This window comes from Streptomyces sp. ATCC 21386, from assembly GCF_018728545.1.
In the GTDB taxonomy this organism is placed as follows: Bacteria; Actinomycetota; Actinomycetes; order Streptomycetales; family Streptomycetaceae; genus Streptomyces.
In genome coordinates, this window is record NZ_JAAVVL010000001.1 from 3,421,296 (window position 1) to 3,478,966 (window position 57,671).

47 protein-coding genes and 2 pseudogenes (2 of these 49 cut by a window edge) are annotated in these 57,671 nt (G+C 71.9%); 34 read left to right on the plus strand and 15 right to left on the minus strand.

What is annotated here, in order from left to right; genetic code table 11:
* Nucleotides 1-471 carry the end of a glycosyltransferase family 4 protein gene (locus GWK25_RS14940; RefSeq protein ID WP_215450717.1) on the plus strand. It extends 666 nt beyond the left edge of the window, so only the last 471 of its 1,137 coding nucleotides appear in the window; the start codon falls outside the window, past its left edge; the stop codon is at nt 469-471.
* Nucleotides 472-494: 23 nt separating this feature from the next.
* Here the strand turns inward: GWK25_RS14940 and GWK25_RS14945 are convergent, their stop codons facing one another.
* The 3 genes from GWK25_RS14945 to GWK25_RS14955 form a co-directional block, all read right to left on the minus strand.
* On the minus strand, nt 495-2,144 hold the full coding sequence (locus GWK25_RS14945) for a PucR family transcriptional regulator (protein WP_215450718.1): 1,650 nt from the start codon (nt 2,142-2,144) through the stop codon (nt 495-497).
* A gap of 21 nt (nt 2,145-2,165) precedes the next feature.
* Entirely contained in the window at nt 2,166-3,548 is a 1,383-nt protein-coding gene (locus GWK25_RS14950) for an FAD-binding oxidoreductase (protein WP_215450719.1), read from the minus strand.
* Nucleotides 3,549-3,814: 266 nt separating this feature from the next.
* Nucleotides 3,815-5,617: a glycoside hydrolase family 15 protein gene (locus GWK25_RS14955; RefSeq protein ID WP_215457383.1), complete on the minus strand. Its 1,803-nt coding sequence runs from the start codon at nt 5,615-5,617 to the stop codon at nt 3,815-3,817.
* A 576-nt stretch (nt 5,618-6,193) separates the two neighbouring features.
* Between GWK25_RS14955 and GWK25_RS14960 the strand changes: the two genes are divergently transcribed.
* The 12 genes from GWK25_RS14960 to GWK25_RS15015 all read left to right on the plus strand — a co-directional run bounded on the left by GWK25_RS14960 (nt 6,194) and on the right by GWK25_RS15015 (nt 20,025).
* A complete protein-coding gene (locus GWK25_RS14960) occupies nt 6,194-7,852 on the plus strand; it encodes a CTP synthase (protein ID WP_215457384.1) in 1,659 nt (552 codons plus the stop codon).
* A 96-nt stretch (nt 7,853-7,948) separates the two neighbouring features.
* Nucleotides 7,949-8,575 (plus strand): NUDIX hydrolase, encoded by a 627-nt coding sequence (locus GWK25_RS14965; RefSeq protein WP_215450720.1) that lies wholly within the window; start codon nt 7,949-7,951, stop codon nt 8,573-8,575.
* Nucleotides 8,576-8,837: 262 nt separating this feature from the next.
* Complete coding sequence (locus tag GWK25_RS14970) at nt 8,838-10,937, plus strand: tetratricopeptide repeat protein (RefSeq protein ID WP_215450721.1); 2,100 nt, start codon at nt 8,838-8,840, stop codon at nt 10,935-10,937.
* A 166-nt stretch (nt 10,938-11,103) separates the two neighbouring features.
* Nucleotides 11,104-12,228, plus strand: a complete 1,125-nt coding sequence (gene ald / locus GWK25_RS14975; protein WP_215450722.1) for an alanine dehydrogenase — start codon at nt 11,104-11,106, stop codon at nt 12,226-12,228.
* Between the two features lie 402 nt (nt 12,229-12,630).
* Nucleotides 12,631-13,758 (plus strand): ParA family protein, encoded by a 1,128-nt coding sequence (locus GWK25_RS14980; RefSeq protein ID WP_215450723.1) that lies wholly within the window; start codon nt 12,631-12,633, stop codon nt 13,756-13,758.
* Entirely contained in the window at nt 13,743-14,315 is a 573-nt protein-coding gene (locus GWK25_RS14985) for a hypothetical protein (RefSeq protein WP_215450724.1), read from the plus strand. The genes GWK25_RS14980 and GWK25_RS14985 overlap by 16 nt, the downstream gene beginning before the upstream one ends.
* 18 nt (nt 14,316-14,333) lie before the next feature.
* Nucleotides 14,334-15,500 (plus strand): ScpA family protein, encoded by a 1,167-nt coding sequence (locus GWK25_RS14990; protein WP_215450725.1) that lies wholly within the window; start codon nt 14,334-14,336, stop codon nt 15,498-15,500.
* A complete protein-coding gene (gene scpB, locus GWK25_RS14995) occupies nt 15,497-16,162 on the plus strand; it encodes an SMC-Scp complex subunit ScpB (protein ID WP_215450726.1) in 666 nt (221 codons plus the stop codon). The genes GWK25_RS14990 and scpB overlap by 4 nt, the downstream gene beginning before the upstream one ends.
* Complete coding sequence (locus tag GWK25_RS15000; protein ID WP_215450727.1) at nt 16,162-17,313, plus strand: pseudouridine synthase; 1,152 nt, start codon at nt 16,162-16,164, stop codon at nt 17,311-17,313. Before scpB ends, GWK25_RS15000 begins: the two co-directional genes overlap by 1 nt.
* A gap of 187 nt (nt 17,314-17,500) precedes the next feature.
* The gene (locus tag GWK25_RS15005; RefSeq protein WP_215450728.1) at nt 17,501-18,226 is read left to right on the plus strand and encodes an NUDIX domain-containing protein; all 726 of its coding nucleotides are present in this window, start codon (nt 17,501-17,503) and stop codon (nt 18,224-18,226) included.
* Nucleotides 18,226-19,248 (plus strand): ADP-ribosylglycohydrolase family protein, encoded by a 1,023-nt coding sequence (locus tag GWK25_RS15010; RefSeq protein ID WP_184895882.1) that lies wholly within the window; start codon nt 18,226-18,228, stop codon nt 19,246-19,248. The genes GWK25_RS15005 and GWK25_RS15010 overlap by 1 nt, the downstream gene beginning before the upstream one ends.
* Before the next feature lie 3 nt (nt 19,249-19,251).
* Nucleotides 19,252-20,025: a DNA polymerase beta superfamily protein gene (locus tag GWK25_RS15015; protein ID WP_215450729.1), complete on the plus strand. Its 774-nt coding sequence runs from the start codon at nt 19,252-19,254 to the stop codon at nt 20,023-20,025.
* On the opposite strand, the gene GWK25_RS15020 is transcribed toward GWK25_RS15015, so the two are convergent.
* Complete coding sequence (locus tag GWK25_RS15020) at nt 19,942-20,739, minus strand: DNA polymerase beta superfamily protein (RefSeq protein ID WP_215450730.1); 798 nt, start codon at nt 20,737-20,739, stop codon at nt 19,942-19,944. The genes GWK25_RS15015 and GWK25_RS15020 overlap by 84 nt on opposite strands.
* 22 nt (nt 20,740-20,761) lie before the next feature.
* Nucleotides 20,762-21,190, minus strand: coding sequence for a Rieske (2Fe-2S) protein (locus tag GWK25_RS15025; protein WP_215450731.1), 429 nt, complete (start codon nt 21,188-21,190; stop codon nt 20,762-20,764).
* A 231-nt stretch (nt 21,191-21,421) separates the two neighbouring features.
* Between GWK25_RS15025 and aroH the strand changes: the two genes are divergently transcribed.
* The 5 genes from aroH (at nt 21,422) to der (ending at nt 25,966) form a co-directional block, all read left to right on the plus strand.
* A complete protein-coding gene (gene aroH, locus GWK25_RS15030; RefSeq protein WP_033528887.1) occupies nt 21,422-21,784 on the plus strand; it encodes a chorismate mutase in 363 nt (120 codons plus the stop codon).
* Nucleotides 21,781-22,866 (plus strand): prephenate dehydrogenase, encoded by a 1,086-nt coding sequence (locus GWK25_RS15035; RefSeq protein WP_215450732.1) that lies wholly within the window; start codon nt 21,781-21,783, stop codon nt 22,864-22,866. Before aroH ends, GWK25_RS15035 begins: the two co-directional genes overlap by 4 nt.
* A 147-nt stretch (nt 22,867-23,013) precedes the next feature.
* Nucleotides 23,014-23,691: a (d)CMP kinase gene (gene cmk, locus GWK25_RS15040; protein WP_215450733.1), complete on the plus strand. Its 678-nt coding sequence runs from the start codon at nt 23,014-23,016 to the stop codon at nt 23,689-23,691.
* Nucleotides 23,649-24,398 carry a lysophospholipid acyltransferase family protein gene (locus GWK25_RS15045; RefSeq protein ID WP_374200614.1) on the plus strand — a complete coding sequence of 250 codons (750 nt, stop codon included), beginning with the start codon at nt 23,649-23,651 and terminating at the stop codon, nt 24,396-24,398. Before cmk ends, GWK25_RS15045 begins: the two co-directional genes overlap by 43 nt.
* A 107-nt stretch (nt 24,399-24,505) precedes the next feature.
* Nucleotides 24,506-25,966 carry a ribosome biogenesis GTPase Der gene (gene der / locus GWK25_RS15050; protein ID WP_184895888.1) on the plus strand — a complete coding sequence of 487 codons (1,461 nt, stop codon included), beginning with the start codon at nt 24,506-24,508 and terminating at the stop codon, nt 25,964-25,966.
* Nucleotides 25,967-26,061: 95 nt separating this feature from the next.
* On the opposite strand, the gene GWK25_RS15055 is transcribed toward der, so the two are convergent.
* A complete protein-coding gene (locus GWK25_RS15055) occupies nt 26,062-26,430 on the minus strand; it encodes a hypothetical protein (protein ID WP_215450734.1) in 369 nt (122 codons plus the stop codon).
* A 230-nt stretch (nt 26,431-26,660) separates the two neighbouring features.
* Nucleotides 26,661-27,431 carry a hypothetical protein gene (locus GWK25_RS15060; RefSeq protein WP_215450735.1) on the minus strand — a complete coding sequence of 257 codons (771 nt, stop codon included), beginning with the start codon at nt 27,429-27,431 and terminating at the stop codon, nt 26,661-26,663.
* 534 nt (nt 27,432-27,965) lie between these two features.
* Between GWK25_RS15060 and GWK25_RS15065 the strand changes: the two genes are divergently transcribed.
* Nucleotides 27,966-28,619, plus strand: a complete 654-nt coding sequence (locus tag GWK25_RS15065; RefSeq protein WP_215450736.1) for a transglycosylase family protein — start codon at nt 27,966-27,968, stop codon at nt 28,617-28,619.
* A gap of 83 nt (nt 28,620-28,702) precedes the next feature.
* Here GWK25_RS15065 and GWK25_RS15070 read toward each other — a convergent pair whose 3' ends face one another.
* From GWK25_RS15070 to GWK25_RS15080, 3 genes are read right to left on the minus strand one after another with little or no spacing between them, the layout of a single operon-like run.
* Nucleotides 28,703-29,344, minus strand: a complete 642-nt coding sequence (locus GWK25_RS15070) for an ATP-binding cassette domain-containing protein (RefSeq protein WP_215450737.1) — start codon at nt 29,342-29,344, stop codon at nt 28,703-28,705.
* A 2-nt stretch (nt 29,345-29,346) separates the two neighbouring features.
* On the minus strand, nt 29,347-32,169 hold the full coding sequence (locus tag GWK25_RS15075; protein WP_215450738.1) for an ATP-binding cassette domain-containing protein: 2,823 nt from the start codon (nt 32,167-32,169) through the stop codon (nt 29,347-29,349).
* On the minus strand, nt 32,169-32,654 hold the full coding sequence (locus GWK25_RS15080; RefSeq protein WP_215457386.1) for a hypothetical protein: 486 nt from the start codon (nt 32,652-32,654) through the stop codon (nt 32,169-32,171). The genes GWK25_RS15075 and GWK25_RS15080 overlap by 1 nt, the downstream gene beginning before the upstream one ends.
* Before the next feature lie 133 nt (nt 32,655-32,787).
* On the opposite strand from GWK25_RS15080, the gene GWK25_RS15085 reads away from it, so the two are divergent.
* From GWK25_RS15085 to GWK25_RS15105, 5 genes are all read left to right on the plus strand, one after another.
* Entirely contained in the window at nt 32,788-33,366 is a 579-nt protein-coding gene (locus tag GWK25_RS15085; protein ID WP_215450739.1) for a hypothetical protein, read from the plus strand.
* Entirely contained in the window at nt 33,341-34,642 is a 1,302-nt protein-coding gene (locus GWK25_RS15090; RefSeq protein ID WP_215450740.1) for an ABC transporter substrate-binding protein, read from the plus strand. The genes GWK25_RS15085 and GWK25_RS15090 overlap by 26 nt, the downstream gene beginning before the upstream one ends.
* A 172-nt stretch (nt 34,643-34,814) precedes the next feature.
* Entirely contained in the window at nt 34,815-36,077 is a 1,263-nt protein-coding gene (locus GWK25_RS15095; RefSeq protein ID WP_215450741.1) for a glycosyltransferase family 4 protein, read from the plus strand.
* A complete protein-coding gene (locus tag GWK25_RS15100) occupies nt 36,074-36,913 on the plus strand; it encodes a hypothetical protein (protein ID WP_215450742.1) in 840 nt (279 codons plus the stop codon). The genes GWK25_RS15095 and GWK25_RS15100 overlap by 4 nt, the downstream gene beginning before the upstream one ends.
* Before the next feature lie 56 nt (nt 36,914-36,969).
* Nucleotides 36,970-37,980 (plus strand): YafY family protein, encoded by a 1,011-nt coding sequence (locus GWK25_RS15105; protein ID WP_215450743.1) that lies wholly within the window; start codon nt 36,970-36,972, stop codon nt 37,978-37,980.
* On the opposite strand, the gene ctaD is transcribed toward GWK25_RS15105, so the two are convergent.
* Nucleotides 37,889-39,619, minus strand: a complete 1,731-nt coding sequence (gene ctaD / locus GWK25_RS15110; RefSeq protein WP_215450744.1) for a cytochrome c oxidase subunit I — start codon at nt 39,617-39,619, stop codon at nt 37,889-37,891. The genes GWK25_RS15105 and ctaD overlap by 92 nt on opposite strands.
* A 384-nt stretch (nt 39,620-40,003) precedes the next feature.
* On the opposite strand from ctaD, the gene GWK25_RS15115 reads away from it, so the two are divergent.
* Nucleotides 40,004-40,219 carry an I78 family peptidase inhibitor gene (locus GWK25_RS15115; RefSeq protein WP_215450745.1) on the plus strand — a complete coding sequence of 72 codons (216 nt, stop codon included), beginning with the start codon at nt 40,004-40,006 and terminating at the stop codon, nt 40,217-40,219.
* 104 nt (nt 40,220-40,323) lie between these two features.
* Here the strand turns inward: GWK25_RS15115 and GWK25_RS15120 are convergent, their stop codons facing one another.
* Nucleotides 40,324-41,349, minus strand: a complete 1,026-nt coding sequence (locus GWK25_RS15120; protein WP_215450746.1) for a phosphatase PAP2 family protein — start codon at nt 41,347-41,349, stop codon at nt 40,324-40,326.
* A 228-nt stretch (nt 41,350-41,577) separates the two neighbouring features.
* A complete protein-coding gene (locus GWK25_RS15125; RefSeq protein WP_215450747.1) occupies nt 41,578-42,795 on the minus strand; it encodes a glycosyltransferase family 39 protein in 1,218 nt (405 codons plus the stop codon).
* Nucleotides 42,796-43,120: 325 nt separating this feature from the next.
* Here GWK25_RS15125 and GWK25_RS15130 point away from each other — a divergent pair, with 325 nt between their 5' ends.
* Nucleotides 43,121-44,731: an MFS transporter gene (locus tag GWK25_RS15130; protein WP_215450748.1), complete on the plus strand. Its 1,611-nt coding sequence runs from the start codon at nt 43,121-43,123 to the stop codon at nt 44,729-44,731.
* Between the two features lie 130 nt (nt 44,732-44,861).
* The gene (locus GWK25_RS15135) at nt 44,862-46,031 is read left to right on the plus strand and encodes an acyl-CoA dehydrogenase family protein (protein WP_215450749.1); all 1,170 of its coding nucleotides are present in this window, start codon (nt 44,862-44,864) and stop codon (nt 46,029-46,031) included.
* 52 nt (nt 46,032-46,083) lie between these two features.
* Here the strand turns inward: GWK25_RS15135 and GWK25_RS15140 are convergent, their stop codons facing one another.
* On the minus strand, nt 46,084-46,527 hold the full coding sequence (locus tag GWK25_RS15140) for a cell division protein SepF (RefSeq protein ID WP_184895921.1): 444 nt from the start codon (nt 46,525-46,527) through the stop codon (nt 46,084-46,086).
* A gap of 303 nt (nt 46,528-46,830) precedes the next feature.
* Between GWK25_RS15140 and GWK25_RS15145 the strand changes: the two genes are divergently transcribed.
* The 5 genes and pseudogenes from GWK25_RS15145 (at nt 46,831) to GWK25_RS15160 (ending at nt 52,316) form a co-directional block, all read left to right on the plus strand.
* Nucleotides 46,831-48,087, plus strand: coding sequence for a DUF5685 family protein (locus GWK25_RS15145; RefSeq protein WP_215450750.1), 1,257 nt, complete (start codon nt 46,831-46,833; stop codon nt 48,085-48,087).
* A gap of 788 nt (nt 48,088-48,875) precedes the next feature.
* Nucleotides 48,876-49,778: a S1 family peptidase gene (locus GWK25_RS15150; RefSeq protein ID WP_215450751.1), complete on the plus strand. Its 903-nt coding sequence runs from the start codon at nt 48,876-48,878 to the stop codon at nt 49,776-49,778.
* Nucleotides 49,779-50,101: 323 nt separating this feature from the next.
* Nucleotides 50,102-50,242: pseudogene (locus GWK25_RS44755) on the plus strand (transposase); the annotation flags it as partial.
* 61 nt (nt 50,243-50,303) lie between these two features.
* Nucleotides 50,304-50,606: pseudogene (locus tag GWK25_RS15155) on the plus strand (SPFH domain-containing protein); the annotation flags it as partial.
* 630 nt (nt 50,607-51,236) lie between these two features.
* A complete protein-coding gene (locus GWK25_RS15160; protein WP_215450752.1) occupies nt 51,237-52,316 on the plus strand; it encodes a S1 family peptidase in 1,080 nt (359 codons plus the stop codon).
* Nucleotides 52,317-52,359: 43 nt separating this feature from the next.
* Here the strand turns inward: GWK25_RS15160 and GWK25_RS15165 are convergent, their stop codons facing one another.
* Entirely contained in the window at nt 52,360-53,406 is a 1,047-nt protein-coding gene (locus GWK25_RS15165; protein WP_215450753.1) for a DUF3533 domain-containing protein, read from the minus strand.
* Nucleotides 53,407-53,581: 175 nt separating this feature from the next.
* Here GWK25_RS15165 and GWK25_RS15170 point away from each other — a divergent pair, with 175 nt between their 5' ends.
* Both GWK25_RS15170 and GWK25_RS15175 read left to right on the plus strand, forming a co-directional pair.
* Nucleotides 53,582-57,157, plus strand: coding sequence for a DNA polymerase III subunit alpha (locus GWK25_RS15170; RefSeq protein ID WP_215450754.1), 3,576 nt, complete (start codon nt 53,582-53,584; stop codon nt 57,155-57,157).
* Nucleotides 57,154-57,671, plus strand: the 5' portion of a protein-coding gene (locus GWK25_RS15175) for a hypothetical protein (RefSeq protein ID WP_215450755.1). It continues 451 nt past the right edge of the window; the window shows 518 of its 969 coding nt (coding positions 1-518); its start codon is at nt 57,154-57,156; its stop codon lies beyond the right edge, outside the window. Before GWK25_RS15170 ends, GWK25_RS15175 begins: the two co-directional genes overlap by 4 nt.

Consider the following 57,671-nt stretch of genomic DNA (forward strand, 5'->3'; position numbering starts at 1 on the left):
CGTCGGTGGCGCGGTCTCGACCCGGCGCCGCTCGTCGTCGTCGTGGGCGAGGGGCCGCTGCGGGGCACGCTGCAAAGGCGTATCGAGGACGAGGAGCTGCCCGTTCGGCTCGTCGGGCGGCGCGACGACGTCTCCGAACTGATCGCGGCCGCCGACCTCGCGCTGCTGCCCGGCGGTGCCGAGGGCCGCTCGGTCCTCGCGCAGGATGCGCTCCACGCGCGCGTGCCGCTGGTCGCCGCCGCCGTCGGATCGGTGCCCGACCTGGTCGGCGACGGCGCGGAACTCGTCCCGTACGGCGACGCCGAGGCGCTGGCCGGGGCCGTCGAACGCCTCCTCGGCGACCCCGCCCGGTGCGAGGCGCTGCGGGAGCGCGGCTCCCGGCAGGCGGCCACCTGGCCGACCGAGGACGAGACGGTGGCCCAGGTGCTCAGCGTGTACGACGAGTTGACGCAGCTCAGGCCCCTGACCTGACGGCCGCTCCCGAGGGCCGGGCCTCAGCCGACGTGTCTGCGTGCCCGCAGGGCCAGGCTCAGTGCCAGCACCGCCTGGGGGTCGTCCAGGTCGGTGCCGAGCAGTTCGCCGATCCGCGCGAGGCGGTTGTAGAGGGTCTGGCGGTTGAGATGCAGCTCGCGGGCGGTCTCCGCCTTGCGGCCCGCGTGCGCGAGATACGTCTCCAGGGTGGGCAGCAGCGAGGGCCTGGCCCGGTCGTCGTGGTCGCGCAGGGGGCCGATGGCGCGGTCCACGAAGGCGGCCAGGTCGGGGTGGTCGCGCAGCCGCCACAGCAGCAGGTCGATGTCCAGGCGCCGGGCGTCGTACCAGGGGCGGTCGGCCAGGCCCTGTGCTGCCGTCGCCGCCTCCGCCGCGTGCCGCAGGCCCGCCGATGCGTCCGCCCAGCCGCCGGGCACCCCGACGACCACCACGGGCGGCCGTCCGCCCGGCCGCGGCATCCCGGCACGCTCCACGCCGGCCCGCAGCGCCGCCGCGACCTTGTCGGCCACCGAGATGCGCTCCGACTCCGCGCGCAGGCCCAGCAGCAGCGGTACACGGCCCTCGACGGGGCGCACGCCGAGGAGCGCGGGTACGCCCACGGAGGCCAGTTCCTCGGCCACCGCGCGGGCCAGGACGGCCCAGCCGCCGCCGGGGGAGAGGCCGTCGGCGAGCCGCATCACGACGGGCAGCAGGGGTCCGGAGCCCGGCTTGAAACCGAGGACGCGGGCCTGCGCGGGAGCGTCCTCGGCCTGCACGCGGCCCTCGGCGAGGTCGGTGAGGAAATCGCCGCGCCCCCGCGCGGCCAGCTCCTCCTCCTGGCGGGCCTGCATCAGGACGACGGCGAGGATGCCGGCGGCGCGTTCGGCCGCCATCCGGTGGACGGGCGTCAGGGGGGCGACGACGGGCAGGAGGACCAGCCGGGCCCGTACCGAGCCGGTGCCGTGGCCGCCGCCCGGTACGTCGACGAGGGTCGTCCCGGCTGGCGGCTCGTCCTGGTGCCGGCCGCGCAGCCCCTCCCACACCTGGAGGGGATCGGTGTCCGCGGGCCCGGTCCCGGCGGCGTAGAGGAGCTGTCCGTCGGGGGTCTCCAGGAACACCGGGTTGCCGCTGAAGTCGGCCAGGATGCCGAGGACCTGCGGGACCCCACCCCCGCCGAGCAGGGCCTCGGTACAGCGGCGGTGCACTTCCTCGGCCTGCTGGAGGAGCGCGTAGTGGCCGTTGACGATCTCGGTGTGGATCTCCTCGGTGACCGTCACGAAGGCCACCTCGCGGTGCAGTTGGACGAGCGGGAGTCCGGCCGAGCGCGCGGTCTCGACGAGGGCCGCCGGGAGCCGGGCGAAGCGCGGGCCCAGTTCGACGACCAGGGCCGAGATACCGCGCTCGGCGAGGGTCCGGACGAACGCGCGCTGGTCGGCGGGTCGGGTGCCGAGCCCGTACCCGGTGGTCAGCAGCAGCTCGCCGCCCTTGAGGAGCGAGGCGATGTTCGGGACCTCGCCCGCGTGCACCCAGCGCACGGTGCGGTGCAGCCGGTCGGCGCCCGCGAGGATCTCCGGCAGCCCGCCGCGCAGTCCGGGCAGCTCCAGCGCCCGCCGCACGGTGATGCCGCCCTGCGCCTCACGGCCGTCACCTGGTTCGCGGCCTCCACGGGTGTCCATGGAGCGGACCGTACCCGCTCGTCAGGCCGGCGGGATGTTGTGGTTGAAGCGGAAGACGTTGTCGGGGTCGTACGCGGTCTTCACCGCCGTCAGCCGCCGGTAGTTGTCGATGCCGAGTCCGGCGACGACCCGGTCGGCGCCCTCGTCGCCGACGAAGTTGAGGTAGACGTCGCCGGTGCTCCACGGCCGGACGTCGGCGCGCACGTCCCGTACCCACCGCACGCACCTCTCGTCGTCCTCGGGGTCGGCCCAGACGCCGAAGGGATGCACGACCCAGGGGGAGTCCCGGTAGGGCACGGGGTAGTGGGCCGGGCCCTCCGGTATCGCGCCGCCGAGAGGGAAGAGCACGTGCTGGGTGCCGGTCGGCACGGGCATCGACCAGGCGCGGGTGGCGAGCACGTCCACCAGCTCGTCCGGCAGACCGGTCAGGTACTCCGCCGACCAGTAGTTCCGCATCCCCGGCGGGTCGTCGATCATGCACTGCACGTCCGCGTACGGCATCGCGCCGACGATCTCGGCCTCGTGCGGCATCGCCAGCAGCGGCTGGGCGACCTTGCGCATGTCGTCCTCGGTGCCCGCGTACGTCAGGAGGACCGCGCAGGTGAGCCCGCCCACCAGATGCCCGGGGACGAACTCCTCGGGCGGGGCGGTGAGATAGAGGACGCCGCCGCTCGCCTCCCGCGGGCCGGTCTCGACGACGTCGCGGTACACGCGGATCACCTCGGGGCCGTGTTCGGGGCGGTAGAGGAGCAGGGCGACAGCGAAGGCGGGCAGTTCGTGCAGCCGGAGGGTGAGCGCGGTGGCCACGCCGAAGTTCCCGCCGCCGCCGTGCAGCGCCCAGAACAGGTCCGGGTTCTGCTCGGAGTTCGCGTGGACGGTCTGTCCGTCGGCGGTCACCAGGTCGACGCCGAGCAGGTTGTCGACGGCGAGTCCGAAGGTGCGGTCCAGCCAGCCGCTGCCGCCGCCGAGGACGAAGCCGCCCACCCCCGTGGTCGAGGCGCGGCCGCCGGTGGTCGCGAGGCGGTGGGGCTCGGTGGCGCGGTCGAGGTGGCTCATGGTGGCGCCGCCCCCGACGCGTGCGGTCCGGGCGGCGGGGTCGACCGCGACCTCGTGCATCCGGCGGAGGTCGATGACGAGCCCGTTGTCGTTCAGTGCCATTCCGGCCACGCTGTGACCGCCGCCGCGTACCGCGATCGGCAGGTCGAGGTCGCGGGCGAAGCGCACCGAACGGACGACGTCGGTCTCGTCGGCGCACTCGGCGATCACGGCCGGACGCCGGTCGATCATGGCGTTGAAGACCGTGCGGGCGTCGTCATAACCCGGGTCGTCCGGCGCGTACACCTCGCCGGCCAGATCCTCGCGCAGTGCGGCGAGGGCCGCCCGCGCCTTGGAGAAGGGAGCCATGGTGAGCCGCCCCCTTTCGGTCGGGGGACAGGGCTCCTTCCAGGCTAGGCGGGGGCGGCGGACGCGGCCTGTTCGGGGCTCGTGCGGCACCCGGCGGCGGGGCCGGCGCCCGGGAGGCGGGTCGGCGCGGGCACCCGCACCAGCGAGCGCAAGCGCTTGCCGTGCGCGCCTGCGGGCGCTCCGGTCCGCCGCCGTGCGCGCCGGACCGGAGGGCGCGCGCGGCGGGCTGTACGCCCCCCCGCTCGGCCGCCGTGCCGCGGACGCGGTCAGCCGCCGTACGCCCCCGACGCGGTCAGCCGCAGGGCCGTGTCGATGAGGGGGACGTGGCTGAACGCCTGCGGGAAGTTGCCGACCTGACGCTTGAGCACCGGGTCCCACTCCTCGGCGAGCAGGCCCAGGTCGTTGCGGAGGGAGAGCAGCTTCTCGAAGAGCTTGCGGGCCTCGTCGACCCGGCCGATCATCGCCAGGTCGTCGGCCATCCAGAACGAGCAGGCGAGGAACGCGCCCTCGTCGCCCGGCAGCCCGTCCACGCCCTCCTCCTCGCCGGAGGTCGGGTAGCGCAGGATGAAGCCGTCCGGGGTCGACAGCTCGCGCTGGATCGCCTCGATGGTGCCGATGACCCGCTTGTCGTCCGGCGGCAGGAAGCCCATCTGCGGGATCAGCAGCAGCGAGGCGTCCAGCTCCTTCGAGCCGTACGACTGGGTGAAGGTGTTGCGCTCCTTGTCGTAACCCTTCTCACACACGTCCCGGTGGATGTCGTCGCGCAGCTCGCGCCACTTCTCCAGCGGGCCGTCCGCGTCACCGGACTCGATGAGCTTGATGGTCCGGTCCACCGCGACCCAGGCCATGACCTTGGAGTGCACGAAGTGGCGGCGCGGTCCGCGCACCTCCCAGATGCCCTCGTCGGGCTCGTCCCAGTGGTCCTCCAGGTAGCGGATCAGCTTCAGCTGGAGCAGGGAGGCGTAGTCGTTGCGGGCCAGACCTGTCATGTGGGCCAGGTGCAGGGCCTCGGTGACCTCGCCGTACACGTCCAGCTGGAGCTGGTGCGCGGCGCCGTTGCCGACCCGGACCGGCGCGGAGTTCTCGTACCCGGGCAGCCACTCCAGCTCGGCCTCGCCCAGCTCCCGCTCACCGGCGATGCCGTACATGATCTGCAGGTTCTCCGGGTCGCCGGCGACCGCGCGGAGCAGCCACTCGCGCCAGGCGCGGGCCTCGTCGCGGTAGCCGGTGCGCAGCAGCGAGGAGAGGGTGATGGCCGCGTCGCGCAGCCAGGTGTAGCGGTAGTCCCAGTTGCGGACGCCGCCGATGTGCTCCGGGAGGGAGGTCGTCGGGGCGGCGACGATGCCGCCGGTCGGGGCGTACGTCAGGGCCTTGAGCGTGATCAGCGAGCGGATCACGGCCTCGCGGTAGGGGCCGTGGTACGTGCACTGCTCCACCCAGTCGCGCCAGAACTCCTCGGTGGCCCGCAGCGACGGATCGGGCTCGGGCAGCGGCGGGGGCTGCTTGTGCGAGGGCTCCCAGGAGACCGTGAACGCGATCCGGTCGCCCGGGGTCACGGTGAAGTCGGCGTACGTGGTCAGCGCCTTGCCGTAGGTCTCGCACTCGGTGTCGAACCACACCGAGTCCGGCCCGGCGACGGCCACCGTGCGCCCCTCGTGCTTGTGCACCCAGGGCACCACCCGGCCGTAGGAGAACCGCATCCGCAGCGCCGAGCGCATCGGCACCCGGCCGCTGACGCCCTCCACGATCCGGATCAGCTGCGGGGCGCCGTCACGCGGCGGCATGAAGTCCGTCACACGGACCGTGCCGCGCGGGGTGTCCCACTCGGATTCCAGGATCAGCGAGTCGCCGCGGTACCGGCGGCGGGAGGCCGTGGGCGGCTCGGCGTCGGCCGCGTGCGCGGGACCCAGTCTCCAGAACCCGTGCTCCTCGGTGCCGAGCAGTCCCGCGAAGACGGCGTGGGAGTCGAAGCGGGGCAGGCACAGCCAATCGACCGTGCCGTCCCGGCAGACCAGCGCGGCGGTCTGCATGTCTCCGATGAGTGCGTAGTCTTCGATGCGCCCGGCCACGTGCAACTCCAGTCGAACGGCCACGTCGTCGCCCCCCGAGGGGCGGTCGCTGTGCGGTGTGCGGTCAAGGGACCCATGGGATCGACAAAGGAACCATGTTTCCAGAGTGATCCAAGGGACGGTGTCATGCGATGTCGCTCAACGATCCTCAACGCAAATGAGGCGATCGTTGCTCAACGCACTGACGAGCTCTCATGATTACCGGAGACGGGCGGGGGTGGTGCCGTCGCGCCGGCCGCGCTCGGCAGCGAGTGTCCGAAGAGGATACGACGCACCGGAGGGCTCCGCGTGCCGCTCCGGACAACACGGGTGGGCCGAACGGGTGAGCTAATGGTGAAGGTCGGGCGGGATTCGCCGACAGTCGTACGAGGTCCGTGTCGGCCCGTGCGCGGAGCGTGGCCGGAAGCGATCGTGTCCTGTCGCTGATACCCTGGTAGCCCGTGGACCGGTGGGCGCCCCAGTCGAAAAAATCGCCAGAGGGACCCCCGAACCGCAGCGAAGGCACCCCCGACGGATGAGCTCGGGCGGCGGCCGACCCGCACACCGAACCGCGACCACGGGAGCCCCCTCTTGGCCATGCCGCCCGCTGCTTTTCGAAACTCGACGACAAAGCACATCTTCGTCACCGGGGGTGTCGCCTCCTCTCTCGGCAAGGGTCTGACCGCCTCCAGCCTCGGCATGCTGCTCAAGGCCCGCGGCCTGCGCGTCGTGATGCAGAAGCTCGACCCCTACTTGAACGTCGACCCCGGCACGATGAACCCCTTCCAGCACGGCGAGGTGTTCGTCACCAACGACGGAGCCGAGACCGACCTGGACATCGGACACTACGAGCGCTTCCTCGACCGTGACTTGGACGGCTCCGCCAATGTCACTACAGGCCAGGTCTACAACACGGTCATCGCCAAGGAGCGGCGCGGCGAGTACCTGGGCGACACCGTGCAGGTCATCCCGCACATCACCAACGAGATCAAGCACCGCATCCGGCGCATGGCCTCCGACGAGGTCGACGTCGTCATCACCGAGGTCGGCGGCACCGTCGGCGACATCGAGTCGCTGCCCTTCCTGGAGACCGTCCGCCAGGTCCGTCACGAGGTCGGCCGTGACAACGTCTTCGTCGTCCACATCTCGCTCCTGCCGTACATCGGGCCCTCGGGGGAGCTGAAGACGAAGCCGACGCAGCACTCGGTTGCGGCTCTGCGCAACATCGGTATTCAGCCAGATGCGATCGTTCTGCGCTGTGATCGTGAAGTTCCCGCCGCGATCAAGCGCAAGATCTCCCTGATGTGCGACGTCGACGAGGCCGCCGTGGTCGCGTGTCCCGACGCCCGCTCGATCTACGACATCCCGAAGACCGTGCACGGCGAGGGCCTGGACGCCTACGTGGTCCGCAAGCTGGACCTGCCCTTCCGTGACGTGGACTGGACGACCTGGGACGACCTGCTCGACCGCGTCCACAACCCGATCCACGAGATCAACCTGGCGCTCGTCGGCAAGTACATCGACCTGCCCGACGCCTACCTCTCGGTCACCGAGGCGCTGCGCGCGGGCGGCTTCGCCAACAAGGCCCGGGTGAAGATCAAGTGGGTCACCTCCGACGACTGCAGGACGCCGGCCGGCGCCGCGGCCCAGCTCGCCGACGTCGACGCCATCTGCATCCCCGGCGGCTTCGGCGACCGCGGTGTCTCCGGCAAGGTCGGCGCCATCCGGTACGCCCGCGAGAACCGGATCCCGCTGCTCGGGCTCTGCCTGGGCCTGCAGTGCATCGTGATCGAGGCCGCGCGCAACCTGGCCGACATCCCGGACGCCAACTCCACCGAGTTCGACTCCGCCACCGCCCACCCGGTCATCTCCACCATGGCCGAGCAGCTGGACATCGTCGCCGGTGAGGGCGACATGGGCGGCACCATGCGGCTGGGCATGTACCCGGCCAAGCTCGCCGAGGGATCGATCGTGCGCGAGGTGTACGACGGCAAGGAGTACGTCGAGGAGCGCCACCGCCACCGCTACGAGGTGAACAACGCCTACCGCGCGGAACTGGAGAAGAAGGCCGGTCTGCAGTTCACCGGCACCTCGCCCGACGGCAAGCTCGTCGAGTACGTCGAGTACCCGCGCGAGGTCCACCCGTACCTGGTCGCGACCCAGGCGCACCCCGAGCTGCGCTCCCGTCCGACCCGCCCGCACCCGCTGTTCGCGGGGCTGGTGAAGGCCGCCGTGGAGCGGAAGACCGGCAAGTAAATCCGAGCGGCGCGAGAGCTGTACGGTGACCGGGGTGCGCGTCTTTCGGGATGTGTGCCCCGGTTTCTTTTGGCATGTGTGGGAGGACGAGTCGACATGACGATCAAGGACATCGCCGAGGAGTGGGAGATCCGGGCGAGCGACACCCCGTTCGTCGGCAAGAAGACCTCCGTGCGTACGGACGACGTGGTCATGCCCGACGGGTCGGTCGTCCGCCGCGACTACCAGGTCCACCCCGGCTCCGTCGCCGTCCTCGCCGTCGACGACCAGGACCGGGTGCTGGTCATCCGCCAGTACCGCCACCCGGTCCGCGAGAGGCTCTGGGAGATCCCGGCGGGCCTCCTCGACGTGCCCGGCGAGAACCCGCTGCACGCCGCCCAGCGCGAGCTGTACGAGGAGGCGCACGTCAAGGCGGAGGAGTGGCGGGTGCTGACCGATGTCTACACCACGCCCGGCGGTTGCGACGAGGCCGTGCGGATCTTCCTGGCCCGGGATCTCTCCGAGGCGGAGGGCCACCGGTTCGAGGTGGAGGACGAGGAGGCCGACATGGAGTTGGCCCGGGTGCCGCTGGACGAGCTGGTGCGAGGGGTGCTCGCCGGGGAGCTGCACAACAACTGCCTTGTGGTGGGGGTGCTTTCGCTGGTGGCCGCGCGGAGCGGGGACGAGGTGGAGTCGCTGCGGGCGGCCGAGGCGCCGTGGCCCGCGCGGCCGTTCGAGGTCTAGGGGCGGTCCGGGCCGTGGGTGAGCCGCGGGTCCGTCGTGGCTCGTCGCGCAGTTCCCCGCGCCCCTCAAGAGCGGAAGCTCCTGGGGCGCGGCTCTTCATGACGGCACCCCAACCGCACCAGTCGTACGATCTGCTGATCCGATCGAGCGATCTCACCGCCCCGCTCCGCCCAGATCGTCGCAGAGCGTGAACTAGGCTCGGGAAACGCCCGAACCGGAGTCCCGGCGGGCTTGCTCGTGCGGTGGGACGGGAGTGTGGCCCGTGGCGGATCAGGCGGTGGACCTCGGGGGTGCCCGGGTGTCCGGAACGGGGCGGCCCCCGGCTGTCGAGGCCGCCCCCACGGACAGTCAGTTCCTGGGCCGCACAAGAGAGTTGAAGGAGCTGCGGGCCGACATCGACCGGGCCGGGCTCAACACCCTCGCGGGCCGCAAGGCCCCCCACGCGCGCGTACTGCTCGTCGCGGGCCGTCCCGGCTTCGGCCGCACCGCGCTAGCCGAGGAACTCGTACGGCAGGTTACCGATGGTTACCCCGACGGAGTGCTGCGGACCCGGCTCACCGAGCCCGACGGCACCCGGGTCCCGGTCGAGCGAGCGGCGCGAGAGCTGCTCGGGGGCCTCGGGCTGCCGGCGCCCGCCGGGGCCGACGAGGACGACCTCAGCGAGACCTTGCGCGAGGCGCTGGCCGACCGCCGGGTGGTGCTCCTGCTCGACGACGCGGCCGACGCCGAGCAGGTCGACGCGCTGCTGCCGGACACCCCCGACTCCCTGGTCGTGGCGGTCTCCGGGGGGCCGCTGACCGGCATCTCCGACGTGCGCCCGTGCACCCTGGGCGGACTGGACACCAAGTCCGCCGTGGACCTGCTGGAACGCTTCAGCGGCTCGGTGCGGATCACCGTGGACCCGCGCTCGGCCGAGGGGCTCGCCGAGGTGTGCGGGGCCCAGCCCGCCGCGCTGCGGCTCGCCGGGGGCTGGTTGGCGGCCCGGCCCTCCGTCGCCGTCTCCGACCTGGCCAAACAGCTGCGCGCCGACGAGGACGACAGCCCGCCGCTCACCAAGATCTTCAAGCTGTCGTACGCCTCGCTGCCGACCGCCGCCGCCCGGACACTGCCCCTCCTCGCCCTGGCCCCCGCCGGCCTGGTCGACCCGCACATCGCCTCCGGTCTCGCCGGCTGCTCGGTCGACACGGCCCGCAGCACGCTCGACGACCTCGTGGCCCTGGGCTTCCTGCACGAGGCCGACTCGACGCTGCCGCAGTACGAGGTCCCCGGCTGTCTCCAGCCGCTGCTGCGGACCCTCGCCGAGAGCCAGGAGCGGCCGGGCGAGCTGCAGCTCGCCCGCGCGCGGATGCTGGAGCGGACGGTACGGCTGCTGCAGTCCTGCCGTGCCATCACCGAGACCGACAGCCCGCTGGCCCGCGAGAAGCTCCTGGCGATGCCCAAGGCGCTGCGGTTCCCGACGCCCCGGGCGGCCGAGGAGTGGCTGCGCGTGCGCCGGCCCGCGCTGCTCGCCGCGGCCCGGCTCGCGGTGGCCGACGGCGAGCTGGACACCCTCGCCCGGCGTCTGATGTCCCAGCTCGTCCGGGCCCTGGTGGCGCACTTCGGTACGCAGGCCGCCGCCCCCGACCTGTACGACCTGCACGGGCTCGTCCTCGATGTCGCCGAGCGCCGTGGACTGCCCCGCGAGCAGGCGGCCGCGCTGCTGAACCTCGGCGACCTGGACGCACGGACCGGCCGTACGGCGGCGGCACTGGCCCGCTACCGGGCCGCGCTCGACGCCGGACGCCGGGCGAACGACCCGTACGCGACCGGCCGCGCGATGGAATCCGTAGGCGCCGCTCATCAAGAGCTGGAGGACTACGAACGGGCCGCCGACTGGTACGGCAGGGCGCTCGCCCAGCGGCTCGCCCGCGACGAGCGCGAGGACGCCGCCCGGCTGTACGGCCGGATCGCCGCCGTGCACACCTTCGCGGGCCGGTACGGCGAGGCGCTGCGCAACTGGAGCTCGGCGCTCACCGGCCACCGTCGACTCGGCGATGTGGCGGGTCAGGCAAGGGCGTTGAGCGAGATGGCACGCGTCCAGGAGTACGCGGGCAGGCCCGAGGAGGCGCTGCGCACCTGCCAGGAGGCAGCGGAGTGGGCGCGGCGGGCCGACGACGTCCGGCTGCAGGCCGCGATCCAGCTGAGGATCGCCGACACCCTGGAGCGGCTCGGCGACCCCGCGGCGGCCCGGCTGCACCGGGGAGCGGCCGAGCGACTGCTCGACGACCTCGACGACGGGGCCCCGGCCCCCCAAACCCACGAGATCGAGCCGGAACAAGGTGCTAACGCCTGCGAAATCCGTAGTGCATCCGCAAAAGATTGATGCATTGAAAGGCTAGACAGCGGGGATACCTTCATTAGACTGGCTGCGCCGCCGGTTCTCCTGCGGTGTCTCCCGGTGCGCTCAGATGCGTACGGGTATGTCCTGCATTGCGTGGGCATGTTCCGCCTGCGCGTGCGAGCCCCCACACCCCTGCGAGCCAAGGACCGTGATCGACGTGAAGGTCGGCATCCCCCGCGAGGTCAAAAACAACGAGTTCCGGGTGGCGATCACCCCCGCCGGTGTGCACGAGCTCGTGCGCCACGGCCACCAGGTCGTCATCGAGCAGGGCGCCGGAGTCGGCTCGTCCATCCCGGACGCCGAGTACGTCGCCGCCGGCGCCGAGATCCTGGCCACGGCCGACGAGGTGTGGGCCTCGGCCGACCTGCTGCTCAAGGTCAAGGAGCCGATCGCCGAGGAGTACCACCGCCTGCGCAAGGACCAGACGCTCTTCACCTACCTGCACCTGGCCGCCTCCAAGGAGTGCACGGACGCCCTCGTCGAGTCGGGCACGACCGCGATCGCGTACGAGACCGTCGAGCTGCCGAACCGCGCGCTGCCCCTGCTCGCGCCCATGTCCGAGGTCGCGGGCCGGCTCGCCCCCCAGGTCGGCGCGTACCACCTGATGCGGGCCAACGGCGGGCGCGGGGTGCTGCCCGGCGGTGTGCCGGGTGTGCTGGCCGGGCGGGCCGTCGTCATCGGTGGTGGCGTCTCGGGCTGGAACGCGGCGCAGATCGCCATCGGCATGGGCTTCCACGTGACCCTGCTCGACAAGGACATCAACAAGCTCAAGGAAGCCGACAAGATCTTCGGCACGAGGATCCAGACCGTCGTCTCCAACGCCTTCGAGCTGGAGAAGGCCTGCCTGGAGGCCGACCTCGTCATCGGCGCCGTCCTCATCCCGGGTGCCAAGGCCCCCAAGCTGGTCACCAACGAGCTGGTGTCGCGGATGAAGGCGGGAAGTGTCCTTGTCGACATCGCGATCGATCAGGGCGGCTGCTTCGAGGACTCCCGGCCCACCACCCACGCCGAGCCGACCTTCCCGGTCCACGAGTCGGTCTTCTACTGCGTCGCGAACATGCCCGGCGCGGTGCCCAACACCTCGACCTACGCGCTGACCAACGCCACGCTGCCGTACATCGTGGAACTCGCCGACCACGGCTGGGCCGAGGCCTCGCGCCGCGACCCGGCGCTGGCCCGCGGTCTCAACACCCATGACGGCAGGGTCGTTTACCGCGAGGTGGCCGAAGCGCACGGCCTGGAGCACGTCGAGTTGGCGTCACTGATCGGCTGACCGGCTGTTTTTAAGTCACCTTTCGGTAAAAGGCGATACGTCAACACAGGTCGTCAACAGCACGTTCCCGGCCGGATCTTGCCCGACAAGGTCCGGCCGGATGTGTGTATGGTCACTTTGCGACACTCGCGCAACTCGCCTCGAACGTAACCGTTCGGATGTTTCGCGCACCGGTGAAACCTGCCGTGCGACGGCCCTACGCCCTTGACAGCCGCATGTTTCATTGCCGACACATCGGGCCGGGTCCGGCGGATTGTGTTGCTGCGGACCGCCGACACGCCATAGAGTCGCCAACCGTCGGCATGGTGCCACGCTGACCTATCTAGAAGTTTCCTGGTCACCAAGGAGGTAAGACGACTTGTGAATGAGTCGACATTTACTCCCGGGGGTGGTCAACCAGGAATGCCTGCGCCGGTCTCGGGCCCCACGGGGTTCGCGGCTGTCGGCTCCGTCGCTGTCCGCACCTTCGCAGCCCAGCAGAGTCAGCAGGCAACTCCGACAGCACTCCAGAGCATGGATGGCCAACACGTGAACGCCATGGCCGGCGACGGAAGTGGCGGGGTCCACAACCACTTCGCCGACTACGACGAGCTGCCCGACGGGCACTTCTACGACCCCGACGCCGAGTACGAGCCCGATCCGGAGTACGCGGCCACGCTCGCGCCCGACGCGGCCCGTCAGCGCCGCGAGCGCATCGGTCCCACCGGTCGCCCGCTGCCCTACTTCCCGATCCCGGGTCCGCTGACCGACCACGGTCCCGCGAAGATCATCGCGATGTGCAACCAGAAGGGCGGCGTCGGCAAGACCACGTCGACCATCAACCTGGGTGCCGCGCTCGCGGAGTACGGCCGCCGGGTCCTGCTCGTCGACTTCGACCCGCAGGGCGCCCTCTCGGTGGGCCTCGGGGTGAACCCGATGGAGCTCGACCTCACGGTCTACAACCTGCTCATGGAGCGGGGCATGTCGGCCGACGAGGTGCTGCTGAAGACGGCGGTCCCCAACATGGACCTGCTGCCGAGCAACATCGACCTGTCCGCGGCCGAGGTCCAGCTCGTCTCCGAGGTCGCGCGCGAGTCGACGCTCCAGCGCGCCCTGAAGCCGCTCATGGCCGACTACGACTACATCGTGATCGACTGCCAGCCCTCGCTCGGTCTGCTCACGGTCAACGCCCTGACGGCCGCGCACAAGGTGATAGTGCCTCTGGAGTGTGAGTTCTTCGCTCTCCGTGGTGTCGCCCTGCTGACGGAGACCATCGAGAAGGTCCAGGAGCGGCTCAACCCCGAGCTGGAGCTCGACGGCATCCTCGCCACGATGTACGACTCACGCACCGTGCACAGCCGTGAGGTCCTCGCGCGGGTCGTCGAGGCGTTCGACGACCACGTCTACCACACGGTCATCGGGCGCACGGTCCGCTTCCCGGAGACCACGGTCGCCGGTGAGCCGATCACCACGTACGCCTCCAACTCCGTCGGCGCCGCCGCCTACCGTCAGCTCGCCAGGGAGGTGCTCGCCCGGTGTCACGCCGAGTGAGTCTGCCGGGGGCCGACGAACTCTTCCGTACGACAGGGGGAATGGCGCTGCAGCCGTCCACTCCCCGGCGGGGGGCCAACGGAGAAGCCCGTGTGCCCGCTCCAGCCGGGGAGAGCGACGGGGCCGGCGGCGCGGAGGACGCACCGCCGTCCGTGCCCGTGCAGGGCGGCGACGGCGAGGGGTCCGAGCATGTGGCCGCGGACGCCGAGTCCGACGGCGAGCAGCCGCGCAGCCGTGGCGCCGCGGTGGGGGCCGAGCGGGCCGCCGCCGGGCGGCAGCCGAAGCCGCAGGAAGGTTCTGCCGCAGCGCCCCGCAAGCGGGGGCGGGCCTCCGGGCGCCGGCCCAGCGGGCGGGAGCGGCACGACGAGAAGATCACCGTGTATGTCTCCGCCGAGGAGCTCATGGACCTGGAACACGCGCGGCTGGTGCTGCGCGGGGAGCATGGGCTGGCCGTCGACCGGGGGCGGATCGTGCGGGAGGCCGTCGCCGTGGTGCTGGCGGATCTGGAGTCCCGTGGGGACGCGAGCATCCTCGTACGTCGGCTTCGGGGGCGGTAGGAGTAGCCTGCGGGGGCTATGACCTCGTACGACTCCTCTGGCTCGGCTTCCGGTGGTTCCGGCGGCCGTCGGCGTGCGCTGGGGCGAGGGCCGCTGGCTCCGCCGCCCGAGCCGGTGGCGCGGGTCGAGAATGAGTCCACGGGCGGCGGTGACGAGAAGCCGTCGGCTGCCGCCCTCGTCGAGGCCGACCCCACACCTGGAGCCACGGCGGGCGGGGCCGGGCCTGTGGCCGGGGCCGAGCCGGAACATCGGCCTCAAGCAGAGCCAGAGCCAGAGCCCCAGCCTCAAGCAGAACCAGAGCCCCGCCCCGAGCCCGACCCGCAACCCGAGGGCGAGCCCGAGCCCGGTGTCGCGGGCGAGGCCGAAGCCGGTGCCGGCGGGGGGTTCAAGGTTCGGCTTGCCAACTTCGAGGGGCCGTTCGATCTGCTGCTTCAGTTGATCTCGAAGCACAAGATGGACGTCACCGAGGTGGCGCTGTCCAAGGTCACCGACGAGTTCATGGCGCACATCCGGGCCATGGGCCCGGACTGGGACCTCGACGAGACGACCGAGTTCCTCGTCGTCGCCGCGACGCTGCTGGACCTGAAGGCCGCGCGGCTGCTGCCCGCCGCCGAGGTCGAGGACGAGGCCGACCTCGCGCTCCTCGAAGCCCGGGACCTGCTGTTCGCCCGGCTGCTCCAGTACCGCGCGTACAAACAGATCGCGGACATCTTCAACCGCCGGCTGGACGAGGAGGCCCGGCGCTACCCCCGGACCGTCGGGCTGGAGCCGCACCACGCCGAGCTGTTGCCCGAGGTGGTCATCAGCATCGGGGCGGAAGGATTCGCCAGGCTCGCGGTCAAGGCGATGCAGCCGAAGCCGAAGCCCCAGGTGTACGTCGATCACATCCACGCGCCGCTGGTGAGCGTGCAGGAGCAGGCCGGGATCGTCGTCGCACGGCTGCGGGAGCTGGGGGAGGTGTCCTTCCGCGTGCTGGTCGAGGACACCGACGACACCCTGACTGTCGTCGCCCGCTTCCTGGCCCTGCTGGAGCTCTACCGGGAGAAGGCCGTGGCGCTGGACCAGGAGACCGCCCTCGGGGACCTGATCGTGCGCTGGACGGGCGGGGACGGGGACGCCGAGCCCGTGGTCACGGACGAGTTCGACCGGCCGCCCGAACCGCCGAAGGAGGAGACCAAGGCATGAGCGAGGAGACGCCCGAGTGGGCGACCGGGGCGCCCGGGGGGTCGCGTACCGTCGCCGACCTCGATCTCAAGCCCGCCCTGGAGGCCGTCCTCATGGTCGTGGACGAGCCCGCGACGGCCGAGCACCTGAGCAAGATCCTGGAGCGGCCGAAGCGGCAGATCTCCAAGGCGCTGCGGGAGCTGGCCGACGAGTACGCGGTTCAGGGGCGCGGCTTCGAGCTGCGGCTGATCGCCGGGGGCTGGCGGTTCTACACCCGGCCCGAGTACGCGGCCGCCGTCGAGCGGTTCGTGCTCGACGGGCAGCAGGCCCGGCTGACCCAGGCCGCGCTGGAGACGCTGGCCGTGGTCGCGTACCGGCAGCCGGTGAGCCGGAGCAGGGTCTCGGCCGTGCGAGGGGTCAACTGCGACGGGGTCATGCGCACGCTGCTGCAGCGGGGCCTGGTCGAGGAGGCGGGCGCGGAACCCGAAACAGGTGCGATCCTGTACAGGACGACGAACTACTTCCTGGAGCGGATGGGCCTGCGTGGTCTGGACGAACTCCCGGAGCTCGCGCCCTTCCTCCCGGAGGCGGAGGCGATCGAGGCCGAGACCCAGGAAGCCGTACCGTCGTTCGATCCGGATGCTCCGGATTCCGAGGACACAGACGACAAGACGGAACTTTGATGCGAAGCAGCAGCGGCAGGAACAGCAGCGGAAACAACGGCGGGAGCCGTGGTGGCAACAGCGGCGGCCGCGGCGGAAGCGGTGGTGGACGCGGCGGGAGCGGTGCCGGGAGCGGCGGTGGCCGTGGCAACTACCGCGGTGCGGGGAACGACCGCGACGACAGGCAGGGCGGCCGGCCGAAGAAGCCCCGCCCCGAGGAGCGCCGTTACGACGTGGGCCCCGGCGGCTCCCCGGACGGTCCCAAGTCGGGGCGCGGCGCCTCGGCGCGCGGCGGGGCCAAGGGCGGTCCGAAGCAGTCCCAGCAGCAGCGCGGGCGGTGGGCCCCGGCGACCTCGCGCGAGTACGACGCGCGGGCCGAGGAGCGCAACCGGGAGCGTTACGCGGGCAAGAAGGACGTCAAGCTGCCCAAGACCTTCCCGGGCGCCGAGCAGGAGGGCGAGCGGCTGCAGAAGGTCCTCGCGCGCGCGGGCTACGGCTCACGGCGGGCCTGCGAGGAGCTGATCGAGCAGGCGCGGGTCGAGGTCAACGGCGAGATCGTCCTGGAACAGGGCAAGCGCGTCGACCCGGAGAAGGACGAGGTCAGGGTCGACGGTCTGACCGTGGCCACGCAGTCGTACCAGTTCTTCGCGCTGAACAAGCCGGCCGGCGTCGTCTCCACGATGGAGGACAACGAGGGCCGGCAGTGCCTCGGTGACTACGTGACCAACCGCGAGACGCGGCTGTTCCACGTCGGACGGCTCGACACTGAGACCGAGGGCGTCATCCTGCTCACCAACCACGGTGAGCTGGCGCACCGGCTGACCCACCCCAAGTACGGCGTGAAGAAGGTCTATCTCGCGCACATCGTGGGTCCGATCCCGCGCGACCTGGGCAAGCAGCTCAAGGACGGCATCCAGCTGGAGGACGGCTACGCGCGCGCGGACCACTTCCGGGTCGTCGAGCAGACCGGCAAGAATTACCTCGTCGAGGTGACCCTGCACGAGGGGCGCAAGCACATCGTGCGCCGGATGTTGGCGGAGGCCGGCTTCCCGGTCGACAAGCTGGTGCGCGTCGCCTTCGGGCCGATCACCCTCGGCGACCAGAAGTCGGGCTGGCTGCGCCGTCTTTCGAACACCGAGGTCGGGATGCTGATGCAGGAGGTCGACCTCTAGGCCCGATCCGATCGAGCACGAGCCGGTCCCGTGTTTGCCGTCGGGGCCGGCTCTTTGCCGTTCCCGGTGCCGCTCTTGAGGCCTTTGTAGGCGTTCCTTTCCTCGTAAAGGGGTTGTCGCGCGGCACCCCGCAGCTTTATAGTCGTGATGACTATTAGTCGAGGTGACTCTTAAGGGGGCGATGGACATGACCTCACCCGAGGGCTACGACAAATACGCCTTCGAACCCTTCGCCGTCACCGTCGACCTGGCCGTCTTCACCGTCCGCGCGGGCACCCTCCAGGTGCTGCTCGTCGAGCGCGGGCAGGAGCCGTACGCGGGCCGCTGGGCGCTGCCCGGCGGGTTCGTGCTGCCGGACGAGTCCGCGGAGGAGGCCGCCTGGCGGGAACTCGCGGAGGAGACCGGCCTCAAGGACGACTCCGGACTCCACCTGGAGCAGTTGCGGACCTATAGCGAGCCCGGCAGGGACCCCCGGATGCGGGTCGTCACCGTCGCGTTCGCCGCGCTGCTCCCGGACCCGCCCGTCCCGCACGGCGGAGGTGACGCCGCACAGGCCCAGTGGCTGCGCTTCAACGCCATCGGGCCGCTCGCCTTCGACCACGACCGCATCCTCGCCGACGCCCACGAACGCGTCGGCGCCAAGCTCGAATACACCTGTCTCGCCACCTCCTTCTGCCCGCCCGAGTTCACCCTCGGAGAGTTGCAGCAGGTCTACGAGACCGTGTGGGGCACACCGCTCGACCGGCCCAACTTCCGGCGCAAGGTGCTGGCCACGCCGGGCTTCGTCGAACAGGTGCCCGGCGCCGCCCGCCTGACCGGCGGTCGCGGCAAGCCCGCCGCGCTGTACCGCGCGGGTGGGGCCACCGCCCTGCACCCGCCGCTGCTGCGACCCACCACGGAAGGACGGCCCTGATGACCATGACGCTCCGCACGAAGCGCTCCGCCACCGGCTCCCTGATCGGACTTGCCCTCGGAGACGCCCTCGGCTTCCCGACGGAGTTCAACGACGTCCCGTCGATCCTCGCCAAGTGCGGCCCCTGGCGGAAGATGGGGCTGCCGAAGCCGGCGATCGTCACCGACGACACCCAGATGACGCTGGCCCTGGGGCACGGGCTGCGGGCCGCCATGGACCGGGGATCGCTCGGCCCCGACGCCCTGGTGCGCGCCGTCCGCAAGGAGTTCGTGGACTGGTCCCGCTCCCCGGAGAACAACCGCGCCCCCGGCAACACCTGCCTGGTCGCCTGCGACCTCCTTGCCGTCGAGCGCCACCCCTGGCAGTTCGCCAGCCAGATCCACTCCAAGGGCTGCGGCGCCAACATGCGGGTCGCGCCGCTCGGCCTGATCGGCCCGCTCAGCGACGAACAGCGCGCGGGCGCCGCCCAGTTGCAGGCCGCCCTCACTCACGGCCACCCCACCGCGCTCGCCGCCTCCGACCTCACCGCCCACGCGATACGACTGCTCTCCCAGGGCGCCGAACCGATGGGGCTGATCGGCCGGCTGCGCTCGTACGCGTACGAGAACCGCTCCCGCTACCACGCCCGCTGGCTCGGCGACCTGTGGACCTACAGCCAGGACCCCTCGCCCGAGCACTACATCGCCCGGGGCTGGGACGACTGCCTGGAGGCCCTGGACCGGGTGCAGGCGGCCCTGCGGCTGCCGTCGCCCGAGACCGACCCCTGTCTGGCCACGGGCGAGGGCTGGATCGCCGAGGAGGCCCTCGCGACCGGACTGCTGTGCTTCCTGCTCTTCGTCGACGAGCCCGTCACCGCGCTGCGCCGCGCCGCCTGCACCTCGGGCGACTCCGACTCCATCGCCTGCCTCGCCGGTGCCTTCGCGGGCGCCTACCACGGGCCGGACGTCTGGCCCGCCGAGTGGGCCGACCGGATCGAGTACCAGGGCGACCTCGTCTCGCTGGGAGCCCTCTGGGACGCTTGAGGGATGACCGACGCGCTCACCGACGCCCTCGACATCGACCTGGCCCCCGTGGTCGCCGAACAGCCCGACCCCCTGCTGTTCGCGACCGTCTCCGGAGCCCACCTGTACGGCTTCCCGTCGCGCGACTCGGACGTGGACCTGCGCGGTGTGCACCTGCTGCCCCCGGCCGAACTGGTCGGGCTGCGGGAGCCGGAGGAGACCCGGTCGCGGATGTGGGACCGGGACGGCGTCGAGATGGACCTCGTCACGCACGACCTGCGCAAGTTCGCCCGGCTGATGCTGCGCCGCAACGGCTATGTGCTGGAGCAGCTGCTCTCCCCGCTCGTCGTGCACACCGGCGAGGCGCACCGCGAACTGGTCGCGCTCGCCCCCGGGGTCCTCACCCGGCACCATGCCCACCACTACCGGGGGTTCGCCATCACCCAGTGGCGGCTCTTCGAGAAGACGGGCGAACTCAAGCCGCTGCTCTACACGTTCCGGGTGCTGCTCACCGGCATCCACCTCATGCGCGGCGGCGAGGTGCAGGCCCATCTGCCCACCCTGGTGTCACAGGTGGACGAGGCGCCCCGCTATCTGCCGGACCTCGTCGCGGCGAAGGCGGACCTGGAGCACGGCAAGGCCGACGTCGACCGGGAGCGCGTGGCGGAGGACGTGGAGCGGCTCCAAGGGGTGCTGGAACAGGAGCAGGCGCTGTCAGCGCTCCCGGAGAGCCCGTCCGCGTACGACGCCCTGCACGATTTCGTCGTGCGGGTCCGCCTCGGCGGTGCGCAGGTCTGAGGCGGTTCCGAGGTCCGTCCGGGCACGCAGGGCCGACGCGTGCCGGGTGCGTACGACGAAGTCCTCGACCCGGGCCCGGTCCGGCTCCGCCGGCAGCGGGCTGCGGTGCACCGCCTCCTCGGCCTCCGCCGCCAGCCGGGCCATCCAGGACTCGACCCGGGCCCACGCCACCTCGCCGTGCTTCACCGCCAGCAAGGCCTCGCGTTGATCGCCCACGTCGACGGTGAGCGTGCCCGTCCGCAGCAGATCACGGCAGCTCATCAGGAGGCGGAGGAGATGCATGGCGTGCTTCCAGCGCGGGGCGCCGTGCGTACGGACGTCCGCGTCGAGCTTCTTGCGCTGGCCGAGGGCGTAGCGGGCGAAGGTCTCGTGGGCCTGCCGGGACAGGAACGCCCCGCGCAGCGCGAGCAGTTCCCGGCCGGTGGCGTCGACGTGCTCCACCAGGGGGGAGTGCAGGCACTCCAGGATGTTGGGGTTGGCGCGCAGGGCCAGACTGCAGAAGCGCTCCAGCTCCCAGCCGAACTGCTCCTCCGCCGGACCCTCCACATGGGTCGGCGGCTTCTCGAAACGCCAGAACAGCTCGGTGGGGGCCAGGAAGACGCCCCGCCGGTCGGTGTCGCTGTCGTCCGTCGCGAGACCGAAGGCCCGCGACCCCATCACACAGGCGTAGATCGTGTGATCACGGACCAGGCTGTGCGGGTGCGGGGGCTGCATGCCCGCGAGCGTACGTGGTGGCTCAGACCGACTGAATCGAATTTCCCGAGACCTCGATCTCCTCGGCGGGCAGGGGCTGGGTGGCCGGGCCCCGCACCACCGCGCCGTCCGTGATCTTGAACCTGCTGCCGTGGCAGGCGCAGTCGATCGTCCCGTCCGATACGCTGCTGACGATGCAGCCCTGGTGCGTGCAGACCGCCGAGAAGGCCTTGAACTCGCCCTCCTGTGGCTGCGTCACGACGATCTTCCGATCCTTGAAGATCCTGCCGCCGCCCACCGGGATGTCGGCCGTGGTGGCCAGCTCCTCACCGCCACCGCCCGTGCCGGCGTCCCCGGGCGAGGTCTCCTCCTGGGAACCGCCGTCGCTGTCGCCGCCGCACCCCGCCAGGAGCGCCGCCGTGCCCACCGCGCCGGCCGCGAGCATCGTGCGCCGCGTCGAACCCATCGCCATGTCGTCACTCCGAATGTGCGGAAGAACCCAACCCAGGAGAGAGTGCCACAAAACGTGCGATTCGCACGGCTGGTGGCCCCGAGGCATTCGGGACGATCGCTCCGCCGTCGGCCTCCCCTTCGCGCGTCTCGGCAGGCGGGCGCCGCGCACCGGCCGGGGGCGGGCTGACTAGGCTGGTCGTGCAACGAGTCGGCCATCGAGTCGGCATGTACACCAGCGAGGAGCAGAGTCGTGGCGGTACGAGCGGTCCGGGGCGCCGTCCAGCTCGAACGGGACGAGGCGGGGCACATGGACGAGCAGGTGGGCGAGCTGCTCACCGCGGTCCTGGAGCGCAACGGGCTCGGTCCGGACGACCTGATCAGCATCTGGTTCACGGCCACCCCCGACCTGCACAGCGACTTCCCGGCCGCCGCGGCGCGCAAGCTCGGCATCGTCGACGTCCCCCTGATCTGCGCGCAGGAACTCGACATCGAGGGCGCCATGCCCCGGGTCGTACGGATCCTCGCGCACATCGAGTCCGACCGGCCGCGCTCCGAGATCGCGCACGTCTACCTGGGCGCCGCGGCCGCCCTCCGCAAGGACATCGCCCAGTGAGAACCGCACTCGTCATCGGCACCGGGCTGATCGGCACCTCCGCCGCCCTCGCCCTCGCCCAGCGCGGGGTTGTCGTCCACCTCGCCGACCACGACCCGGAGCAGGCCCGTACGGCCGCCGCGCTCGGCGCCGGCAGCGACGAGGCACCCGGCGGTCAGGTCGACCTCGCGATCGTCGCCGCCCCGCCCGCGCACGTGGCCGCGACCCTCGCCGACGCCATGCGCCGAGGGGTCGCGCGCGGCTACCTCGACGTGGCCTCCGTGAAGGGCGGCCCCCGCCGGGAGCTGGAGGCGCTGGGCCTCGACCTCTCCTGCTACATCGGCACCCACCCCATGTCGGGCCGCGAGAAGTCCGGGCCGCTGGCCGCCACCGGCGACCTCTTCGAGGGCCGGCCGTGGGTGCTCACCCCCACCCGGGACACCGACACCGAGGTCCTGAACCTCGCCCTGGAGCTGGTCTCGCACTGCCGGGCCGTTCCGGTGGTCATGGACGCGGACGCCCACGACCGGGCCGTCGCCCTGGTCTCGCACATGCCGCACCTGGTGTCGAGCCTGGTCGCCGCGCGGCTGGAGCACGCCGAGGAGTCGGCCGTACGGCTGTGCGGGCAGGGCATCCGGGACGTGACCCGGATCGCGGCCTCAGACCCCGGCATGTGGATCGACATCCTCTCCGCCAACCCCGGCCCGGTGGCCGACCTCCTCGCCGACGTCTCCGCCGACCTCGACGAGACCGTCCAGGCCCTGCGCGCCCTCCAGGCCTCCGACGAGGCCAAGCGCCGTGAGGGCGTCACCGGCATCGAGGACGTCCTGCGCCGCGGCAACGCCGGCCAGATCCGCGTCCCCGGCAAGCACGGGTCCGCTCCTCGGCGCTACGAGGTGGTGGCGGTCCTGATCGACGACCAGCCGGGCCAGCTGGCCCGCATCTTCGCCGACGCGGGCGCCGCCGGCGTCAACATCGAGGACGTCCGCATCGAGCACGCGACCGGGCAGCAGGCGGGTCTGGTGCAGTTGATGGTGGAGCCGAAGGCGGCGGTGGTGCTGACGGGGGCGTTGCGGGAGCGGGGTTGGGCGATCCGGCAGTAGGGGGTGAGTGGTCGTGCGGGCCGGGCGGCGACGGGGTCCGAGGGCCGGCACCCGGGCAGGGCCGGATGGGGTACGGGCAACCAGTACCCTTGTCCGGGGCGCTTTCCGTCCCGCCCCACCATCTCGGACCAGGAAAGGTGCTCCCCAGTGGAACGCGCCACAGTGATCGTTGCCATCGACGGCCCCTCCGGCACGGGCAAGTCGAGCACCTCGAAGGCCGTGGCCGCGCAGCTCGGGCTGAGCTACCTGGACACGGGCGCCCAGTACCGGGCGATCACGTGGTGGATGGTCAACAACGGCATCGACATAGACGACCCCTCGGCGATCGCCGCCGTGGCGGGCAAGCCGGAGATCGTCTCGGGGACCGACCCGTCCGGGCCGACCATCACCGTCGACGGCACGGACGTCGCCGGACCGATCCGCACCCAGGAGGTCACCTCCAAGGTCAGCGCGGTCAGCGCCGTCCCGGAGGTGCGGGCCCGGATCACCGAGCTGCAGCGCTCCATCGCGTCGGGCGCCGAGAACGGCATCGTCGTCGAGGGCCGGGACATCGGCACGACCGTCCTGCCCGACGCCGACCTGAAGATCTTCCTCACCGCCTCCCCGGAGGCCCGCGCGGCCCGCCGCAGCGGCGAGCTGAAGGGCTCCGACGTGCAGGCGACCCGCGAGGCGCTCCTCAAGCGGGACGCGGCCGACTCCAGCCGCAAGACCTCCCCGCTCGCCAAGGCCGACGACGCGGTCGAGGTGGACACCTCCGACCTCACCCTCCAGCAGGTCATCGAGTGCGTGGTGACCCTCGTCGAGGAGAAGCGGGCCGGGAAGTGAGCGGGGCGTCGACGGACCGGGGGCCCTCGGCCGGGGCTGCCTCCGCCGGGAACCCCGCGGCCGCGGCGCCCTCCCTGCGCGGTGCCGAGGTCGGCCGTCGCATCGGCGTCGGCCTGATGTACGGCTTGTGGAAGCCGCGGGTGCTCGGCGCCTGGCGGGTCCCCACGGCCGGCCCGGTCATCCTCGCGGTCAACCACTCCCACAACATCGACGGCCCGATGGTCATGGGTGTGGCGCCCCGCCCGACGCACTTCCTGATCAAGAAGGAGGCGTTCATCGGTCCCCTCGACCCCTTCCTGCTCGGCATCGGGCAGGTCAAGGTGGACCGGTCGACCGCCGACCGCACCGCCATCACCCAGGCGCTCGCCGTCCTGGCGGGCGGTGGTGTGCTGGGCATCTTCCCGGAGGGCACCCGGGGCGAGGGCGACTTCGCCTCGCTGCGCGCCGGGCTCTCCTACTTCGCCGTGCGCAGCGGAGCGCCGATCGTCCCGGTCGCCGTCCTGGGAAGCACCGAGCGGCGCGGACGGTTGGTCAAGGGGCTGCCCCCGCTGCGCTCGCGCGTCGACGTCGTCTTCGGTGACCCGTTCGAGGCGGGCGACGGCACCGGGCGGCGGACCCGCAAGGCACTGGACGAGGCGACCGTGCGCATCCAGAAGCAGCTCGGCGCACACCTGGACAACGCCCGGCGGCTCACCGGCCGCCGGTAAAACGCCGGGCGTCCGATCGGGCGCTGGGCGACACTGAGTAGTGGATCAGCCGGTCGAAGGCCGGGTGTTCCACCGATCACCACGATGAACTACGAGGTACGGACTTCATGAACGACCACTTTCCCTCCGAGCACGAGCACGGAGAGCTTGGCGACGCCGAGTACGCGGAGTTCATGGAGCTCGCCGCGGAAGAGGGCTTCGACGTCGAGGACGTCGAGGGCGCGATCGAGGAGGCGGGCCACGGCCCGCTGCCCGTCCTCGCCGTCGTCGGCCGCCCGAACGTGGGCAAGTCAACCTTGGTGAACCGCATCATCGGCCGCCGTGAGGCGGTCGTCGAGGACAAGCCCGGCGTCACCCGCGACCGTGTCACCTACGAGGCCGAGTGGGCGGGCCGCCGCTTCAAGGTCGTCGACACCGGTGGCTGGGAGCAGGACGTCCTCGGCATCGACGCCTCCGTCGCAGCCCAGGCCGAGTACGCCATCGAGGCCGCCGACGCGGTCGTCTTCGTCGTCGACGCCAAGGTCGGCGTCACCGACACCGACGAGGCCGTCGTCCGGCTGCTCCGCAAGGCCAAGAAGCCCGTGGTCCTCTGCGCCAACAAGGTCGACGGCCCGAGCGGCGAGGCCGACGCGACCGCTCTGTGGTCCCTCGGCATCGGCGAGCCGCACCCTGTCTCCTCGCTGCACGGCCGTGGCACCGGCGACATGCTGGACGCCGTCCTGGAGGCCCTGCCGGAGGCGCCCGCGCAGAGCTTCGGCACGGCCGTCGGCGGTCCGCGCCGCATCGCCCTGATCGGCCGCCCGAACGTCGGCAAGTCCTCCCTCCTCAACAAGGTGGCGAACGAGGAGCGCGTCGTCGTCAACGAGCTCGCGGGCACCACCCGTGACCCGGTCGACGAGCTGATCGAACTCGGTGGCGTCACCTGGAAGTTCGTCGACACCGCCGGCATCCGCAAGCGCGTCCACCTCCAGCAGGGCGCCGACTACTACGCCTCGTTGCGCACCGCCGCCGCCGTGGAGAAGGCGGAGGTGGCGGTCATCCTCATCGACGCCTCCGAGTCCATCTCCGTGCAGGACCAGCGCATCGTCACCATGGCCGTCGAGGCCGGCCGCGCGATGGTCATCGCGTACAACAAGTGGGACACCCTCGACGAGGAGCGTCGCTACTACCTGGAGCGGGAGATCGAGACCGAGTTCGGTCAGGTCGCCTGGGCGCCCCGGGTCAACGTCTCGGCGCGGACCGGCCGGCACATGGAGAAGCTGGTCCCCGCGATCGAGACGGCCCTCGCCGGCTGGGAGACCCGCGTCCCGACGGGCCGGCTGAACGCCTTCCTCGGCGAGCTGGTCGCCGCCCACCCGCACCCGATCAGGGGCGGCAAGCAGCCCCGCATCCTCTTCGGCACCCAGGCCGGCACCAAGCCCCCGCGTTTCGTGCTCTTCGCCTCCGGGTTCATCGAGGCGGGCTACCGCCGCTTCATCGAGCGGCGCCTGCGCGAGGAGTTCGGCTTCGAGGGCACCCCGATCCACATCTCGGTGCGGGTGCGCGAGAAGCGCGGCAAGAAGAAGTAGGCAGCGGCACCACGAAGTGGGCAGCGGTCCCACGACACGAGGAGGCGGCCACCCCGCAGTCCGGGTGGCCGCCTCCTCGTGTGCTGCGCTCCGCTTCAAAGACCTCGGCGTGGGCCCGGGGGCAGCGGCGACGGGATGTGGTGCATCCCGGTGTGTCCGGTGGGGATCCGCCCCACCGGCTGCCACGCGGCCGTCGTCGTGGTCGTGTGACCGGGCTGGGGTTCGCGCTGGGTGGCGAGATGGCCCGCGGCGTGCCGGGCGCCGTACGAGCCGGAGGCGTACGACCCGGTGGCGCGCTGGCTGCCGGAGCCGTGCGACAGGCTCCCGAAACCCGTGAACCCCAGCTCCTCCTCCCCGTGCCGGTCGCCCGGCAGGGTCCGATAGGTCCTGACCCACTCCGCGTAGAGCGAGTCGTAGATGGGCGTGGCCGATGGCCCGCCCGACGGATCATGAGTCGGCCGCATGGACGGGATCGACTGATAGGACTGGCGGCGAGGTACGTCGTATGCGTGCACGTCTGTGCCAACGACCCCACGGGAGAAGAGATGCGCCCCCTCAACCATTCAGCCTCCGGTCGGGGTGAGCGCCCCTGAAGGGGCGCGGGGAACTGCGCGATCAACCACAATCGACCCGCGGTCGGCTTACCAGCGAATGCCCTACGGCGAGACTCCGACAGCGCAGCACCGGCACACCATCACGTACCGGCCAGCGGCAGGGTCGCGGCCACCAACTTCCCGTTCGCCGCAGCCTTGTCGAGCGCGTCCCGCAGCAGGTCCTCCCGCGGCTGCCGCCCGATGGACCCCACCGGCGCCGCGAACATCAGCACCTGCTGGTGCTTGTTCGCGGCCGCCCGCCAGGCGTCGGCGACCTGCAGCGCCTGATGGGCCTGCCACCACGCGACCGGCGAACCACCGGCGGTACCCGGCTGCAGGATGGCGTGCAGCTGTCCCATGGCGAGCAGCACGGACCAGCCGTGCAGCACGGGGGGCACGGAGTCGATCTGGGGGAGCGGCATGAAGCCCTGCTCGATGAGCAGCGGCAGGAAGTCGTCGCCCGCGCCGGTCGTGCCCGGACGGGCGATGGGGGCGGTCGGCTCGACGACGAGCGCCGGGTGCAACTCGCCGCTGAGCAGGATCAGTCCGCTGGTGACACCGAGCACGGCCTGCTCGGGCGCGGCCTGGGCCGGGTTGTCCCCGGCGATGGAACGGGCGGCGCCCTGCAGCTGCTCCTCGGTGACCTGGACGACCTGGGAGGGCAGACAGGTGGCGTGGGCGAAGGCGAGCACGGCTGTCTCGTCGCCGACGAAGAGGACGGTGCTGGTGCGCTCCTGCTCGGAGTCGCCGGGGGTGCGGCACGACGTGCAGTCGTAGCCGCCGGGGGCGTTCTCTCCGGCGAGCAGCCGGTCGGCTTCTACGTCGCCGATCTCGGCGCGTACCTCGTCGCTGACGTCGAGCATGCGCGGCACGGTGGCTCCTCGGGATGCGGTGCGGTGTCGGGGCCGGGTGGCGCCCGGCCCATGAGCACGGAGGTTCCGGCTCATGCAGAAGACAACGGGCGATCTGTGGCGGGAGTCACGCCCGAGGACGAACGGAATCGAACCAACCGGAGCGCAGGGTGAATCCTTGGGCGGAATCGGTTACTCCGCGCCAACTTCCCGAGGACTCGGCGAAGTTGATCCGGTGAAGTAGGTCACAGGCCGTCGCGGTCACTGGACGACATTTCATGAAATCAGGGAATGAAATGGGTGGCCGGAAATGGCAGCTACTTCGGGTAACGGCGAACTGGCCTCGCACGACAGGTCATCCCTTGCTGACAACCCGTCAACCTCCCTACATTCCCGGCCGTGTGCAACGAGCACCGCTCGGGTACGCCCGCCGGCCGCGCAGAGCCAGACAGCGCGCAGCACCACCTCCGGCGGACGGGGCGGAGCGCGACACCCGCGTCCATGCGCGGGAAGCGCCCCGCTTGGGGGACCCCGGGTCAGTGGAGAGGAATCTTCATGTCCGAATGTGCCGATACCACGCGCGGCAGCGCCCGGAAGACCCGCACCACGGCGGTCCTCGCCGGGGCGGCACTGCTCGCCCCGCTCGGGCTCCTGGCCGTCACCGGCAGCGCCTCGGCGGCCGACAGCGGAGTGTGGGACCGCATCGCCAAGTGCGAGAGCGGCGGCAACTGGCACATCAACACCGGCAACGGCTACTACGGCGGTCTGCAGTTCGCCGCCTCCACGTGGCGTGCCTACGGCGGCACCGCCTACGCGGCCACCGCCGACAAGGCCTCCAAGTCCCAGCAGATCGCGATCGCCACCAAGGTCCAGCGCGCCCAGGGCTGGGGAGCGTGGCCCACCTGTTCCGGCCGCGCCGGGGCCTCCGGCAGCGCGCCCGCCGCCCCCTCCACCGGGTCGTCCGGCAAGGCCGCCTCCTCCGGAGCCGGGAAGTCCGCCGACTCGGCTCCCGCGAAGGCGCCGTCGCGCTCCGTCGGTCACCCGGACCGCAGCGCGTCGCGCGGTGACTACACCGTCCGGCAGGGCGACTCCCTGAGCGGCATCGCCACCCGGCACGGGACCACCTGGCGGCAGGTCTACGCCGCCAACAGGAACGTGATCGGCGGCGACCCCGACCTCATCGTCCCCGGGCAGCGCCTCGATCTGTGACCGCTGAGCCCTGTCGACTGAGCCTGTCCCGGTGGCCGACCTGCCCTGTCGCCTGAGCCCTGTCGGCTGACCGCCGTGCGGCGTCAGGGCAGTTCGGTCGCCTCCCCGCCGAACGCCAGTGCCCCGCGCCGGAGTTCGTACACGAGGACGCCCGGTACCGCGCGCAGCCCCGGCGGCAGGCGCTGCTCGGCCACGATCACGCAGGCGTCGAGGCCGCCCAGCAGCTCGTACGTGCGGGCCGCGACCGCGGGTGACATGCCCTGGGCGGGTTCGTCGACGAGCACCACGCGCGCCCGGGCCGACAGGACCCGGGAGAGGGCGAGCATCCGCTGCTCGCCGCCGGAGAGGGTGCCCGCGCGACGGGGAAGCAGGGCTTCGAGCTCCGGGTAGGCGCGCAGGGCGTCGGAGAGGTCGGGCGCGGCGAGTTCGAGGTTCTCGCGCACGGTGAGCGAGCCGAAGACGGCCCGTCGTTCCGGTACGAGGACCAGGCCCCGCCGGGCCCGCTCGTACGCGGGTGTCCTGGTGATGTCGGCCCCGTCCCACACCACGGCACCCGCGGAGAGCGGGACCGTCCCGGCGAGCGCCCGCAACGCGGTCGTACGACCGGAGCCGTTGCGGCCGAGCAGCACGGTGAGGCCGGGGCCCGGCGCGGCGAGGGTGAGGCCGTGCAGGGCCTCCAGCGGGCCGTAGCGGACGCGGACGCGGCGCAGGGAGACGAGGGTCATCGTCAGGCCTCCGGGGCGAGGACGCGGCCGGCCGGGCCGGAGGTGACGATCCGGCCCGCCGCCATGACGTGGACGACGTCCGCGAGTTCCCTGACGAGATCGAGGTCGTGCTCGACGACGAGCAGGGCCGTGCCGTCGTCGGCGAGGGCGCGCAGGACGCGGGCGAGGGAGGCCACCTCGGCCGAGTCGAGGCCGGCCGCGGGCTCGTCGAGCAGCAGCACACGAGGGCTGCCGGCGAGCGCCCGCGCCAGCTCGACCCGTCGCAGCGTGCCGGTCGGCAGCCCGGCCGCCGGCGCCGTCCGTACCGGACCGTCCAGCCCGAACAGCCGCAACGCCCGCTCCACGGCACCGGGATCGGCGGCCGTCCCCTGCTCGGCGCCCACGCGTACGTTGTCCGCCACGCTCAACGACGGGAAGACCGCCAGCTGTTGGAACGTGCGAGCGACGCCGAGCCGGGTGCGGGCGTGCGCGGGCAGCCGGGTGATGTCCCGCTCGCCGAGGCGCACCCGCCCGCTGTCCGGCCGCAGCGTGCCGGCGAGACAGTGGAAGAGGGTGCTCTTCCCGGCGCCGTTGGGACCCACGACCGCGCTGACCCGACCCGGCGGGACGTCCAGGTCGACGCCGTCGAGCGCGGTGAACTCGCCGTAGCGGAGCCGGAGCCGGAGTGCTCGGAGCGAGGGAGCGGCGGAAGCAGGGGGACGGGAGGGACGCGGGGTGTGACCGATGAGGAAGCGGGCGGCCCGGGCGGGACCGCGCCGACCGACGGCAGCGGGGAGGAGAGGGGCGCCCGCGCGACCGCCGGGCGTGTGACTGGTGCCCGTGCGGGCGGCGGCGGTGCCGGTGTCGGCCCTCGTGCCGGTGTCGGCGGGGCCGGCCTCGGTCCCGGGTGGCTGGTGCGCGGCCCCGGGCGGCGCCCCGACGCGGCCCACGGGGCTTGCCCCCACCAGCCCCCTCCGCCGTACCCCGGCCGCCGCCCCCGCACGCACCCGCTCCCGAGCGCGCTGCCCCGTCGGGGTGAGCGCGCGTCGCCCCGGCCGAAGTCGTGCGAACCCGTCCCGCACCGCCTCGTACGGGCCGCCGGGGGAGCGGCCGACCAGGACGGCCAGGATGCCGATGACCGCGACGGCCACGCCGCCCTCGGTGCCCGCGTCCAGGCCCACCAGCAGGGCGGCCGCCGCGAGGGCGCCGAGGGAGCTGTCGGCGCCGAGGACGACGACCGCGGCGAACCAGAGGAGGCTGCGCACGGGGTCGTAGGCGACGGGGTCGAAGGCGCGGACCCCCATCGCGAGCATGCCGCCGCCGAGCGCGGCGAGGGCCGCGCCCGCGACGAATGCCGTGAGTTTCAAGGACGGGACGCGTACGCCCGCCGCCGACGCGCCCGGCTCGTGGTCCCGCAGGGCGGCGAGCGCTCTGCCCGTGCGGCCTCGGCGCAGGGCGTGGGTGGCGAGGAGGGCGAGGCAGAGGAGGCCCAACTCCAGGACGTAGTAGGCGCGGTCGCCCTCGAAGCCCGGGGGCCGGGAGACGGTGAGGCCCGAGGTCGCGTACGGCTGGGCGAAGACGAAGCGGCTCACGCCGACGCCCACGGCGAACGTGGCCAGTGCGAGCGCCAGGCCGTGACGGCGGATGGCGGGCCGGCCGGTGAGCAGGCCGAGGGGGGCCACCAGGAGGACGGCCACCAGGAGCGCGGCAGGTTCGGGCAGGCCGGGGAGGAGCGGGAAACGGCCGGCTGCCAGGAGGGCCGTGAACAGGGCGCCCAGACCCGCGTAGGCCGCCTGGCCCAGGGAGATCTGGCCGCCTCGGCCCGTCACCACCACCAGGGAGAGCAGGACCACGCCCAGCGCCGGCACCTGGACGGCCGTGTGCAGGTCCTGGCCCGCGAAGCCCAGCGGGATCAGGAACAGCAGGAGCGCCACGAGCCACGCGGCGGCGGGCGGGCCGGTCCGCGCGGTCGCCGTGCGGGGCAGCGCGTCGCGGTCGCCCACCCCCGGCAGGACCAGGGCCGCCACGAGGAGGGCGACCACGAACAGGTTGGCGCCCACGGCCTGGAGCAGCGGCTCCGCCCAGCCCGAGGGATGGAGCCGGGTCAGCTGAGCCTGCGCGACTCCGACGCCCAGCGCGACCAGCACGGCCACCGGCAGGCTCCGCATCCGGGCGGCGACCGCCACGGCCACCACCTCCATCACCAGCAGTGGCATGCCGTACGGGTCGAGGCGCACGAACGGGGCCAGCAGGACGCCCGTCAGGCCCGCCGTGAAGGAGCCGAACGCCCAGCCCGCGGCGGCGACCCGGTCCGCGTCGATGCCGCCGAGCACGGCGAGGGAGCGGTCGTCGACGACGGCCCGCAGCTCCCGGCCCAGCCGCGTCCAGCGCGTGAGCGCGCCCACGGCCGCGGCGACGGCGAGGGCCACCGCCAGTTGGCCCCACGGGTCGGCGGAGATCAGCGTCGGCGCGTCGTCCCGCGCGCCCTGCCCCCACAGCAGCGCGGTCACGCCGACGAGGAGGACGAAGACGCCGATGGACGCGACGAGGGTCCGCGCCGGGTCACCGCCGGGCACGGCGAGCGGACGGAAGACGAGGCGTTCCAGGACCAGACCGATCGAGGGGGCCACGACCAGCAGGGTCACCGCCGCGGCCGGCCAGAGCGGCCATCCCCACTCCACGGTGAACTGGCGCAGCAGATACGCGCACACCACGGCGATCGCCCCGTGCGCGAAGTTGAGCACGCCCGTCGCCCGGTAGGTCACGATCAGACCGATCCCGGTGAGCGCCGCCGCGCTGCCGACCGACAGCCCGGCCAGCGTGAGGTCGTACGTCAGCGACGCCATCAGCCCTCCGCGGAGTCGCCCCGGGAGGGTGCCTCGCAGATCGGGCACGGTCGCAGGGCGCCGCTCGTCAGCACCCGGGAGTCCGCCGGGACCGCCTCCGCCTTCCCGGCCACGAGGGGGCAGTCGGCGCGGTGCCAGAGCGTGCCGCCCGGCACCATCAGCAGGGTGCCGCTGGTGGCGAGGGGGCCGGTCGGAGCCCGCGTGGACACGTCGTCGTCGGGCTCGGCGGCGACCAGGAGGCCGTACAACTCCTCGACCCGGGATGCGGCCCGGGCGTTGCCGCCGTGGGCGAGGAGGACCGCGCCCGCGACGATCAGCGCGGCGCCGGGGACCGTGCAGGACGCCAGATAGGGAAGCTGCCGTTCGGCGAAGCGTTCACCGGAGACGCCGTACCAGCCGACGACGCACAGCACCGCGCCGCCGGCGAGCGCGGCCCAGCCGGCCCAGAGGACGGGGTGGGCGGTCCGTGGTCGGGCTGTCCGCATCCGGGGCATCCGGGGCTCCCCACACGTCGTGTGTCTGTCCATCCCAGCCGATGGCTTGCACTATGCCTTCTGCAAGCTGACCCTGAAAGAACCGGGCGCATGCCGCCCGGACCGACACCCGGTGGTGAGCCAGATGGTTCTCGGGAGCGACCTCAGGCGGGCGAACGGACGCGGGTCCGGGGCGGCGGGACGGGGAACGGCCCTGGCGGCCGCCCTGGTCCTCCTCCTCGCCCCGGCCCTCGCGGCGTGCAGCGACGACAGCGGTGGCGGCGGTGACAGCGCCCCGCCGACCCCGACGGTGGAACGGACGGCGAGCGAACCCGCCGAGGAGACCACGAGCGCGAGCGGGCCCGCGGACACGGCGGCGGCCGAGAAGGAGATCAAGGAGAACTGGAAGGCGTTCTTCGACCCGGGCACCTCGACCGAGGAGAAACAGGCCGTCCTGGAGAACGGCGAGAAGATGGGGCCCGTCCTCGCGGCGTTCAGCGGTGACGAGCGCGGCGGGCAGGTCGAGGCGGAGGTCAAGAAGGTCGCGTTCACCTCCGCGACCGGCGCCGACGTCACGTACACCCTGCTGCTGGAGGGCGCCACGGCGCTGCCGGACGCGGCGGGTACGGCCGTCGAGCAGGACGGCACCTGGAAGGTGTCCGTCAAGACCCTGTGCGGGCTGGTCGCGTTGAGCGGCAATGAGACACCGGGTCCGGGCTGCTGAGACGGCCGCGGTCGGCCTGCTGCTCCTGCTGGCCACGGCCTGCGGCAGCCGGCTCCCGGAGAGCGACTTCGAGCGGGGGAGTGCCACGGCCGCCCCGTCGAGCCGTGAGCCGCTGCGCGTCGGGATCATCACCAGCGTCACCAGCCCGGTCGGCGGCACGGCGTTCACCGGGCCGCGCGACGGCGCGAAGGCCTGGTTCGCCGCGCTCAACGCGCGCGGCGGCATCGACGGCCGCCGCGTCGAGGTGCGGGAGTGCGACGACGGGGGCAGCGGTGTCGGCAACAACGAGTGCGTGCACCGGCTCGTCGAGGAGGACGGTGTGGTGGCGCTGGTCGCCACCACCGCCCTCGACTACGCGGGCGCCGCCCGGGTCGCACGCGCGCGCGTGCCCGACATCGGGGGCCAGCCCATCGGGCCCGCGTACGACACGTACCCGTATCTGTACAGCGTCTACGGCAGCCTCGCGCCCCGGGACGGCACGACCGGCTGGGACGGGAAGCAGTACGGCGGCACCGAGGTCTACCGCTACTTCAAGCGTGAGCACGGCGCCCGCACCGCCGCCGTGGTCTCCTACAACCAGTCGGCGTCCGCCGCGTACGCCCGCCTGATCGTCCGAGGGTTGAAGGCCGAGGGGTACGAAGTGGTCACCGAGCAGGTCGACTTCGCGCTGCCCAACTTCCGGGCGGCCGCCGCCGACATCAAGGAGCGGGGCGCCGACCTGGTCTTCGACGCCATCGACGGCCATGGCAACGCCCGGCTCTGTGAGGCGATGGACGAGGTGGGCGCCGAGGTCACCGCCAAGGTCACCAACGTCCAGAACTGGACCTCCGCGGTCGCCGAGGAGTACAAGGACGCCCCGCGCTGCCGCAACGCGCTGTGGGCCACCGGCTCCAGCCGCAACCATGCGGACGTCGGCGACCCGGCCGTACGGCAGTTCCGGGACGCGACGAAGGACCTGAAGACGCACTCCCAGTGGCAGTTGGAGGGCTGGGCTGCCGCGATGTGGTTCACGGACGCGGCGAGATCGTGTGCGAAGAGCGCGGGGAGCGCGGAGGGCGTCACCCGTGCCTGCGTCGACCGGTTCATGAACCGCGACGAGCCCTACAGCGCCGACGGGCTGCTCGTCCCCGTCCGTTTCGAGCGGCTCGCCGAGCCGCCGACGACGCGCCGGACCTGTGTGTCGGTGGCCCGCTGGCGGGACGGCGGGGGGTGGGTGAGCCAGGGCGACATGAACGGCACCTGCTTCGACGTACCCCAACTGCCCTACAGCCCCTGATGCGTGAGGAGGCGAACAGGTTGCCTCTCCCGGCTATCGATCGGACAACCGTTCAGGAACAAGTTGATGATGACGTCCAACCATTCCCGGGGAGGCCCGGTCTAACCGTACGGCGCTGGACCAGCAGCGCCATTGACGGATGACCAGGTAATGCAGGGGGCTCGGGGGACGCATGCACATTTCTTTCCTGATACACAACGCGTACGGGATCGGGGGAACGATCCGCACGACGTACAACCTCGCGAACACCCTGGCCGAACAGCACGACGTGGAGATCGTCTCCGTCTTCCGCCACCGTGACGAGCCGGTGTTCGCCGTCGATCCGCGGGTGCGGCTGCGCGGCCTCGTCGACATCCGGGAGGGCGGCGCCGACAAGGGCCACGCCGACCTGGAGCGCCCCGCCAAGGCCTTCCCGCGCGCCGAGGGCCGCTACGGGCAGTACAGCGTCATGACCGACCGGCGCATCGCCGAGCACCTCGCCTCGGTCGACGCCGACGTCCTGGTCGGCACCCGGCCCGGACTGAACGTGCACATGGCGAAGCAGACCCGCCGCGGCCCGATCCGCGTCGGCCAGGAGCACCTCACGCTCGACAGCCACTCACCGGCCCTGCGCGCCACCCTGCGCGGCGTCTACCCGAGGCTCGACGCCCTCACCACGACCACCGAGGCCGACGCGCGCGCCTACGGCTCGAAGATGCGGCTGCCCGGCGTCCGCGTCCAGGCCGTGCCCAACCCGGTGCCCGCACCCGGCGTCGACCCGGCGGACGGCACCGCCAAGTGGGTCGTCGCCGCCGGGCGGCTCGCCCCGGTCAAGCGGTACGACCTGCTGATCAAGGCCTTCGACAAGGTGCGCGAGGAGCGGCCCGACTGGCGCCTGAGGATCTACGGTGGCGGCAAGCAGAAGGACAAACTCCGCGCCCTCGTCGACAAGCTGGGCCTCTACAACCACGTCTACCTGATGGGTCCCGTCAACCCCATCGAGCCCGAGTGGGCGAAGGGCTCCGTCGCCGCCGTCACCTCCAGCCTGGAGTCGTTCGGCATGACGATCGTCGAGGCCATGCGCTGCGGTCTCCCGGTGGTCTCCACCAACTGCCCGCACGGCCCCGGCGAGATCATCGACGACGGCGTCGACGGCCGCCTGGTCAAGGTCGGCAGCGTCAAGGCCATCGCCGACGGTCTCCTGGAGCTCATCAACGACGACGACCGGCGTCAGCAGATGGCGCACGCCGCTCTCAAGGACTCCGAGCGCTTCGACCCGTCCCGCATCGCCGAGCGCTACGAGACGCTCTTCGGCGACCTCGTCGCTCGCGGCGGCGCCTCCTCGGTGGGCCGGATGCGCGGCTCACTGCACCGCACCCGTGGCGCTCTGCTCGGCGGGGCGTACGCCGTTCGGGATGCCGGACGTGCCGCCCTCAAGAAGGGGCGCACCGCATGATGACGCTGGCTCCGCAGCCGCCCACGCACAGTGACGACCAGGAGGACTGGGCCACGACCCCCCGCACCGACTGCGTGGCCGACTTCGCGGGCGGCCTGACCTTCGAGGTCCCCGACCACAGCGCGTCCGGCCCCGCCCAGCTGCTCCTCGTCCGCCGCGGCGACGACCAACGGGTGCGGCTGCCCCTCACCCCGGCCGGTGACGGCCGGCTGAGGGCCGCGCTGCCGAGCAGCGTGGACGTCCCCGAGGGCTTCTGGGACGTCCATCTGCAGACGGCCGAGGGCGAGCCCCGGCGCCTGGCCCCGGGCGTCAACGACCTGCGCTCCCTCGTCGACCGCGCACCGGCGGCCTCGTCGGAGCGGATCGTCGTCCGCATCCCGTACGGCACCAAGCACGGCAACCTCACCATCCGCAGCTGGGAGCGTTCCCCGCACGCCGAGGCCGGCGCACTGCACATCGGCGACGGACGGCTGGAGGTGACCGCGCGGCTGTACGGCACCGAGGCCGCGTCCGACGGGTACGCCGAGCTCACCGACCAGAACGGCGTGCTGGCCGCCGTACGGACCGACCTCACCGCGCACGGAGACCGGGGCGACGTCCGCTTCACCGTGGCCTACGGCGACCTGCGCCCCGGCCACTGGGACCTGTGGCTGCGGCCCCGGGGCGGGGACGGCCCGAAGGTGCGCGTCGCACGGCTGCTCGACGACGTCGTCGACAAGCACCCGGTCTTCGTCTACCCCAAGGCCCGTGCCGAGTCGGCGCACGGCCCGGTGGAGGGCGAGCCGTACTACACGACCCACAACGACCTCTCCGTGACGGTCGTCGCCGCCCCGTGAAACCGGCCGGCGGTCGAGGACACTCCCTGTCCTCGACCGCTGGCAGACTCGCCCCCATGTTGGAGACATCGGCACGGCTCCTGAGGCTGCTCTCGCTGCTGCAGGCCCACCGCGAATGGTCCGGCCCGGAACTCGCCGACCGGCTCGGCGTCACCGCGCGCACGGTCCGCAGGGACGTCGACCGGCTGCGCGAACTGGGCTACCCGGTCAACGCCAGCCCCGGCACCGGCGGCGGCTACCAGCTCGGCGCCGGCGCCGAGCTGCCGCCGCTGCTCCTCGACGACGAGGAGGCCGTCGCGGTGGCCGTCGGGCTGCGCTCGGCCGCCGGCCAGGGCATCGACGGCATCGGCGAGTCCTCCGTACGCGCCCTCGCCAAGCTCGAACAGGTGCTGCCGAGCCGGCTGCGCCGCAGGGTGGGCGCCCTGAACGCCTTCACCGTCCCGCTGATGCGCGGCCCACAGCTCTCCGCCGTCGACCCGGCGGTGCTCACCGAACTCGCGAACGCCTGCCGGGACGCCGAGCGGCTGCGGTTCGAGTACCGCGACCACGGGGGCACCGCCACCCGCCGGACCGTCGAGCCGCACCGTCTGGTGTGCACCGAGCGCCGCTGGTACCTGGTCGCCTGGGACGTCGACCGCGCCGACTGGCGCACCTTCCGCGTCGACCGCGTCACCCCCAAGCCGCCCCACGGGCCGCGCTTCCCGCCCCGCGAGCCACCGGCCGAGGACCTCGCCGCCTACGTCTCCAAGGGCGTCTCCCGGAACGCGTACGCCTCGCAGGCCGTCGTACGGCTGCTGGTGCCCCTCCACGAGGCCGCCGAGCGGATCTCGCCCTCGGCGGGCACCCTGGAGCCCTACGACGAGCACAGCTGTCTGCTGCGCACCGGTGCCCCGAGCCTCGACGTGATGGCCATCCACGTGATGATGACCGGCGTCGACTTCGAGGTCGTCGAACCGGAGGGGCTGACCGAGACCATCAGGACCCTTCGGGACCGCCTGTCGGCCGCTCTTGACCGAACCGGGGGTGCGGCGTCCGCTCCTGGCCCCGCCGGGTCTGCGGCGGTGTGATCGCCGCGAACCTCGGATGGTGCAGGTCGAACGCCGGGGACTCCGAACGCACCCGGGGCAGCGTCACGAAGTTGTGGCGCGGCGGCGGACACGAGGTCGCCCACTCCAGCGACCGGCCGTACCCCCACGGGTCGTCCACGTCGACCTTCACGCCGTACCGGGAGGTCTTCCAGACGTTGTAGAGGAACGGCAGCGTGGACAGGCCCAGCAGGAAGGAGCCGATCGTCGAGACCGTGTTGAGGGCCGTGAACCCGTCGGCGGCCAGATAGTCCGCGTACCGCCGGGGCATGCCCTCGGCGCCCAGCCAGTGCTGCACCAGGAACGTGGTGTGGAACCCGATGAAGAGCGTCCAGAACTGGATCTTGCCGAGCCGTTCGTCCAGCAGCTTCCCGGTGAACTTCGGCCACCAGAAGAAGAACCCCGCGAAGGTGGCGAAGACGACCGTGCCGAAGACGACGTAGTGGAAGTGCGCGACCACGAAGTACGAGTCGGTGACATGGAAGTCCATGGGCGGCGAGGCCAGGATGACTCCGGTCAGCCCGCCGAGGAGGAACGACACCAGGAAGCCGGTCGCCCACAGCATCGGTGTCTCGAAGGACAGCGAGCCCTTCAGCATCGTCCCCGTCCAGTTGAAGAACTTCACCCCCGTCGGCACGGCGATCAGGAAGCTCATGAACGAGAAGAACGGCAGCAGCACCGCGCCCGTGGCGAACATGTGGTGCGCCCACACGACCACCGACAGCCCGGTGATCGCCATCGTCGCCCCGACCAGCGTCAGATAGCCGAAGATCGGCTTGCGGCTGAAGACCGGGATGATCTCCGTGATGATCCCGAAGAAGGGCAGGGCGATGATGTAGACCTCCGGGTGCCCGAAGAACCAGAAGAGGTGCTGCCACAGCAGCGCGCCGCCGTTGGCCGCGTCGAAGACCTGCGAGCCGAAGCGGCGGTCCGCCTCCAGGACCAGGAGCGCGGCGGCGAGCACCGGGAACGCCATCAGGATCAGGATCGACGTGAACAGCGTGTTCCAGGTGAAGATCGGCATCCGGAACATCGTCATCCCGGGGGCGCGCATCCCGATGATCGTGGTCAGGAAGTTCACCGCGCCGAGGATCGTCCCGAACCCCGACAGCGCCAGCCCCATGATCCACATGTCGGCCCCGATCCCCGGCGACCGTTCCGCGTTGTTCAGCGGCGCGTAGGCGAACCACCCGAAGTCGGCGGGCCCCGTGGGCACCAGCAGCGAGCCCAGCACGATCAGTCCGCCGAACAGGAACAGCCAGTACGACAGCATGTTCAGCCGGGGGAAGGCGACATCGGGCGCGCCGATCTGGAGCGGCATGATCTCGTTGGCGAACCCGGCGAAGGTCGGGGTCGCGAAGAGCAGCAGCATGATCGTTCCGTGCAGGGTGAACAACTGGTTGAACTGCTCGTTGTCCACGATCTGGGTGCCCGGCCGGGCCAGCTCGGCGCGCATCACCAGCGCCATCAGCCCGGCGGCCAGGAAGAACAGGAAGGACGTCACCAGGTAGAGGTGGCCGATCTTCTTGTGGTCGGTCGTGGTCAGCCAGTCGACCACCAGCCGCCCCGGCGCCCTCGCCCCCGCTGGTCGCGCCGGCGCCTGTACGGTCTCGGTCCCCATCGCTCGCCCCTTCGCTGCCGCGTCCTGGGCCCGTGATGCACGCACGCCATGATGCTCGTGCCCCGGTCGCTCGGACAGGGGGCGTACGGCGGAAGTGTGTGGGAACCGTGTATTTCCCATGAGGTGGGGGCTTCCGGGAGCCGTCCGGGAATCGGTGGGAAAAGGCTGGACATGCACCGGACACACACGGCCCCGGACATGCTTTCCGACGGGCTATTCGCGATGGTGTCGAAGCGCCGGGGAATTACGTCCGGCAGCACGCGGAAGGCGTAAGGAACCGCTCGTACGTGTGACTGCGTTGGGCCGAAACGGGTGTCGTGGTTCTGTGACAGAAGCGTGACTGCGGGGGGACAGCGGGGCCCCGGGCCGCCTACCGTGGCGGTCATGGCACCCTTTCCCACCCCTTCCGAAGAGCCCCGGGACGACCCCGACGCCTACGTCGGTCTGGAGGCGTCGCAGGCCGAGCGCCGCGCCGCCGACCGCGGCTGGTCCACGGTCAGACAGCTGCCGCCGGGCGCGATCATCACCATGGAGTACCGCTTCGGCCGACTGAACCTGGAGGTCGATGAGGGCCGGGTGAAGCGAGCCTGGAAGGGCTGAACCCGAGCGTCAGGTCCAGGACGGGCGAAGGCCCGGCTCCTTCGGGAGCCGGGCCTTCGCCGTGCGGGGCATGGGCTGTGCGTACCGGGCCCCGCTGTCTCGTGTCAGCCGCCCGCGACCGGTCGGGCCGAGGTCGCGTTACGGGCCACCCGGTCCGCGTGGGGCGGCCGCCGGGTGCCGATCGGGGTCACCGGGGTCCGCTCAGACCTGGTCAGATGCGGGCCGGGGGCCAGGTGCAGCGGCACGATCGGGGGATGGGCGACACGGGCCGCGACGCCGGTCTCCCGGGCGCTCGCGGGCTCCTCGGCGGGCGCCCGCACCGGGGCCGGGTCCACGGCGGGCGTGGGCGCGGACACCGGGGCAGGTGTCGCACGACGGTCGCGCCAGGCGTCCCGCAGCGAGAAGAGCCACACCTCGGCGCGGGCGATCAGCGGCTCGAACCAGGGCAGCGCCAGCATGATCAGCAGGCCGGCGGCCCAGCCCAGCAGGACGTCGCTCAACCAGTGCGTACCGAGGTAGACGGTGGTGAGGCCGACGCCGAGCGAGATCACGGCGGACAGCGCGGACAGCCAGCGCCTGGCTCTCGGCGTCGACGCCAGGTAGGCCAGGATGCCCCAGGTCACCACGGCGTTGGCGGTGTGTCCCGAAGGAAATATGTCGCCGCCCAGCCACATCTCGTTGGAGCCGATCTCGGTGGCGTAGTGCGGGCCGAGCCGGCCCATGCCCAGCTTGGCGGCGCCGACGGTGATGTTCAGCAGCAGCAGCGAGACGCCTAGCGCGAGCATCGGCCGCAGGGTGTGCTGTCTCCAGGAGCGCCAGCCCAGCCAGGCGGCGACCATCACGGCGGTGGGGCCGCGCTGGCCCAGGACGACGTAGTAGTCCAGGAAGGCGTGGATCTGCTGCCACTGCTGGTACGGCCGGAAGAACATGATCTGCCAGTCGAGCCGGACCAGCCAGGAGGTGATGACGACGGCCCACACGATGGCGACGTAGAAGGCCAGGGTGGAGGCGAACAGCACCACCCGGTGGCGGGTCATCACCGGTACGTCGATGTGGGTCGGCCGTTCCGGCTCACGGTCCAGCCTGGAGAAGACCCGGTCCAGACGGGTCGGCTTTAGTTCGGTACGCACTCAATCGACGTTACAGCGAGTGAGCTCCGACGCGGCGTGAATCACCGGCTTTGTGATGACGCCGTGATGTGGGATTCCTCTCAGAATGATGTTTATTTCTGCTGAATGACGAATCGTTGCGCCACTCGGCCTTCAATTCCATGGCCTAATGCTGAGCAGTCGTTTTGCGGCGCTTTTGAATTCGTTCACCGATTGCTCGCACGGAATTACCCGGCCGCTCGCCGTCCGTCACGGCGGACCGGAGCCATTCAGCCAGAACGCCCCGTAGACGGCCGACACCGCCGCCACGCCGCCGAGGATCGCCGCTGACCTGTGGGTACGCGCGCCGGCGAGAGCGCGCGCGAGAGGCAGCAGCAAAGGGAAGGCCGGCATCAGCAGCCGGGGCTTCGAGCCGAAGTAGCTCGACGCGCACAGGGCCAGCGCGGTGACGACCCCCGCGTAGACCAGCAGCGGGAGCGGCTGCCCCTGACGTACGCAGACCGCGTACAGCCAAATGATCAACGACACCCCGATGATCAGCCCGACCCCGGCCAGGGCCGACGGGAACGACGTGAACTTGTCGGCGACGAACCGGGCGAAGGCATAGCCGCCGTCGAAGCCGTTGCGCCACCCCGCCTGCACGTCGAGGTAGCCGAGCGGGCCCCCGCCCGTGCGGTGGCCGACCCACAGGACGTACCCGAGGGCACCCAGAGGCGCGAGGAGCATTCCGAGGGCGCGCACCCATGGGCGGGCGCTTCCTGATGATTCGGCACTCCGGTTTGGTACGAACGGGGGAGTGGGGTCGAGGCCCCCGGTGCGCGGGAGGGTGCGTCGGCGCTCCCCCACGTACGACGCGATCGCCGCCGCCCACACCGCCGCCACCACCGCGAGCCCCACCGGGCGGGTCAGCCCGGCGAGCGCCGCGAGGGCGCCGGCCGTCACCCAGCGGCCGGTGAGGACGGCGTACAACGACCACGCGGCCAGCGCGGTGAACAAGGACTCCGTGTACGCCATCGACTGCACGACGCCGACCGGCAGCACCGCCCACAGCAGCACCGCGCACACGCCGACCCGGCGCCCGTACACCCGGTCCGCGACCGCGAAGATCCCCCAGGCCGCGGCGAGCGAGGCGAGGGTGCCGACGGCGAGACCGGCGTGGGCGTACGACAGCGGGGTCACCGCGGACACCGCCCGCTCCAGCCAGGGCAGCAGCGGGAAGAACGCCAGGTTCGAGTGGACGTCGCCGTTCGGCAGCCGCACCTCGTAGCCGTAACCGAGCTCGGCGACGCGGGTGTACCAGAGCGAGTCCCAGCGGGCCGACAGCAGCGTCAGGGCGCTCTTGTCGCGTGCCGCGCTCCAGACGGCGAGGACGACGACGCCCAGGGCGCGCACGGCCGCGTACCCGAGGAGCGCGGGGGCGGCCCGCCTCAGGAGGGGCGCCGCCGGGCGCGTGGCTAGATCGGTCACGCGCTCGATTATCGACGGCGCCGGGAACCGGCCGGGACGCCGTCACGTGGTGGCCGGTGATGGACCGTGACCGAGGAACCACGGACGAGTGATGAAGGAGCCATGGAGGACCGGTGGACGGCCCGGGGCGTGGCGTATGCCACACGTCACATGAGGGTTCCATGAGACACCCACCACGTTCCACCGGCGGGAACTCGCGTACGCTGACGGCTCGCTCGCCTTTCGTTGCGCGGGCCCGGGGCCCCGCTCCGCCCGGGCCGTGACCACCGGGGAGTCCCCGCCCCGCTGGTTCCGCCGAACGCGAGAGCATCTGGGAGGTACGTACATGTCCGGGACGCCCACGGCCGTTTCGCCACGCCGTCGGGACACCGGGGCCGGTGCAAACCGCTGGGTCGTCCTCGTCGTCCTGTGCGTCAGTCTGCTGCTCGTCGCCGTCGACGCCACCGTGCTGCACGTGGCGGTGCCCGCCGTCACCGAGGACATCAAGCCGAGCGCCATGCAGCTGCTCTGGATCGTCGATGTCTACCCGCTGGTCTGCGCCTCGCTGCTGATCCTCTTCGGCACGCTCGGCGACCGGGTCGGCCGCAGACGGATCCTCCTCCTCGGCTACGCCCTCTTCGGCGTCGCCTCCGCCCTCGCCGCCTTCGCGGACAACCCGCAAGTGCTGATCGCGGCCCGCGCCCTGCTCGGCGTAGGCGGCGCGATGATCATGCCCGCGACGCTGTCGATCCTGCGGCAGGTCTTCCCCGACCGCCGCGAACGGGCGTTCGCGATCGGCGTCTGGAGCGCGGTCGCCGCCGTGGGCGCGGCCGTCGGACCCCTCCTCGGCGGCTTCCTGCTGGAGCACTTCTGGTGGGGTTCGGTCTTCCTCGTCAACATCCCGCTGATGCTGGTCAGTCTGCCGATCGGACGGCTGCTGCTGCCCGAGTCGACGGGTGATCGCGACGGCCCCTGGGACGTGGTCGGGGCCCTGATGGCCGCGCTCGGGCTCTTCGGCCTCGTCCTCGGTGTCAAGCGGCTCGGCGGCGGCCACCCGCCGTTCGACCCCGGCACCGCGCTCGCGCTCCTCGGCGGCGCCGCTCTGCTGGTCGCGTTCGTGCGACGGCAGCGGCGCCGGACGCATCCGCTGGTCGACCTGCGGATGTTCGCGCGGCCCGCGTTCAGCACCTCCGTCGGCTGCATCGTCCTCGCCATGCTCGCGCTGGTGGGACTCGAACTGATCGCCGCGCAGTATCTGCAGCTGGTCCTCGGCCTGTCCCCGCTGGAGACGGGGCTGCGCCTGCTGCCGTTGACCGTCGCCGCGATGGCCGCGGGGCTCGTCGGCTCCCACATGCTGCACCGCTTCGGACCGCGCCGCATGGTGTCTCTCGGCTTCTGCCTCACCGCCTTCGCGGTCGTCCTGCTGACCGCGATGGGACGCCAGGACAACGCGGGGCTGCTGCTCGCCGGGTTCGTGCTGCTGGGCTTCGGCCTGGAGACGACCCTGTTCGGGGCGTACGAGTCGATGCTGAGCGAGGCGCCCGCGTCCTCGGCGGGCGGGGCGGCGGCGATCGGCGAGACCTCCTACCAACTGGGCGCCGGCATCGGGATCGCGCTCCTCGGCAGCGTGATGAACGCGGCGTACGCGCCCGGACTGTCGTCCGTGCCGGGAGTGCCCAGCTCGGCCTCCGATGCCGCCGGGCACTCGCTCGGCGAGGCGTACGAGGTCGCCGACCGGCTGGGCGGGCCCTCGGGCGAGGCCCTGCGGCACGCCGCCCGCGACTCCTTCGTCCACGGGCTGCACGTGACACTGCTGGTGAGCGCGGCGCTGCTCGTCCTCGGCGCGGTGATGGCCCTGCGGCTGCCCCGGGGCATGGAGTCCGGGGACTCCGCGGAGGTGCCGGGGCCGCGCGAGGCGAAGTCGGCGGCGCCCGTACGTGCGGAGTCGATGCGCTGAGCTGTTCCGGGAACCGGGCGCCGTGAGGGGCCCGGCGAACGCGCGACCGGTCACGGACGGCCCGCAGCCGGGACGGCGATGAGTGGGTACGGTGGTTAGCGTCGCTAGTTTTTGAGCCGGAGGTGCACCCATGAGCTTCGACCCCGCCGATCTCCTCGGCCTCGACGATCTGCTCGACCCCGAGGATCTCGCCGTGCGGGACACCGTGCGCAGCTGGGCGGCGGACCGGGTGCTGCCGTACGTGGCCGAATGGTACGAGCGGGGGGAGCTGCCCGAGATCCGGGAGCTGGCGCGGGAGTTGGGGGCGATCGGCGCCCTCGGGATGTCGCTGGAGGGCTACGGGTGCGCGGGGGCGAGCGCCGTGCAGTACGGGCTCGCCTGTCTGGAGCTGGAGGCCGCGGACTCGGGGATCCGGTCGCTCGTCTCCGTGCAGGGGTCGCTCGCGATGTACGCGATCCACCGGTTCGGCAGCGAGGAGCAGAAGCGGACCTGGCTGCCGCGCATGGCCTCCGGCGAGGTCATCGGCTGCTTCGGGCTGACCGAGCCCGACCACGGGTCCGATCCGGCGTCGATGCGCACCTACGCCAAGCGGGACGGCTCCGACTGGGTGCTCGACGGGCGGAAGATGTGGATCACCAACGGGTCCGTCGCCGGGGTCGCCGTGGTGTGGGCGCGGACCGAGGAGGGTGTGCGGGGCTTCGTCGTGCCCACCGACACGGCCGGGTTCTCCGCGCCGGAGATCATGCACAAGTGGTCCCTGCGCGCGTCGGTCACCAGTGAACTCGTCATGGACGGTGTGCGGTTGCCCGCCGATGCCGTGCTGCCTGAGGTGACGGGGCTGAAAGGACCGCTGAGTTGTCTCTCGCACGCCCGCTACGGAATCGTGTGGGGCTCGATGGGCGCCGCGCGATCCTGTTTCGAGTCGGCCGTCGAATACGCCAAGACACGGGAGCAGTTCGGGAAACCGATCGGGGCGTTCCAGCTCACCCAGGCCAAACTCGCCGACATGGCGGTCGAGTTGCACAAGGGGATTCTGCTCGCCCACCATCTGGGGCGGCGGATGGACGCGGGACGGCTCCGTCCCGAGCAGATCAGCTTCGGCAAGTTGAACAACGTACGCGAGGCGATCGAGATCTGCCGTACCGCCCGGACGATTCTCGGCGCGAACGGGATCTCCCTGGAGTACCCGATCATGCGGCACGCGACGAATCTCGAGTCCGTGCTCACCTACGAGGGCACCGTCGAGATGCACCAACTGGTGCTGGGCAAGGCGCTCACCGGACTCGACGCCTTCCGGTGAGCCGCGTCGGGTGACCCGGGCACCGCAAGGACGGCCGGCGAGCGGCCCTGCCTCAGCTCTGGTTGAAGAAGCCGTCCACCGGACGGCTCGCGACCTCGCCGCTGACGATCTCCGTGTCGGCGGGGGTCAGCAGGAACACACGGTTCGACACGCGCTCGATCGACCCGCGCAGACCGAAGATCAGGCCGGCCGCGAAGTCGACGACACGCTTGGCGTCGGCGGGCTCCATGTTCGTGAGGTTCATGATGACCGGGACGCCGTCCCGGAAGAGCTCGCCGATGTGCCGGGCGTCACGGAAGCTGTCCGGCGTGACCGTACCGATCCGGCGGCCGTGCTCCTGCGCGGACTCGGACGCGACCTTGACACGAGGGTCGGTGACCCAGGCCTCGCCGGAGCCGGACTCCCGCTCATCGGCGTAGTCGTCGTCGTAGTAACGCTCGTCATCGTTGTCGTCGACGAGGCCAAGCCAGGCACTCGCCTTGCGCACCGATCCCATGGACGCCTCCTCTCGCAGCGGTCTTTCGTGCTTTCCGCATCCCTATCGTCGTCCATGATGCGGATGTCTCGCCAAGTGGATAGACGCCGCACGGGGGTTTCGTGACGGTACTGGTGCAGAACGAATTCGTCGAGAGTCCATGTGCCCCAAGGGCTCCGCTGTACACACCTGCTGACAGGGAGTGAAATAATATTGTTCACGGCGTTTGGGTGAGTCCTGCTGCGTCCGGGTGAACGTTCCGGCGGCTACGATGCGGCGACGCCGACGGGCGTGCGAAGGCGCCGGGAGACACGGGGGAGTGTCGTGTTCGGAATCGTGAGGCCCTGTGGCCATCGGCTGGGCGAGACGCTGCGGACGCAATGGATGGCGCATCTGTGCGGGCTCTGCCTCGCACTGCGCGGGGATCACGGTCAGTTCGCTCGGATCGTCACCAATTACGACGGTTTGCTGGTCTCGGTTCTGACGGAGGCTCAGGCCGAGCGCACCACCGACCGGCGGCGCACCGCCGGACCCTGTCCGCTGCGCGGGATGCGCACCGCCTCCGTGGCGCGGGGTGAGGGCGCGCGGCTCGCCGCCGCCGTCTCGCTGGTGCTCGCCTCGGCCAAGGTCCGTGACCATGTCGCCGATGGGGATGGACTGCTCGCGCGCAAGCCGGTGGCGCACGCCGCGCGCCGGATCGCGACGAACTGGGGGCGCGCGGGGGCGCGTACGGGAGCGGACATCGGGTTCGACACGGCGGTGCTGGTCGACTCCGTGGACCGGCAGCTCGGGATCGAGGCGCTCGTCGGTCCAGGCACCCCGCTGCTGACGGTCACCGAACCGACCGAGACGGCGACCGCGGCGGCGTTCGCGCACACGGCGATCCTGGCCGGGCGGCCGGGCAACGCCGAACCGCTCGCCGAGGCCGGACGCCTCTTCGGGCGGCTCGCCCATCTGCTGGACGCGGTGGAGGACCGGGCCGCCGACGCCGCCGCCGGCGCGTGGAACCCGCTGACCGCCACCGGTACCTCCCTCGCCGAGGCCCGACGGCTCGTCGACGACGCACTGCACGGCATCCGCCTCGCCCTGCGCGAGGCCGAGTTCGTCGACGGCAAGCTCGTCCATCTGCTCCTGGTGCACGAGCTGCGCAGGTCGGTGGACCGGGCGTTCGGAGCCATGCCGACCTGCTCCGCGCATCAGCCGGGCGGGGCGCACCAGCAGGGCGGGGCGGTGCCGGGCAATCCGTACGCGGGCGGCGCCGGTGACCCCTATGCCGGGGGCGGGGGCAATCCGTACGCGGGGAGCGGCGGGCATCCGTATGCCGGTGGTGGTGGGAATCCGTTCGGCGGAGGTGGCGCGGGCCACGGCGGTGGCGGCGGTGGGGGCTTCGGTGGTGGACCGGTGCCGCAGCCGCCGAGGCGGCGGGGCTTCTGGGCGGGGTGCGGAATGTTCACGCTGCTGTGCTGCACCTGTCAGATGTGTTGCGCGAAGGAGTACGAGGGTCCCTGGTCCCGGAAGAAGCGCGAAGGCATCTGCCGGGACTGCGACTGCTGTGACGCGTGCGAGTGCTGTGACTGCTGATGCTGTGACTGCTGAGAGGGCAGCCGCGCGTGACCGGGGAAGAGGGGAACGCATGGATCTCGGTGGCGGGGGAGACGCGGCCGAGCCGGCCACGGCGGGGGAGGGCCGCGCCGTACCACGGACGGTTGCCTGTACTGGGCGGCCCCGTCGCCCTCGCCGAGCTGATCGCCGACCGGCACCGGGCCGGGGCCACGGACGGCTTCCCTCTCGTGCCCGTCGAGCCGCGCCGTGAGCTGGAGCGACTGGTCAACGGGTCGGTGGCGCCGCTCCAGCACCGTGGACTGTTCCGCACCTTCTACCCGCGCGGCCATGTGTCCGGGCGGTCCGGCGGGGGGCGATCCGGCGTCCCGGAACCCGGGTGGCGGAACCGAACGGCTGAACGGCCCAACGCATCAGTTCCGGACACCCCCGGGCGGTGGACCCGGGTACTCCGACCGGGCGCCTCGGGCGGTGGCCTCCACCGTGGCCGACGATAGTGGTGATCAACGCTTCCGGGCCCTGCGGCCTGCTCCGACGACCCGTCAGCCGATCCCTCCGGGAGCCGACAAGGATTCACACAGAACCCGCACATATGGCCTGGTGGGATCAACTGGCATGGAGGGCGCGCCGGTTGGGTTCCATGAGGCCGAAAGGCACCCTTGCGTGGGTCGGCGGTACGGCCGAATACTTCCCCCCAGCGCCTTGTCAGGGGCACGGCGTGTCCGGAATCCGGACCGATGTCCCTGATCTGCGCCTCACGGGCCCCGACCCCACGCGGGCCCCCGACTTCCCTTTGGAGGGAACGAACAGTGAGGATCAAGCGCACCACCCCCCGCAGCGGCATAGCGAGACGGACCCGGCTGATCGCCGTGACCGCCGGACTCGCGGCCGCGGCCGCCGTCACGGTCCCCACCGCCAACGCGGCAGGCACCCAGACGTTCAGTGCCTCCGAGCTCAAGAGCGCCAGCTCATCGGTGCTCAAGGCCGATGTCCCGGGCACCGCCTGGGCGATCGACCCGGCGACGGACAGGCTCGTCGTCACCGTCGACAGCACCGTCTCCCAGGGCGAGCTCGCGAAGATCAAGAAGGCGGCGGGCGAGAACGCCGACGCCCTGACGATCAAGCGGACCCCGGGCAAGTTCAACAAGTTGATCAAGGGCGGCGACGCCATCTATGCGAGTAGCTGGCGCTGCTCCCTGGGCTTCAACGTCCGCAGCGGGAGCACGTACTACTTCGTGACCGCCGGTCACTGCACCGACGGCGCGGGCACCTGGTACTCCAACTCCGGCCGCACCACGGTCCTCGGCCCGACCGCCGGGTCGAGCTTCCCGACCAACGACTACGGTCTCGTGCGCTACAGCAACACGTCCATCGCCAAGGACGGCACCGCGGGCAGCGTGGACATCACCAGCGCGGCCACCCCGAGCGTGGGCACCAACGTCATTCGCACCGGCTCCACCACCGGTACCCGCACCGGACGCGTGACCGCTCTCAACGCGACCGTGAACTACGGTGGCGGCGACATCGTCTACGGCATGATCCAGACCACGGTCTGTGCCGAGCCCGGCGACTCCGGCGGCCCGCTCTACGGCAGCAACGGTGTGGCGTACGGTCTGACCTCCGGCGGCAGCGGCAACTGCAGCTCCGGCGGCACGACCTTCTTCCAGCCGGTCACCGAGGCCCTGAGCGCGTACGGCGTCTCGGTCTACTGAGCCGGTGGACCGGCGGATCGACAGGCTGAACGGAGCCGGTGCTCTTCCCGCCGACGCCGACCCCCCACCCAGCCGCAGTCGGCAGCAGGCGAGCCCCCGCACACATGGTGTGCGGGGGCTCGCCCTCGTTCCGGCGGCGGGGTTTGGCGCTGCGCCGTTGGAGCGCGTTCTAGGCACTCGGGTGAGTAGGAGTGAGTGTGGGGGTGTCGTGTCGGGCGCCTTGTCCGTGGGGTTGGCTCAAGTGGCGAACTGAGGTAAGCGTATCGAGTGTGTGACCTTCATGGGTGGTGCTCGTTTCTCATGGGGGCGGGGCATTCGAGTGACCCTGCATCCCCGGACCACGGACACGATCCGTGCCGCCCGGACGCGGAGCGAACGCGGGCAACCAGAACGCCCAACACCGTCCGGGGCGTTCGGCCGAGCACGAGACCTGGCAACAGGACTCACTCCCGCTCAGTCTTTAGGAACGGTTACCGTCGACCTGTACTCCCTCTCATACGCCCACTTCGGACCCTGGGGGCCGTGATGGTCGAGGAGCTGGTGACGGCGGGGGTGGCCCTCGCGTCCGTCGGCGCGGTCTATGTGATGTCGGCGGCCCGGGTCGTGAAGCAGTACGAGCGGGGGGTGGTCTTCCGGCTCGGCCGGCTGAGGCCGCAGGTGCGGGAGCCCGGCTTCACGATGATCGTGCCGTTCGTCGACCGGCTCCAGAAGGTCAACCTGCAGATCGTCACGATGCCCGTGCCCGCGCAGGAGGGCATCACCCGTGACAACGTCACCGTGCGGGTGGACGCCGTCGCGTACTTCAAGGTGACCTCGGCTGCGGACGCGAGTCTTGCCGGACCCAGGCCATCTGGCAGTACTGGCCCGTCCCGGCTTTGTCGGGGCCGCTCTCGCCCTCACCGGCATCTCCCGGATCAGGCTGCCCCCAGCTTCATCACCCTGCTGCGACAGGGATGATGGCGACGGTCTCTCACCTCCGCACGAGTTCACAGCGCCTCACGGCGCACTGACACCACCCCCAGGTCATGCCTTCGACAGGGGGCAACAGTCATGCCGGGCCCGGAGGCCAGCGGCCCTCTTGCAGGACCGCGGAAAACATAACGGGGGGGCGGCCGCGGGTTGGTGGGGACACCTCACCCAGCCGTAGATGCTTTTCGGTCAGGACTAGACCTCACCCGTTGTGGACGGGGTCGTTGCTTCGCGTGTTTGCAGTGCGAATTCCTGTGACCGCCAGGTGGGGCGTTACCGGACGGTAATGACATACGGGGCGTGCGCCCTTGGCGTGCGCTCGGCCTGAAGTCGACCTTGTGTGCTCCCTGTGCGCCTAGGAATAGTTGTCGCCGCACAGTTGGCATGGACGCGGCGTTTTTGCCGTCTGTCGCCTCCATGTCCGTACACCTTCCGGCCGAGCGGGGCCCCCACGCCCTTCTCGGTCAACCCCCCACAGGAGGACGCGAGTTGAAGCACCGACGCATACCCAGGCGCCGTGCCGTCGTGACGGGTGCGGGTATCGCCGCACTGGTCGCCGCGGGAGTGACCTTCCAGACTGCGAACGCGAGTGAGACCGCACCGACCCTCGAGCCGAAAGCGCTGTCCATCGCGGCGGCCGGAAAGCTCGCCCTGACCCTAGACGCGGACCTCGGCGCCGACGCGGCCGGCACGTACTACGACGCGAAGAGCAAGCTCCTCGTCGTGAACGTGCTCGACGAGGCCGCCGCCGAGACCGTCGAGGCGGCCGGCGCCAAGGCCCGCATCGTGGAGAACTCCCTCGCCGAGCTGAAGAGCGCCCGGACGACCCTCAAGGCGGACGCCACCATCCCCGGTACCGCCTGGGTCACCGACCCGACCAGCAACAAGGTCGTCGTCACCGCGGACCGCACCGTCTCCAAGGCCGAACTGGCGAGACTCACCAAGGTCGTGGACGGTCTCGGCGCCAAGGCCGAACTCAAGCGCACCAAGGGCGAGTACAAGCCCTTCGTCGCGGGCGGCGACGCCATCACCGGCGGCAGCGGCCGCTGCTCCCTCGGCTTCAACGTGGTCAAGGGCGGCGAGCCGTTCTTCCTGACGGCCGGTCACTGCACCGAGGGCATCTCCACCTGGTCGGCCGGCGGTCAGGTCATCGGCGAGAACGCGGACTCCAGCTTCCCCGGCGACGACTACGGCCTGGTGAAGTACACCGCCGAGGTCGACCACCCCAGCGAGGTCAACCTCTACAACGGCTCCACCCAGGCCATCTCCGGGGCCGCCGAGGCGACCGTGGGCATGAAGGTCACCCGCAGCGGCTCGACCACCCAGGTCCACAGCGGCACGGTCACCGGCCTCGACGCCACCGTGAACTACGGCAACGGCGACATCGTCAACGGCCTCGTCCAGACCGACGTCTGCGCCGAGCCCGGCGACAGCGGCGGCTCGCTCTTCTCGGGGGACAAGGCCATCGGCCTCACCTCCGGCGGCAGCGGCGACTGCACCTCGGGCGGCGAGACGTTCTTCCAGCCCGTCACCGAGGCGCTCTCGGCGACCGGCACGCAGATCGGCTGACAGCCGGTCAGCCGGTCAGTCGGTCCGCCGATCGGCCGATCAGTCAACCGGCCGCCGGTTTCTTTCTCAGGGCCGCCATCACCACGGTGATGGCGGCCCCTGCCACTGCCCAGGCGGAGAGCACCAGCAGCGGCCCGGTGACGTCGTTGCCCTCGAAGTACGCGATCGAGCGGGCCACCCAGACGCCCGCTCCCGGCGGCAGTGCCGGGCCGATCGCCGCCCAGAACGGCGGGAGCAGCGGCGGCGGGAGCGCGCCGCCCGCGCTCGGGTTGCCCGCGACCACCACCAGCAGGACGGCCACGCCGATGCCGGCGATCCCGAAGACGCACTGGAGCGCCAGGGTGGCCGCGCCCACCGCGAAGACGACCAGCGCACCGAGCCCCCACAGCGCCGCCACGCTGCCCGGCAGGGCGCCCAGGACGGGGCCGGCGACGACCGCGCCGCCGAGTCCGCCGAGGACCGCGAACAGCGCGAGGGTGCCGAGGCGGATGACCCCGCGCCGGATGTTGGTGGGCCGCGCCCCCGCGCTCATCGCCAGCGCCGACGCGCACAGATAGCCGCCCACGCACCAGCCGACGACCAGATAGAAGGACGTGAGCCCGTTTGCGTCCCCGAGGTCGGCCGGGGCCACGTCCACTGTTCGCACCGTGCGGCCCTCGGACCGCTCCAGCGCGGTGACCAGGGTGGACAGCGCGTTGGCCAGGGTGCGGCCGCCGCCGGAGGCGACCAGCAGGGTGTCGGTGGTGCCGGCCGGGTCGATCAGCAGGGCGCCGTCGATCTCCCGGTCCAGGATCTGCTCGCGGGCCGCCGCCCGGTCGGCCACCGCGCGCGGGTCCAGCGGCTCGCCCGGCAGGCCCTCCAGCCGGGTCACCGCCTGCTCGGTCGCCGCCCGTGGCGCGACCACGCCGAACGGCACGTCCCTGAGCTTCGGGTGGTGCAGTGCCCCCACGTACGAGGCGATGAAGAGCAGCTGCAGGGCGAGCACCCCGACGACGAGCAGGGTGGCCCGCGGGGTGACCCCGTCCTTGAGCTCGTCGAGGAAGGACCTGGAGGCGGGGTCGCCGGAGCCGGGCGCGGCCGTCTGTGTCATGTCCCCACGGTCGGAGCGGGGTGGTGTTTGCGCAGGTGGGACGGGGCCGAATGGTTGTCGTACAGAAGTTCGAAAAGTGGTCTATGGTGGAGACGAGGAGGCTGTGAACTGATGCTCGAGCCGGGTGGCTGATCGAGTGACTGAGCGACTGATGGGTCGAGTGCGGGAGGTGCGTGTGCCGGGGTTCACGCATCTGCACACCGTCTCCGGGTTCTCCCTGCGGTACGGGGCCTCGCACCCGGAGCGGCTGGCCGAGCGCGCCTCCGAACGGGGCATGGATGCCCTCGCGCTCACCGACCGGGACACCCTCGCGGGCGCCGTCCGGTTCGCCAAGGCCTGCGCCGGGGCCGGGGTCCGCCCGCTGTTCGGGGTGGAGCTGGCCGTGGGGGCGCCCGCTCCTTCCGTGCGGCAGGCGCGGCGGCGAGCCCCCGTGCGCGGCGGTGCCTTCCTCGACGAGTCGACCCCCCGGGTGACGTTCCTCGCCCGGGAGGGGGCCAAGGGTTGGGCCGAACTGTGCAGAATCGTTTCGGCGGCGCATGCGGGCGGCGGCCCGGAGGGGAACAGGGGCGAGATCCCGCCCCTGCTGCCCTGGTCGGAGTGTGCCGCCGAGGGCCTCACCGTGCTCCTCGGCCCCGCCTCCGACGTGGGGCGGGCACTGGCAGCCGGGCGCCCCGACCGCGCCGCGAAACTCCTGCTGCCCTGGCGGGACGCGTACGGCGACGCCCTGCGCCTCGAAGCGATGTGGCACGGGCGCGAGGGCACCGGCCCCGGTTCGCTGCGGCTGGCCGCCCGGACCGTCGGCTTCGCCGCCGAGCAGCGGGTACGGCCCGTGCTCAGCAACGCCGTCCGGTACGCCGACCCCGGCATGGGCCCGGTCGCCGACGTGCTGGACGCGGCCCGGCGGCTCGTCCCCGTCGACCCCCGGGGCGAACTGGACTCCGGCGAGGCCTGGCTCAAGGATGCGGACGCCATGCTGGGCGTCGCCGAGCGGGTGGTCGAGGCCGCCGGGTACCGCCGTGACACCGCGTACCGACTGCTGGAGCAGACCCGGGCCACGGCCGCCGAGTGCCTGGTCGACCCGGAGGACGACCTCGGCCTCGGCACCGTCCACTTCCCCGAGCCGCACCTCGTCGGCGCGGGCCGCCGCACCGCGCAGCGGGTGCTGGCCTCGCGGGCGGCGGCCGGGATGGTGCGGCACGGCTACGACGCCCGGCGCGCGTACTGGGAGCGGATGCACCGGGAGCTGGACGTCATCGCCCACCACGGCTTCGCCTCCTACTTCCTGACGGTCGCCCAGGTCGTCGACGATGTACGGAAGATGGGGATCCGGGTCGCCGCGCGCGGCTCCGGCGCGGGCTCCCTGGTGAACCACCTGCTGGACATCGCGCACGCCGACCCGGTCGAACACGGTCTGCTGATGGAGCGGTTCCTGTCCAAACGGCGGGTCGTGCTGCCCGACATCGACATCGACGTGGAGTCCGCGCGCCGTCTGGAGGTCTACCGCGCGATCATCGACCGCTTCGGCACCGAGCGGGTCGCGACCGTCGCGATGCCCGAGACGTACCGCGTCCGCCACGCCGTCCGGGACGTGGGCGCGGCCCTCTCCCTGGACCCCGCCGACATCGACCGGATCGCCAAGTCCTTCCCGCACATCAGGGCCCGGGACGCGCGGGCGGCACTCGAAGAGCTGCCCGAGCTGCGGCAGTTGGCGGGGGAGCAGGAGAGGTACGGCCGGCTGTGGGAGCTGGTCGAGGCGCTGGACGCCCTCCCTCGCGGGGTCGCCATGCACCCGTGCGGGGTGCTCCTCTCCGACGCGTCCCTGCTGAGCCGTACGCCGGTGATGCCCACCAGCGGCGAGGGGCTGCCCATGTCCCAGTTCGACAAGGACGACGTCGAGGACCTCGGGCTGCTCAAGCTCGACGTGCTGGGGGTGCGGATGCAGTCGGCGATGGCGCACGCGGTGGCGGAGGTGGCGCGGGCGACGGGGGAGCGGGTCGACCTGGACGCGCTCGACTTCGAACGGGGCGCGGGCGACCCGGCGACGTACGAACTCATCCGCTCCACCGAGACGCTGGGCTGCTTCCAGATCGAGTCGCCGGGCCAGCGGGACCTGGTGGGGCGGCTCCAGCCGGCCACCTTCCACGATCTCGTGGTGGACATCTCGCTGTTCCGGCCGGGGCCGGTCGCCGCCGACATGGTGCGGCCGTTCATCGAGGCCCGGCACGGGCGGGCACCGGTCCGCTACCCGCACGAGGATCTGGCGGAGCCACTGCGGGAGACGTACGGCGTGGTCGTCTTCCACGAGCAGGTCATCGACATCGTGCACCGCATGACCGGCTGCGGCCGGGACGAGGCCGACCGGGTGCGGCGCGGGCTGTCGGACCCCGAGTCGCAGGGGCGGATCCGGGTCTGGTTCGCGCAGCACGCGGCGGCGAAGGGGTACGACGCCGAGACGATTCGGCGGACCTGGGAGATCGTGGAGGCCTTCGGGTCGTACGGCTTCTGCAAGGCGCACGCGGTGGCCTTCGCGGTGCCGACGTACCAGTCGGCGTGGCTGAAGGCGCATCATCCGGCGGCCTTCTACGCCGGGCTGCTCACCCACGATCCCGGGATGTACCCCAAGCGCCTGCTGCTGGCGGACGCGCGGCGGCGCGGGGTGCCGATCCTGCCGGTGGACGTGAACCGGTCCGCGGTCGCTCACCGTATCGAACTGGTGTCCGAGTCGCAGGAGTCGGGAAAGGCGGAGGAGGCCGAGGGGACGCGGGGGCCGAAGGGCGCGGCCGAGGCGAAGGTGTGGGGGATCCGGCTCGCGCTCTCCGACGTGCACGGCATCGGCGAGGCCGAGGCGGCGCGGATCGCGGACGGGCAGCCCTACGCCTCGCTGCTGGACTTCTGGGAGCGGGCGCGGCCGAGCCGACCGCTGGCTCAAAGGCTCGCCCAAGTGGGCGCGTTGGACGCGTTCGGCGCCAACCGGCGTGACCTGCAACTGCACCTGACCGAGCTGCACCGCGGCGGCCGGGGTGCGGGCGGCGGCCAACTCCCGTTGTCCGGTGGCCGGAAGACCGCCTCGGCCGGCCTGCCGGACCTGTCCTCCGCCGAGCGGCTCAGCGCCGAACTGGGCGTGCTGTCGATGGACGTCTCCCGCAACCTGATGGACGACCACCGGGCGTTCCTCGACGAGCTCGGCGTGGTGTCGGCGCGGCGGCTGCGCACGGCGCGGCACGGCGAGACGGTGCTGGTCGCGGGCGCCAAGGCGGCGACCCAGACCCCGCCGATCCGCTCCGGCAAGCGAGTCGTCTTCACCACCCTCGACGACGGCACCGGCCTGGTCGACCTCGCCTTCTTCGACGATTCCCACGACACCTGCGCCCACACCGTCTTCCACTCCTGGCTGCTGCTGGTGCGCGGAGTGGTGCAGCGGCGCGGGCCGCGCAGCCTCAGCGTGGTGGGCGCCGCCGCCTGGAACCTCGCCGAACTGGTGGAGCTGCGGCGCGAGGGCGGCCTCGACGCGGTGGCACCTCGGCTGGCGGAGCCGGAACCCATGAACAGCGGGGACGCCGGGGGCGGCGGGGACGGCGGCGCCCCCGAGGGGGACGGTGGGCGGCGCGGCGACACCGGGCGGCGGATCCGGATGCCCACCGGTTACGAGATGCATCCATGGGCCGATCTGCGGCCCGCGGGCGAAGAGCCCTCGCAAGGTCCTTCTCGGATACGGAAGTTGTGGCACCAGAGCCCAGGGAGTGCGGGATGACCATCCTCTGTGTACGTTTCCAGCTGCCGCCCGGGTACGAGGCCGCCCTGCCCGGTCTCCTCGGTCTGGTCGAGGACTTCACCCCGGTCGTTCAGGCGCTGCCGCCGGACGGCGCGCTGGCCGATCTGCGGGGCGCCGAACGGTACTTCGGCCGGGACGCCGAGGAACTGGCCCGGCTGATCAGGATCCGCGCCCTCGCGCTGTACGGCGTCGACTGCGTGATCGGCGCCGGCCCCGGACCGCTGACGGCGCGACTGGCGCTGGGGGCGGCGGCGCCCGGGTCGCCGTGCGCGGTGCCCGAGGACCTCGTCGTGGACTTCCTCGCCGAACTGCCCGTCGGCGCGCTGCCCGGCGTCGGCACCGCGACCGCCCGCACCCTGCGCGAGTACGGCCTCGAGACCCTCGGCGGGGTCGCCTGCGCGCCGTTGTCCACGCTGCAGCGGCTGGTCGGCGCGCGGACCGGCCGTGACCTGCACGAGAAGGCCAACGGCATCGACCGGGGACGGGTCGTACC

What these genes read in the sequence shown, in the direction of transcription:
- GWK25_RS15140 (WP_184895921.1), bottom strand. Translation starts at nt 46,527, where the DNA reads ATGGGATCGGTGCGCAAGGCGAGTGCCTGGCTTGGCCTCGTCGACGAC.
- GWK25_RS15005 (WP_215450728.1), top strand. Translation starts at nt 17,501, where the DNA reads ATGACCTCACCCGAGGGCTACGACAAATACGCCTTCGAACCCTTCGCC.
- GWK25_RS15165 (WP_215450753.1), bottom strand. Translation starts at nt 53,406, where the DNA reads ATGACACAGACGGCCGCGCCCGGCTCCGGCGACCCCGCCTCCAGGTCC.
- GWK25_RS15085 (WP_215450739.1), top strand. Translation starts at nt 32,788, where the DNA reads ATGGTTCTCGGGAGCGACCTCAGGCGGGCGAACGGACGCGGGTCCGGG.
- GWK25_RS15130 (WP_215450748.1), top strand. Translation starts at nt 43,121, where the DNA reads ATGTCCGGGACGCCCACGGCCGTTTCGCCACGCCGTCGGGACACCGGG.
- GWK25_RS14950 (WP_215450719.1), bottom strand. Translation starts at nt 3,548, where the DNA reads ATGGCTCCCTTCTCCAAGGCGCGGGCGGCCCTCGCCGCACTGCGCGAG.
- GWK25_RS14965 (WP_215450720.1), top strand. Translation starts at nt 7,949, where the DNA reads ATGACGATCAAGGACATCGCCGAGGAGTGGGAGATCCGGGCGAGCGAC.
- GWK25_RS15090 (WP_215450740.1), top strand. Translation starts at nt 33,341, where the DNA reads ATGAGACACCGGGTCCGGGCTGCTGAGACGGCCGCGGTCGGCCTGCTG.
- GWK25_RS15065 (WP_215450736.1), top strand. Translation starts at nt 27,966, where the DNA reads ATGTCCGAATGTGCCGATACCACGCGCGGCAGCGCCCGGAAGACCCGC.
- GWK25_RS15015 (WP_215450729.1), top strand. Translation starts at nt 19,252, where the DNA reads ATGACCGACGCGCTCACCGACGCCCTCGACATCGACCTGGCCCCCGTG.
- GWK25_RS15115 (WP_215450745.1), top strand. Translation starts at nt 40,004, where the DNA reads ATGGCACCCTTTCCCACCCCTTCCGAAGAGCCCCGGGACGACCCCGAC.
- GWK25_RS15100 (WP_215450742.1), top strand. Translation starts at nt 36,074, where the DNA reads ATGATGACGCTGGCTCCGCAGCCGCCCACGCACAGTGACGACCAGGAG.
- scpB (WP_215450726.1), top strand. Translation starts at nt 15,497, where the DNA reads ATGAGCGAGGAGACGCCCGAGTGGGCGACCGGGGCGCCCGGGGGGTCG.
- der (WP_184895888.1), top strand. Translation starts at nt 24,506, where the DNA reads ATGAACGACCACTTTCCCTCCGAGCACGAGCACGGAGAGCTTGGCGAC.
- GWK25_RS15135 (WP_215450749.1), top strand. Translation starts at nt 44,862, where the DNA reads ATGAGCTTCGACCCCGCCGATCTCCTCGGCCTCGACGATCTGCTCGAC.
- GWK25_RS14990 (WP_215450725.1), top strand. Translation starts at nt 14,334, where the DNA reads ATGACCTCGTACGACTCCTCTGGCTCGGCTTCCGGTGGTTCCGGCGGC.
- GWK25_RS15095 (WP_215450741.1), top strand. Translation starts at nt 34,815, where the DNA reads ATGCACATTTCTTTCCTGATACACAACGCGTACGGGATCGGGGGAACG.
- GWK25_RS14980 (WP_215450723.1), top strand. Translation starts at nt 12,631, where the DNA reads ATGCCTGCGCCGGTCTCGGGCCCCACGGGGTTCGCGGCTGTCGGCTCC.
- GWK25_RS15020 (WP_215450730.1), bottom strand. Translation starts at nt 20,739, where the DNA reads ATGCAGCCCCCGCACCCGCACAGCCTGGTCCGTGATCACACGATCTAC.
- GWK25_RS15000 (WP_215450727.1), top strand. Translation starts at nt 16,162, where the DNA reads ATGCGAAGCAGCAGCGGCAGGAACAGCAGCGGAAACAACGGCGGGAGC.
- GWK25_RS15010 (WP_184895882.1), top strand. Translation starts at nt 18,226, where the DNA reads ATGACCATGACGCTCCGCACGAAGCGCTCCGCCACCGGCTCCCTGATC.
- GWK25_RS14960 (WP_215457384.1), top strand. Translation starts at nt 6,194, where the DNA reads ATGCCGCCCGCTGCTTTTCGAAACTCGACGACAAAGCACATCTTCGTC.
- GWK25_RS15105 (WP_215450743.1), top strand. Translation starts at nt 36,970, where the DNA reads ATGTTGGAGACATCGGCACGGCTCCTGAGGCTGCTCTCGCTGCTGCAG.
- GWK25_RS14945 (WP_215450718.1), bottom strand. Translation starts at nt 2,144, where the DNA reads ATGGACACCCGTGGAGGCCGCGAACCAGGTGACGGCCGTGAGGCGCAG.
- ctaD (WP_215450744.1), bottom strand. Translation starts at nt 39,619, where the DNA reads ATGGGGACCGAGACCGTACAGGCGCCGGCGCGACCAGCGGGGGCGAGG.
- GWK25_RS15025 (WP_215450731.1), bottom strand. Translation starts at nt 21,190, where the DNA reads ATGGCGATGGGTTCGACGCGGCGCACGATGCTCGCGGCCGGCGCGGTG.
- GWK25_RS15070 (WP_215450737.1), bottom strand. Translation starts at nt 29,344, where the DNA reads ATGACCCTCGTCTCCCTGCGCCGCGTCCGCGTCCGCTACGGCCCGCTG.
- GWK25_RS15080 (WP_215457386.1), bottom strand. Translation starts at nt 32,654, where the DNA reads ATGCGGACAGCCCGACCACGGACCGCCCACCCCGTCCTCTGGGCCGGC.
- GWK25_RS15055 (WP_215450734.1), bottom strand. Translation starts at nt 26,430, where the DNA reads ATGCGGCCGACTCATGATCCGTCGGGCGGGCCATCGGCCACGCCCATC.
- GWK25_RS15075 (WP_215450738.1), bottom strand. Translation starts at nt 32,169, where the DNA reads ATGGCGTCGCTGACGTACGACCTCACGCTGGCCGGGCTGTCGGTCGGC.